This is a genomic window from Mesorhizobium sp. M0239 (assembly GCF_040321815.1).
Lineage (GTDB): Bacteria > Pseudomonadota > Alphaproteobacteria > Rhizobiales > Rhizobiaceae > Mesorhizobium.
Window position 1 is genome coordinate 57672 of sequence record NZ_JAMYSG010000025.1, and the last position, 52295, is coordinate 109966.

Sequence of the window (52295 nt, forward strand, 5' to 3'; positions counted from 1 at the left end):
GCCCCAAGCTCATCCATGTAGCGGGCGTCGAGCTCGGCCACGAAAGGATTGTCAAAGTCGCCTTCGATCTCAGGCGTCACGTGGCGGCGGATGATCGTCGTGTAGACCGCAAAGCGAGACGTCGAGAGATTGCGGAACGTCGTGTTGCGGTTGAACATTCGGCTGTTCAGCTCGGCCTGGTCCATTGTCTGGAACGGCAGGCCACTAAGCTGGATGACGCCGACAAGAAAGCCGCTCTTCGTCACAATCAGATTGTCATCGGCATGGCGAAGGTAAGGGATGTGCATCGCCGCGGGCTTTTCGCGGCGGCGCTCACGGCCAAATTTCAGGTCGGCATCGAGGCTCATGGCGAATAGCTCCTCGCCCCCCAGAAAGTAAGGTTCGCCACCGCTCCGCGTTTGGAGACGCGCCGCTCGAAAATATGAAACATGTAGGGGTCGCGCTGGCACAGGTATGCGCTGACCAGATGCACTACGCCGAACACGCCAAGGCCGAGCATGAAGCTGCTCGTGGCGATAAAACCGATCACCGCCAGGATGCCGTTCAGGGCAAAAACCTCATATCGCACCCCCCATTTCATCGGGGGGCGTGTCAGTGGCAGGCTGACCGGCTCGACATAGACTTCCTCGTCGTCCATGTCTCAGCTGCCTCCAGCGGTCGCGCGAACCGCATCCACCAGTTGGGCAGCGCCGAAGATGAGAGCGATGCCAATGATGATGGAAAAAGCCATCATCCACGCCAGCCGGCCCGTCATGGCGAGGAAGCCGAGAAAACAGACCGCGATGATGGCGAATGAGCGCGCGATGTTGCCCTGCAGAACTCCGACGAACCACTCCAGCACGTTTTCGACTGGCGCCGCCGACTGGGCATACGCAGTGGCTGGCGCGAGAGCTATTCCGACCGCCGAGGCCAAGGCCAGTTTCAGGGCAAATTTGCCCGCTTTCCTGTATTCCACCCTTGGCTCCTTTCAGTTGCCGAGATCCATGACATGACCATCCTGCCAAGCGTCCTCGCTTGCTGGCGGAGCGGCCGCGAGCGTCTCGGATTTGGTCAGGGCGGACTTCTTCACCACACCGCCGAACTTCCAGCGGTTCAGTATTTTCACGATGTATTCCGCCGTCTCCGGATTCACCGGAATGCCCTGCGCCTTGTAGACGCTGTTGGGCCCGGAGTTGTATGCCGCCAGCATCAGCAGCGGATCCCCGAATTCGTCATAGAGTGACTTCAGGTAGCGAAGGCCAGCCCGGACATTTGCCTGTATATCGCAACGGTCGCTGACCCCTAGATCGGCCGCCGTGCCCGGCATCAGCTGCATGATTCCCAGGGCTCCGGCTTTTGAGGGACCCTGACTGGCGCCGAGATCGCTTTCGGCCCATGCAATTGTCTCGGCCAGATCGGCGTCGAAGCCTTCCTCTTGCGCGATTGAACGCACAAGTCGGGAGACCTCGGTCCGATTTACGGTCTTACACTCCCCCGGCCTTTGCGCCTCGGCCGCGGCAAGAGCTTGCGCCGGCGTTGCAAAGGCGATTGCCACGCGGTCTGATGCCAGGTCCCGGCCGTGCGCTTGCAACGGCAACGTGGCGCCAAAGAGCGTGAGCAGAAGAGCGGATCGAGTGTTCATACTGTCGCCAAAATTTAACACTTTACTATGGCTACACGCAGCCCTAGTAAAGTGTCAACACGATATCGATCACAAGGACGGATTTCGATGAAACAGACGGCCCTTTGCATGGTTTTGCTGCTGCAGGGCACCGTGGCTTATGCTGCCGGCGCCGACGTCCCGAGCGCCTTCGCGCAACCCTCGGAGCATTACCTGCTCCAGTTTGCAAAGCCGGGCAAGAAGGTGTTCGTCTATGAACGCTACGATGGGAAAGGCGCGCTCTTTCAGCGCGACGCGGCCGCTCTCATCGGGCCAGTTAAAGTGCCGTCGGCGACCGAGCGCGTCGTCAACGGCGTGACGTACCGGCTGCGCGGCCTTGCCGCCTGCCCAAAACCGAAGATTGCGTACAAGACGCAGCAGTGGGACTGCACGAAAGCCGCGCAGGACTACGAAGAGGCGATCTACAACGATCGTGCATCCGTCGTGCTTTGCAAAACACTCGTGCTGCAAAGCAGGAAGGGTGAACCCGACGCTGTCTCGTGCTTCTCGCTCGTGGGTGCGGGTAACGCAAACGACCCGTACAACGTCGCCTACGACGACGACGAAATGGTTTTTTTCGACATGGCGGCGATCGGACGCAACAAGGACGGCAAGTCGCTGCGCCCGGATCTCGAGCATTCCGCCGAACTCGGTGGACAGTTCCAGGAATGAAGCGGGCGAGCCTCGCAGTGCTGGCCGCATTTCGGTTGTGTGCATCGGCACAGGCCCAGGATGCATCGGAGTCTGCCGTGCCCCTCGCGGTATCGAAATCAGCTCAACTGCTGACTGGAGATACATGGCGTGACGGAGATCACCTTTTCCGCCTCTATGGCGTGCAGTCATGTCTTCGAGGCACATCAGCCGAAGAGCCAAATGGGAACAAAATCGATTGCGGGAACACCTCGCTGGCGCATCTCGCAGCGCTGTTCGACAGCGCGGCGGTTACGTGCCAGCCAATCGGCCACGCCCTGGACAAGGCGGTTTTTGTCGTGTGCGGTGCGCAGCTCAATGGCGAAACAATTGACGTTGGCACCGCGCTCATAGCGACCGGATATGCGTTTGCCGCAACGACAGCAAAGGGCAAAGCCGTCAATGAGAACTACCTCGTCGCGGAAATCAACGCTAAGATGAAACGTGCGGGTTTGTGGGGCACGACGTTTCAGCATCCTGTGCAGATGCTGCTAAACAAGCGTTCGGAGAGACAACAATGAAGCACGACGATGATGCGCACAGATATTACTATCCCGTGGAAGGACGCACTGACGGCGCCGTCGGCGATGCTGTCGCTCTCATCGCGATCATCTTGGTGCCGGCAGGAATCTATGCGGCCTGGAATACCGTGGCCTCATGGATTTCAGCGCTCTTCTCCTAGGACTGCAGTTTCGCAAAAGAACGGAGCAACGCGCGAAAATCGTCGACATCAACCTCGCACCAGTCGTTCCCCAACAACCGCCGGAAATAAGCTGCCTTCATTTTCATCTCAACGACATCGGCCACCGGCGCAGCGGCCGCGCGCCGACGCGCGATAGCCTCCTCCGCCATGACCGAATCCAATCGCCGGCCGATCAGAGTCGCGTCCGGCCCTTCGGCCCTCAGCCATCGCTTGCCGAGACGTTCAACCATGGCGACTGCATGACGATGCGCCGCGAGCAGATTCGCGACCCCATCGGGCTCTTCCATCACTCCGTTGTTACAGACCACTTGAATGGGCATCGACCGGCTCCACGCGCATGACAATCGTAAATGATACCTGGGGAGGCGAGAAAAATAGGGATGGGTTCATCTTCTGCTTCTCGGGCTCCCGAAGCCCTGGCTTCCGCTACTTTTCGCTCATGCGGTCACACTACCTGCCACCAGACAAACGTTTCAGATTGTAGTCGAAATTGCCCTTGGCCGGCGGTTTGCGAAACATCTCCCACGCAGCAACCGTGTTCAGCGTCTCCAGCGGGTCACCCGTCATCCGATCTTCCCGTGCCGGCCAAAATCGAGTTGATAAAAACGTTGATTGAGGACGAAGGCACGATAGGATACGAAGCCTAGCGAAACGGAACGAAACTAGAGCCTATAAGTTGTTGTTTAGGAACGGAAAGTTATTTCTCCCTCCGCCGAGAGACGGGAGTGATTTCAAAGAATTATTCAAACGACTGGCGGCGGCGGGTGCGGGTCGACTGTTGGCCAAAGACGGGTTTCCTGCTGGCCCATGGACGCCCGAGCTCCTTGCAGAGGCGATTTCACTGATTGATTCCAACCGGGTTGGGGTCGATCTGCGAACGGTGCAGCTTTGGTTTCAAGAGAACGAGAAGGGAATTAGCATTGCCAACATTCGTTGGCTGGCCAGGATTTTTGGATGCGATGATCCGGTCGCAACTAGCGAATGGCAGATTGAGCTTAGTGAGGCGCAATCGCGGTTATCGGCCAAGAGACGAGAATGGAGGAGGGCCGGAAGCAGCGTTGCACAGGAGATTCCAGATACGGCACCGACTGCGCCCTTCGATGACGAGACAGACTCCCCGGTAGAGCTGACACTGGATACTGACCCCAAGGGGCCGAGCCGGCGTTTTAGTTTGGCGAGGAAATCGGAGGCGTTTTTTAGTCGCGGATCTCCCCTGAATTTACCGACGTCGGTGTTTGCGGGCGTCACCGCTCTTGGGTTTTTGTCGTATCTTACGGGGATTCACAGCGTGACGTATGACCGGGCGGATGGCGTCGTCAAGCAGGTTGGGTTTCTTTGGACGGCGAATTGGACATTCGTCTTCATGGTATTTTTGCCACTGTTTTTTGCCTTCGTGACCGAGCTGGTGACCTTTTGGAAAGACGAAGGCCGCCCAAAGCTTGTAGCGCAGGGCGACAAGATGAAAAGCGATGATGCCTGGGCTCGCACCGTACAAGCTTCTTCGTATTCATATTGGGCGGTTTTTTTGATTTGTGTGGTGTTCGCCGGTCTTTTTCAGTGGATCGGCGTGTCTTTAATCCCGTTGCTCAAAGGTGGTGGCAACTATGCGACGGATTGGGGCTCGTTAGCGATTGTGCGCCCTGAGGTTATATCGGTGCCGGAAGCAATCGTTTTCACGGGGCTCGCTTACCTGTATATGTGTCTCTGTTTTTATCTGTTCTTCGTAGGCCTCATTTTGCTTTATACGGTGATCCATGATCTTTGGAGAATTGGAGAAGCAGCGAGTAATCGGCCGGAGGTGGATTATCAACACGAGCTCCATGAAGCCAGCCTCAGGGTTATGCGTGCGATTTTTCGGTGTACTGTTTTGGGGCTTCTGATCGCCATAGTCATGAAGCTCCAGAGTGCTTACCTGACATCGCGTGGAGAGAATATTGTGTCTTGGTTGGTCGGCGATATGTCTTCCGCCTTTTATGAGCGCAATGATCTGAGCGCCAGGATCATCTACCGTAGGCCGACCCATTACAGTAGCCTTCTTATCGCTATTTCGATCTGTGTTGTATTTCTGTACGGCTCCATCCGTTTAGGTGTCGAGCGTCGGTTTTGTATGTCTTCGTGGAGGATGTCAGTGATCGTAGCGTTACTCGTGGCTAGCTATTTGCTGATCGATGCATTTTCTGGCTTTTCGATCCTTCTGGGCGTTGGAGTGCTGTTCGCAATATACGGCCTGTTTGATCCAGGGTTGGGGCGAGGGCAAGCGAGTAAGTTAGGAAACAATCAGAGTGTATCATAGTTGGCTTGATCGTTGGGATGAGCGGCGGGCGCGACGCGGTGAGGAAGGGAAGAAACCAACGGATTTCGCCCTTGACGCGGAACGCGCCTTTCCAGGTGCGAAGAAGATAAAAAGTATCGAGGAATTCTGTGCCCTTGCGGACCAGGCCGTAGCTGATCCAGCCTTTTTCGATGACCCGAATGTGAGTGATCAGGGGTTTGAAAGGCTAGATGGGTGGCTCAAATTTCCATCGGACATTTCTACTGATATCGAACAGAACAATGTCGTCTCGGCGAAAATCACAGAAAGCCGGTCGTTCGATCAGGCGTTGGTGATTTTTCACCATTGGAATGCAAGCTTCCGGAATCGTCAGATTGCCAATTTTTTCTCGCAGCGTGGCATCACGGTTGTCGAGATTGCTATGCCTTATCACTTCGAACGCAGCCGTCCCGGCTCCGTGCACGCCGACTATATGCTTAGCCCTAATCTCGGTCGAACGATCCAATCTGTAAGGCAGGCAGTGTTGGATGGGCGAAAACTCATACGTTGGTTGAAGATCGAAGGCTATCGAGAGATTTCGGTTCTCGGTATGAGCTTAGGCTCCTGGGTTGCGGGGATGGTCGCGGCGCACGACTCGGCTGTGTCAAAAGCCTCGTTGTTTCTGACGGCCGGGAGTCTAGCGGATATGGTTTGGACGGGTCGCGCGACACGATTGATACGTGATAGCCTTGTGCCTGAGATTGAGCTGACCGATCTCAGAAGGGCCTGGGGTCCACTTAACTTGGAGAATTACGCACATAGTTTGGCGCGGCCTGATCTCGATCTTCATGTCGTGTTGGCTAAGAGAGACAAAGTGGTGTTGCCAGAGCTATCGGAGAGGTTCATGCAGAGGCTGAAGGACGCCGGAGCTAGGCCAAATATTTTGAAATTAAACTGTGGTCACTATTCGCTCGCCATGCCGCCTTACATTTTATTGGCCGGTTTGAGCTTGAAACGGTTTCTGTCGCGTGCTGACAAGTCGGCCCGGCGAGCATGAGTTTGGCTTTGGCCGGTCGTCATCCATGTCAAAGTCCTGTTATCATTCCCGCCGCTAACAGCCGACGCTGACAGCAGCGGCCCGACAGCCGCGGCGGGGGGCGCTAGTCGGCCGCCGGGCCTGACCGGCAGGGCAAAGGAGCGACGCCGGCGCTGGGCGAATTATAGCCCTTTAGGAACACTCGTGGGGGGCGAGGTGTCGGCTCTGCCAGGCGGGTTCCTTTCGGAAAAGAGGAAGGTCGCCGGATCAAGTTTCAACGCCTTGGCGATCGCCGCAATCGTGTCCACGCTGATATTGCCACTCGCGCGTTCGAGTTTCATGTATGTCGCCTCCGCCACGCCGATGAGTTCGGCCATCTCATAGCGGTGCAAAATACGTCGTTGTCGCTCAAAATCGATAATATGCGCCAGCCGCTTGCGGATCGCATTGTCGTCCAACCGATGCGCCCATTCCGGAACTTTCTTACCGCCGGCGAGCAGTCCTGCAAAAGACAATTGCAAGCCGTTTGCCATGACCTGCAGCGTCGTCAATGTGACATTATTCTTCTGACGCACAGTCTGAATGTAGGTTCGATAGGCCAGTTTTTCGCCCTCGGCGGTCCGAAACAGTTCGGCCATGTGCATATGGGATAGGCCGCGTCTGGCTCTCTCCCGCTCAAGCGTCAGGGCAATGTTGGCGCGCAACGGGTTGTTCACCACGCCTCCGTCGTCTCGTTTCATAAATCGATGTAGTCGCACAAACCTGCCTTTTCGACCTGTCCTTTTTCGCGCGGATCATCCATAGTAAACTGTCAAATCTGCAGCGAGGAAAAGGCTATGACCATACTCAAATTTCTACTGGGGGGTGCCGTCGCCATCGCGGGCGCCGCAGCTCTTCCATCCCAATCAAAAGCGTCGGAATGGGGCTGTCAGGTCCTCCTATGTCTTTCCGGCGACTGGCAAGGCACCCCCTCGTGCCACCCGCCAATTTACAAGTTGATTGCGGCGATGGAAGCCCCGGGTTTCAATTGGCCGACCTGTCCGCAAGCCAACTCGAGCGCGGCGAGATTTGAGAAGTATGAGGATTGTCCGTCTGGCTGGCAAGCAGTTGGCAGCTCCGAATCCGATCGGCCGGGCTTAGGTCAAGAACGGAACATCTGCCGCCTCGCGGCTGATAGGCTCTCCTTGCCCGTCGTTTTCAAAAACAACGCCCTCGGCGGGCATCATGGAGACGGATCACGTCAGGTCCAAATCGAAATCGACGGCAAGGCGGTTGCGGCAACAATCCAGACCGCGGGGAACGATCGAGGGCATTCCATTGGTAGTGGCCCGACCTACTACACCATCCCTCGACCGATGCGCGGAAAGCCCTGGTTCATCGATTATGATGACGCGAACGGCGTGCGCCAGAAAAGCTGGTTCAATCTCAACACGCCATAAGCCAGGCCATCACGTAGGACGAGGACTATGAGGGCCACAATTCAGGGAGGTTTGTAGTGTTCAAGGCGCTTCTGCTATCCACAATGATTATGAACACAGGCGCAGTGTTGACGGCGGCTGGTCAGAGCGACAAGCCGCGATCAAGTGTGGACAATCCTATGTGGCCCGCTTCACTGAAATGGGACTGCAGGACCGCTGCCAAAATCGTGTGTGAGCGTGGTGGCAGTTGCTCGGTGGCTGAGGACCACACGGGATTTGTGCTGAACTACGGCAGCAACGAGGCTGAGTTCCCGGCCAGCAATGTCAGGATCAAACGTCACTATCAACAGACCGTGCAGGCAAGCCCTTTGCAGCAGGAAGTCAAAGTCGAACTGGCCGACAACCGCGTTCTATGGCTGACGGCCGTGGATGCCAGCCGCACGTATTCGGAAGCGTGGGTCGGCGCACTAAGCGAGCTGAAGGGTGGCGCGGTACTGATGGAATCCGAGGGAGTCTATTGCATGCCGCACAAGTGAGTGCGCCGAGAGGACAGGCGAGCAAGGCGATGTGGTCTGACCGGGGCACCGACCCCGGCGTTTAGGAAGTGTTCAAAGTCTTCCGTCCGATTTTATCGAGCGGTGAGGTGATGGTAAGTAATATCGATCTGTCGTATCGAGATGTAGAGCAGGAGTAACTGCAACGGCACTTCATCTTGCTCCTCTATGTGACTGACGAAGACTTGAGGCGCGCACCATGCGTACTTTGCATAACTGGGAAATATTAATTATAACTGGTGAAAGTCGCATAAGATATCTTATGGAACTTTGTAAATCGTTGAAATAAAACACTATTTACGCACTACAGCAACCGCGCATCCAGATCAAAGGCTTCAATCCGCTCTATCCGAATCCCAGCGGTCGCGGGATGGCGATGATTGATGATTACGTTCTGGTCTGGGCTGTCCGCAATCGAAACGATCGCAGACGGAATGAACAGTATTGCCGCTCGATTGCTCGCGAGCCACTCATCTCCGATTCTCTGCGTTTCCGCCTCCCGCCGACGCCAATCCTCGGGAAGATCCGCCAGAGTGATGGGTTCAACGGGCATCTCATCTGACACCTCATAAACCACCATCGCAAGCGCCGGCAGCAGCTCCGGGTCCTCAACATGAACGAGCTTTTCGAGAACGCAGAGCGATGGCGATGTCGCGGCGTATGTCAGAGGACGGCCCACCGTGTTCCACCGGCCGTCGAACCGGAGACCGTAGCCCCCGTCGAAGGCCTCCGCGAATTGCAGGCTCGAAAGTCGCCAAAGCCGCATCAAGCAGCAGCACCCCAGGCAATCTTGCCGAGAATGGTTTCGATTACGCGCGCGCCGGCCTCGGTCTGGGCTACAGTTAGCGGCGTCTCACGCCCCAGCTCAGCCAACTCTTTACGCAGCCAACGGTTCGCCTTGCCGGCATCACCAAACGTCTCTTCCGCAAGCGACTGGATGCGGACAAGGCGCACGGCCCGATCGGACTCGTCTATCGTCAGCGGCTGGTTCTTCTCGGCGCGGTGTCTGCGCGTGCGCTGCGGAATGACAAAACGCTCGATCTCCTGTTCACTCATGCCGGCGAGAGAAAGCCCCTTCAGCGTGGCGAGTGGAAGCCGCCGCCGCACCACGGTCGCAAGATCGGCCTGCGAGCGAACGTCCGCTCCAAGCACGGTCACGCCGCCCAGCTTGCGGGCGACTTCCTCAATCACTGCGTTGGATGTGGCCATTTTTCTTACTCCGGCAATCTGCCACAGAAGTTAGGGCATCTTGCCGGAAATGCAATAGCATGGCTTGCCGGCGCACGCCGAGATGCGGACTCCCTGCCCTTGCGTGTGGAGGCTGAGCAGCAGGGCCGGTGTTGGCTCATCTGTCGCGACGAGCAAGGCGGGTTGGGTGCGTCAAGTTCTGCAAAATGGGCGATCATGAAGCTGGTCATGCGGCTTGGCGTAGAGCGAGCTTCTTGTGCTCGCGCAGGTCGTCCATGTTGATGTATCGGTTGGCCTCCATCCAGTTTTCGTTGGTCTCGACGGCGAGCGCCCTAACGAGGCGCAGGCAGCTTTCGGCGTTTGGGAAGATGCGCACGACATAGGTGCGCCGGCGGATTTCCTCGTTGAGCCGTTCGAGCATATTGGTGGACTTTAGGTGCTTGTGATGCTGACGCGGCAGCCGGAAGAAAGTCAGCGTCTGTTCTATAGCTTCTTCCGCCCAGGTGGTCAGTCGCGGGTAGCGGGCGGACCATTTGGACAGCCATGCGGCGAGATCGGCCTTGGCCTCGGCGAGATCGCGCCGGTCGTAGAGCCAGCGCAGTTCCTGCAGGCAATCGTCGCCGTGCTTCCTGGGCAGGTGATCGAGCGCGTTCCTGAGGAAGTGGACGGAGCAGCGCTGCCATGCGGCTTCCGGGATCACCTCGCCGATCGCCGCGACCAGGCCGGCATGGTCGTCGGACACGGCCAGTTCGACGCCCTTGAGGCCGCGTCGTTTCAAGCCGACGAGGAAGTCCTTCCAGGCCGAGCGGCTCTCGCGATTGGCCATCTCCACGGCCAGGATCTGCCGGCGCCCGTCCCAGTCGATGCCGACCGCGATCAGCACCGCCTGGCTCATCACGATGCCGGCTTCGCGCACTTTCTCGTAGCGGGCATCGAGAATGAGGTAGGGGAATGGCTCCTGAAGCGGTCGTTCGGCAAACGCCTTCAGGCTCTCGTCCAAGCGCTTGTTGATGGCCGAGATCGACGAAGCCGAGAAGGCATGACCGCACAGCTCTTCCGTGATCGCCTTGACCTTCCGGGTCGACACGCCCTGCACATACATCTCCGCAAGCGTGGCCACCAAGGCCCGCTCGGAACGCTGGTAGCGCTCGAACAGCTCGGTGGAGAAACGACCGGCCCGGTCCTGCGGAACCCGCAGCTCAAGCTTGCCGACCCGGGTGACCAGGGTGCGGCCGTAGTAACCCGAGCGATACCCAAGGCGCTCGGGCGTGCGCTCGCTCTTCGAAGCACCCAGCGCCTCCTCCATCTCGGCCTCGAGAACCTCCTGCATTACTGCACGGATCACTTCGTGCAGCCCCTCCGGGTTCGAAAGCAGAATGTCTTTGACGGCAGCGCTGGTCGATTTACCTTCTGTCTTGGTCATGGTGGCGTTCCTTCGCGGGAATCGGTGACGTTGAACATCACCAGCCTGCCATGACCGCCCTCTCTCAGCGAATTTGCAGAACTCTCAGCACACTACCGCAAGGCGCGCCTACAAGCGGCGGCGGCGCAAACGCTGGTTCGATAGCGAAAATGAATGCTGCCCAGTTGGATTCGTGCTGCGCTCTTAGGCGTCTAATTCAAGTGGCTGTTGGTCCGGCTGCTCGTGCCACATCACCATGGGCGTCAACGGGCAAATTTTTGGCACCGATCCGCGCACGACTTGATAATGTCGGGACAATCCGATCATCACCAGAGCGCCCCGCCCGCCCTGCCATTGGACCAGGGCGTTCATTGCGAGCGTGGTCGACATCGAGACGAGCTTGATCGCGGGCATCGCCCGCCCCGACGCCTGAAACCGTATCGGCGAGCGAAATCGCGAAGGCTGAGAAGCTAAGCCGTAACCCGGGCGTCAGCAAGTCGTCCAAGTAGATGCAACTCAGATCCGGATTCTGTCGGGAGACCCCTGCTTCATGTGTACACCCCTGCCGAAGGCGTGGTCTGTGGGGGGACACGACCAAAAACTGTGAAGTTCTGCATCACCCCATTTCCGGTTCCCGCTACAGTGCTGCCGGGTGTCGAGGAGTCCCCCCATGGCTGGGTGCGATCGCTGTCCTTGTAGAGCCATACGTTACGGTTTCTGCGCCTTTCGATATCTTGCGTGTTGTCGGTGGCGCGCCTGTCATCCCGCCATTCAGCGAGACCGTATATGCTGCTGCCGGTGTGCAGGTGACTGAAACCTGGCCAGTGGCATCAACATTGCCGTCAAGTACCCCCTTCGACCGAAATCGTTGTTCTGTGTCGCAACGAGGCAGTTTGCAGCGACCGTCGCATTGATGGTGAGAGTCGGATCAGCGGCCACGCTGCCCGAGGCGGTACTGCAACTGCTGCTGGCACTCGCCAGGTCGAGCATGCCGCTGATAGCAAAATCCTCCGCGACCGAGCCATTGCCGTGCAGCAGGAGCAAGGGAAGCCCGCTGCCTTTCTCGACGACGCGCAGTTTCACTCCATCGATCTTGAGAGTGCGTGCCATCAAACCGGGAACCAGGGCCTTCCTGGCGCGCGCGTGATTGTATGCTGCCAGCGACAGGGCGGTAGCCCCACCAGCGTGGCGAGCTTTATTCGCTTTGATAACATGCTGAACTCCGGCGCTGGGACTGTCGTGGCACCACAGTTTCACCAGCTAAAAAGGCCCCCCTCGCGCGGACGGGCGGAAGGACACTCTTTGGTGCGAAATCTAGATTGCTCGCGGCATCCATGGAACTCCGGGGTTTGCCGTTAAAGCCTCTTGCCACAGATGGCAACTCAGTGTGATCTTGAACATTGAGAAAAGCCCCCCGCGCGGTAGCCGGTCCGTAATGAGAAGTCACGTTTGACTGCTGGACGGATGCGCCGCCGAATTTGACGGCAGCCAATGCCGAGCGCATCGCCTGTGGCATCTCCGCGTCTTCCGGCAGCCCGCATGCGAATTCGGCAGCCTCAGGCAGAAGCGCGCTTCGCTTTGCCCGCGAGGAGATCTTCAAGCTCTTGTTTGGGCACTGGCCTGGACAGCAAGAAGCCTTGTAGCTGGTCACAGCCGAGTTTGCGCAGATAGTCGCATTGGCTCTCCGTCTCCACACCTTCGGCCGTGGTGCTGAGGCCCGTTGCCCGGGCCAGGTCGATTATCGCCTGAACGATAGCCTCGTCACCATTTGAGTGGCCAAAGCCCTGCACAAAACTTCGGTCTATCTTGATCCGGTCGACTTCCAGACTCTGCAGGCGTCCAAAGGAGGAAAATCCCGTCCCGAAATCATCAAGAGCAAAGCGCACCCCGATGTCACGCAGCGCTTTGATATTCTGCTGACACTCAGTCCGGTGCTGCGATAGCGTGCTTTCGGTAACTTCCAGTTCGAGCCGTCGGGGGTCCATATGAGTCTCCAACAAGATGCTCGTCACTCTCATGGCGAAGCTCGGATTACTCAGCTGCAATGCCGACACGTTCACCGCCAATGTCTCTATTGGCCAGTGCACGGCATCCTGACACGCCCGCCGGAGAACCAGTTCGCCCAGGTGTTCAATCAGCCCCGTCTCCTCCGCCAAGGGTATGAACAAGTCGGGGGCAATCCAACCGCGCTCAACGTGCGACCAGCGGACAAGGGCTTCAACGCCCGTCATCCTGTTTGTGTCGGCGGTGTATAGCGGCTGATAATGGACCTGGATTTGACCGGGCGCTTGCAGCGCGTTGCGTAGGTCCTGTTCCAGACCCTTGCGCATCGCCAGCGTCTGGTCCATCTCGGTTCCGAAGAATGCATAACCACTCCGGCCCCTGGCTTTGGCGTGATACAGTGCAACGTCGGCTTTGCGCACCAACTCGACCCAGTCCAATCCGTCCCTTGGAGCGAACGCTCCGCCGACACTCACCCCGACAAAAACCTGAGCCCCGGCGACTTGGAAGGGCCGGCGAGCGGACTCGATCAAATGCTCGCACAGGGCCTTGACCTCATCTTCGTCTGCGACCGAACGCTGGATGATGATGAATTCATCTCCACCCAGGCGCGCGACCGTGTCGGCCTCCGTGGTTAGCCGCCTCAGTCGATCTGCGAACTCCCTAAGCAACTCGTCGCCGGCGGGATGACCAAAGGTATCATTAACCTGCTTGAAGCGGTCGAGGTCGAGGTAAAGTATCGCTAGCTGCTCGCCTGTCGATGGCAGCCGCGAAAGCGCATCAGCTAAACGCTCGTTGAATTGGCCGCGATTGGGCAGCGCCGTAAGGAGATCATTGTGGGCGAGGTGAAAGATTCGATCTTCGGATTCAATCAGCTTCAAAGTCCGCCTGCGAAAGGCCCTCAGAGCTACAATGACACCGCCCAGCATCAGCCCGAACAAGGCGAAGAGAATTGGAACCAGTTGAAAAAGGACGAGCGTCCCGGGCCGGTATGGCTGCCAGATGAAGAAGCCGACGGTCGAGCCAGATCGGTCGACAAGGGGATAAGATGCCTCTGCGGAGGCAAGCTTATCGACCCAGGAAAAGCGCGCGCCGTCGAGCAGGTAGTCCTGGCGCAGCGAGGCAAGGAGACTGCCATCGAGATATCGGACGGCAACGTGTAGAAACTCCTGACCCGGAGTTTGCCCGATATGGCCACTGTCGGAAACGACCGGCTTGATACTCACAACGGCAGGATGGCCCAAGATGACAGCCATGTCGGAAGCACCTATCGTGAGCACCTGCTCCGTAACTCCCTCGGTGTCCCCACGTCTCAGTCTTGCCCTGAGAAGAGCCACAAGAGGCGCTGTCGTGGAGTGTACGGATTGGTAGCTGGAGGACACGACAGTCGAGCCCGCCGACGAATGCGTAGACGGGCGCGTCATTCGCATCGAGAATGTAGACCTCGTCGTGGCCAAAATAAGTGTGCATCCAGCTGCCGAGATTTGTATCGAGCCATTGTTCATCGCGGCTCCGCAGCGCTTTGACCGCGTCATCCCAAACCGTGACGCTCTCCTGGTCATGTGCTACTCCGCGCTCCAGTTTGGATACCGGCTCTGCCCATCATCATGGTGACGCTGCTTGTCGCGATCATCACCACAGGCCTTTTGTTTTGGTCGGCGATCAAGACTGACAGTGTTGCCGTGTCGCGACAAAAGAGCCTGGTTGCGCTGATGATCCGATCTCATCGACCGGTGTCGGACCGGAACCTCTCGGCCGTGGGCCTTTTGCAGCAAGGATCAGCGCGCTGAAGCGCCGCGGCGCCTTTTTTGGCTGGTTATCGCCGACCGATCTACGGTGACCACGCCACCGCAGTCGATTCGTACCGTCAACCTATTGGCTTGGCGATCGATGCGAATGATGTCCCCAACAAGGAAAACTCGATCTCCGGCGCGGGTTTTGGGTGGCGGTTCAACCGCATAAGGAGCGTTATACGACGGAATACCTACTCTGGCGCGACCACTCGGGAGGATCGCAATGACCGTAGCGGTGAGCGTGACCTCGTCACCGGTCTCAAAATCCTGAAGCACGCGAACTTGGAGCATGAGTTCCTCCGGTGCTGTGACAAGTTAATGCCGACAAACTCAGTTGGTTGCGTGAAATCGTCACGACTGGCGAGCACGCCTTCTTCGTCGGCTTGCGCAGCGTGGGATCTCCTTTCCTTGAGCGATGCGAGCGGCTCCGGTTCGTCCCTCGACTGCCTGACCCACTGCTTGATGGTTCTCGATCTCCTTGTCTGGAGGACCCGCAACCTTCGTCGTCCTGAATCATTTAGGCGCCTGCATAGTGCTGCGTGGGCCCCGGTCGGGTGCGTTGTGCGATGATCATTCAAGTGAGACAACGGCACTCGACACGCGCAGATCAGTCCCGGCGTCTCCCAATTTCAATGTGGCGCGGGCGGCTACCGTCCCGAACCCTCGCTCGAGCGGGGCGGCCGCCTGCCGTGAATGGGGCGTCGGGATCTGTTCGCATAGCTGCCCACATACTCAGGCTTTATCTGAACGGCTTGACTGGGGAGGTTGAACTGCTCGACGCTCAGAGGAACAGGGCTCGGCGGCCTGACCTGCCGCTACATCTAATTCCTGTCAGCCACGCGGCGCCAACAGCATGATGGGGCAGCTGAGCGACCTTTGGAGCGGACACTTGCAATTGACAATGATGAACTTCGCCACCTCCTCCGGACCCCTGGCGTCAACCTCGCGTATGGCTCGAGACGCTGCAGAGGAGTTGGCTTTGCGCCTAGATGGAAAGTATCGCTAATGACGGTCGGCCATCAGCGGGCGTGTCACGGTGAACCGTGCCATTTCTTGGGCGAACCGATGCGGGCCAATTAAAGAACGTGGAGTAGATATTTTTTCGATGAATGAGCTTGTTCTCGGAATAGCTGTGGATCCTATTCCTCGCCCGTTTCCTCTACGGCAGGTCCACCACGGGGTTTCGATGTCTTTGGAGCCTCTTTCGGAGGATCATGTTCACGATCTCTGGACCGCTGCTCGAGACGCGGAATTACAGGAATGAGCTCTTGCTGAGGATGTACCCAGCAGACCTGGCACTGCTGCGGCCTCATCTACAAAGCGTGTCCCTCCCGCTGAGAACCCAGCTTGAGACAGCGGGGGGCAAAGATCCAGGCGGTATATTTCTTCGAGAGCGGGGTTGGGTCGGTGGTGGCCGAACTGAGTTCGGCGATCGAAGCCGAGGTGGGCATCATCGGCTTTGAAGGGATGACCGGATCGGCCCTCATCATGGGTGACGATCAGTCCATGCATGACTGCTACGTTCAAGTGGACGCCGATGCTCTGAGCATCGATGCTGGCCCGTTCGCCGCAGCGCTTGCAAAGAGCCCGACCTTGCGGCCTTTCCTCCTCCGGCACGTCCATTATTTTCACCTGCAGGCCAGCTACACCGGGCTGATCAGTGCCCGGCTGAACATCCTCGGGCGACTGGCCAGATGGCTGCTGATGTGTGCTGACCGCGTCGAACGCGAGCGTCTGGCAATAACGCATGAATCTTGTCGGTGATGCTCGGTACGAGACGTCCGGGCGTGACGATCGCGCTCCAGACGCTGGAGGGCCAGGGTTTAATCCGCTCAACGCGTGGGGAGGTCGTCATCCGCGACCGGGCCGGTCTCATCAAGATCGCGGCCGGCTCATACGGAAAGCCCGAAGCCGAGTACGCGCGCTTGATCGGGCAGCTTCACTGATACCGAGGTGGACTATCAATCTCCCGGTGAAAGGCTGCGCCACCGAGGGTCGACAGAGATTGAACGTGACGTCAGGGCTAAATCTCGCGCCACCAACATTCCCTACAGGCGCGGACCCTGCACATCTGGGTCAATTTGCTGTAGCCGGCCCGGATTGCCGCCTGTGTGGCGTTCAGGTCGATCATGAATTCGTCGACGAAGCACGCTTGCTTCGGGGGTTAACTCGTTTGCGGGCATGGATGGTCTCCTTCGTCTGAGCGGGTGCGGGAATTTGGTATGTTTCGAACATTGCTAGCGGCGGCCCGCTATGGTTGTTTTTTATTGTTACGTCTGTGGAGGAGTGCGGGTGGTGGACGACCAACCAAAGAACAGTGTTTCGATTGAGCAATTAGACGGGCAGTGGGCGGTTCAGATCGTCGAGGACGGCGTGATCACGCAGCAGCTTTTCGAGACGGAGGAATTCGCAAGGAATTTCGCAGCCGGTCAGTGGCAACGGTTAAACCCGAAGCCTGTTCCCCCATTGCGCCGGCAACGGCGGTAGACTGCTAAGCTTCAAAATTGCTCAATTCTCGGATGCTGCACTGGGGCGGAACTTTGATGCAATAGCGAAGTTCGAGAGGAGATATGTTCGCAGCAGGCACGCAGATGAACGGGATCGTAAACCACATCCTGGCCGAGGTGGCAGAGATACTTCCTTCGCTATCACCGGACGAAAAAGATTCGCTGCCGAAACTGCCAGTCGACGCACCCAACTTTTCCAACGACCTGGAACCGGTGATCCGAGCTGAGACGCCACCCCCGCAGCAGAAAGCAGAAACCGTAGACCGTCAGTGCGACGGGAAGCCGCCTCAAGGCGAAGCCTGATGTCGGACAATGGGCGGAACCGAGCTCGGGAAGGCGCGTTGCTCCCCAGCGCCACTCCACGAAAGGCCGGATCAATGGTGGACAACCTATCTCGCAGGGAAGAACAACGCGGCACGCGACGACTCATGGCGTGGGGCGTGGCGGTTATTGCCGTCATTTTTCTAGGCCTGATGGCATTCTTTGTACTCACACCTTTATCGAACGGCTCTTGGCAAACGGCACCGTTCAAGCGTGCTCCTGAGCAAAATCAGGGCGGTAATGCGCCAGCAGACACGTCACCCAGCCCAGGCGTGAAAAAAGACCCTCAGGAAAATACTGAAATGCCCGAGCAGCAGTAGTGGGGTTGTCAACAATTCCGCACCAGCTGGAAACTTTTCCGGGGCTGCCGGGCGATTTTAACAAAGAACCCGCCTGACTTGGGCGGCTTCCGGCGCATCTCCGAGCATGAATGTGCCGTGAGCATCACGTAAGGGAAGACCAGAACGGGAACGAGCCAAGAACCCGCTAGGTTTTGCGATCCAGTTGCCGAGCATCGATCGTTATGATCGAACTCGCCGCCTTGTCCTCAGCCAAACCGATGAGGCAATCGATCTCGAACATCGCCTCCATATGGCCTCGACGACTTACCGACCGGCGTAGGGTGTGGAGCGCGTCTCGCACCTCACATAGAGTGGTACGAAGGGTAAGTGGCATGGGGGAGCCCGCCTTATCGCATTCAACCACCAGCAGGTCTGTCCGGTTCCGTACAACTGAAAATAATGGCTGGCAGCCCTCAGATCATTCTCTTCAGCGCGCCGACAATATCCGCAGGGCAGAATTGTACATTTAAACGCTTTGTCTGTTCTCGTTGACTTGCCGGATTGGCAGGAGTTGAGTTCGCCATCAGCAAACGGTCCGATCGTGGCCTCCTTTATCCGAGCGACCTCGCCCTTTGCCAACGCGTATTTGAACAAGCTCGGATCGAGCGCGGCTGGGCCGCCAAGGCGGTGTGCGATACGGCGGCAGCAGCATTTATTGCGGCACTTGTAGTGAGAATGAAGCAGTGGACACGAGAGCCTACGGCAGGTCAGTCTCGTGGGCGGCACCCGGTTCGAAGGCCCCAGTACTCACTGATTGCTCGCTGCGGGGTAGTCCCCTGCAACATCGCAACTAGAAGGACGGTCGTCAGATCCTCAGTTGGCGAGCCTACCTAAGAGTCTCCGCAGGCGCTAAATTTCTCGTAAGGTTGGAACCTGTTCGTGAAATCGAAGTTTGGTTTGCAGCTTGGCTTCCGGGCCAGGTCTCAAAGCAAAGGCCCGTCGCTGTTTCAGTGTCCCTCAGCGGCGGGCCTAGTTCGTCAGCCGTTCGACTGTCTCGATGATGGCTTTCGCCAGAGCTCCGCACGCCAATTACCGGCAAGCCGCACGGGAATTTCACAGGCGCGTCGCTTAGGCATTATCGGTAGTAGTCGACACGATCAAGCAGCCAAAGCATGAGTTGAGTGACCGTGCCGACCAAAGCTGGACACGAGGGTGGGCCTAATGACCAGGTCCAATGATACTAGACAACGGCATTTCTACAATTAAGCCTGATGGCCTATGTCGGATAAGGTGTCCGCCGCCTCGCCCCAATAGGCGGCGGACTCTAATGGCGCTCCTTTAAAAATCGGGCTTCACGAAGTAGCGAATTCCAGTCGGTGCCGATAAGCTTGATCAGACCGCGCGCGTCCGGCTCTGAAATGCCGACTTCTTCAGACAAACGTCGGGCAAGCAGTTGCTGGTTGTCTTTGTCCACACGTCCATCGCCATCCTTTTTCATTGGCTCCTCCTTTGAACCAACTGCCGGACTGCGCTTTCGTTCACGGAAAACGAAAAAGCCAGCCGTCCGGCAAGTCAGCAGCCTTCGGTGGTCTTTTTCATCTGGCCAGGAGCAGCCGAGTTGGCATCGGTATCCTGTTGACCTGGCGCTGCCTGCTTGGCGCTGCCAGTTTGTTGACCCGGAGCGCAGTCCTTGGCGGATTTCGAGTTTGTTCCACTCGTGGTGGTCGAATCCGTCCGCTGATTGGTCGTAGTGCTCGGCATTGTCTTTGTTGTCGAGTTCGACGACCCGCCTGTGGTCGTGGTGGTCGATTGCGCAAAGGCGAGGCCAGTTAACAGTGCCATAATGGCTGAAGCGAAAAGAACCTGTTTCATGATCAACTCCATATCGGAACGTCCCTTCGGTACCGAACTTCGCTGCGAAATGACGGTTCCTAGAAAAATGCGCAATCGCATATCCGGAGCCCATCGCGCGCAATGGCGACGGGCTCGTAGTCATGCTTCGGTATAGTACTCGAGGTCCATTGCCTCTTCAGAGCTAACCATAAACCACCCCGGGAACTGAACTGACCCCCGAAAGTTGGACATCAACCTTCGGGGGTTTTCATGTCCAAACACAGCGAGAGTTTGAAGCGCACTGTTGTTGATCGTTATTTGAGTGGTGAAGAGAGCTATGCGAGCGCCGGGATGCGCGTAACTGGCTTACTGTGAATGCGAGCACGCTAGCTCAGCTAGGAACAGCGGATATGAAGCTTTCCCATTGAAGAAAGCACATTTGCAAGGTGGTCACTTCGCGCAACTCCACGAGAGGCCGGCGCCTACGCGATCCGCGGGCCTAATCGAGCCGGTGGCACTCTGGGTGACCGTGGTCGGCCCGACCGACGCACGGCCCGCATGGCGGTCGACTTCGTTGTCGAGTCCGATCGTCCAGCGGACGGACGATTGGGGACGACATCGGCAACACCTTCATGTCGACGATGACGTTTCCGCCTTCACCGACGAGCGCGGAACCGATCAACCGCGTTCGTCCGTGTGCGACACGCGCCGAGCGGTGCGCGCGGCCGGCCGGCGCTATTCAGATCGACTGCCGCAGGTCGATTGACGCAAGGAACGCCAAGGACCGTATCTGATTTCATGTTCCCTTCACGATTCTGGGTTTGGTCGGTCGCCGGGATTGAGCCGCGCTCTCGATGGCCAAGGTCAACCGCTTCTCGTCCTCTATGGCGCGGTCGACTGCCTCAATTTCCTCTTGGAGCGCCTTCAGCTCGGCTCCGTAGCTGGAGCCGTCGCTATCCCCAATTTGAAAGCCACTTGCCCGCATCGCGTCGCGAGTATGGTGCACATTACGGATTCCTTCGCGTCGAGCCGCGACCAGAATTTCCCTAAACTCATCAAGACGTTCAACGTGACTGCGGGTCATTGCGTTCTCCTATTTCGTCGTTAGCGTCGCCGACGGCCAGTCAAGAACGGTGGAACCTCACCGCGCAGAAGGCTTAAGTGATTTACATCAGATACCCTCGCTAAAGCATTAGTACGGAAGCTCAAATTTGAACGGCTTGCAATAACGTGTAGAGCGAGCACAGCTACATTAGGCTTCGGCCAAATCATTGCCTATCGGGGTTGTTGGTTAAGGGGGGCCAAGGATCAGGCGCTGGGGCGTTCCCGAGGTGGACTGACCACCAAGATCCACATGCTCTGTGGCACGCTCGGCCGTCCCTTGCGGTTTCTGATCACACCTGGCCAAGCCAATGACATCACCGCTGCTCCTGATCTTCTGAAGGGCCAGGAGGCCTGTGCCGTGCTGGCCGACAAGCCTGTGACAGCAACGACTTACGCCAACGCATCGCCGGCATGGAGGCCAAGGCGGTGATCCCATCCAAGCGCAACCGCAAGCCGCCCTCCCTCACGACACCGACATCTACAAGCACCGAAACCGCAATCGAACGATGCTTCAATCGCCTCAAACACTTCCGTAGATTCGCCACGCGCTACGACCGACGCACAGTTCACTTACAGGTTTCGTACACCTCGCCGCCGCAATGATCTGGCTACGCTGAATATCGATCCGGCTAGCGAAGCGCGGCGCACCCTTGCCGCAATCGGCATGTTCACAGAAATGCTTCGGATCCGCGCCCGCTCGTGAGGGGCCGGCGTCATGCCTTCCGCAAACCTCAGCGGTTCGTCGCTCAGATCGGTTTGGTCGGCGCCACCAAGGCATGGTGATCGAGGGAAGCTTGTTGGCAACCGTCGCGTTGATCTCCCGGCCGACGCGATTGCACTGCAATTGACCCTTCATATCGTGGCTGAGGATGTCCTTCCTTCGGAGTCGCCGGGCCCACCCAAGCATCATAGTAAACCTGATCGAGAATGACCGGTCGCCGATCGGGCAGGTTCTCATCGGCTGTCCGCCGGCTCGGTGACAGTAGAGCAACTGGTGATGTCGAGATTGGAATTGTGGGCCACAGGCTGGCAGATGGAACGTCCCATGGCCGGCAGGTAGATGTTGCCAAGGGTCGTCGGCCATAATCAGACAGCGCCTGGACTGGAACGCGTCGCGAAAGGCCGGCACTGTGTCGACCCCTCTGTTTCGGCGTTGAAATGGCGGCTTGGGCAACTCCTTCGCCCAGACGCCGCAGGGCAGCGTTTAGCGAGCCACGACGGCTAAAAGGCCAGCCACTCGATCGGCGGGCGCGCAATCATCAGCCAGAAGATGGCGAGCACAGCCGCAAAGGCTGGAAAGCCGAAGGCGAACCAGAGCCTGAACAACTGATTGTAGCGCTCAGGCGGGGGTTGGTTGGACGTCGCGGCGTTGATGGCGAGATCGCGCATCTTGATCTGCATCCAAACCACAGGCAGCCAGAACAGGCCGGTGGCAATGTAGAGCAGGATCGAAAGAACGATCCATCCTTCAGCAAGCGAATAGCCCGCGTACTGGGCGAGAGCGATTCCGGTCACAGGTTGCGCAACAACGGCCGTAGCCGTGAACAGAAAATCGGCGAGGACGACGATGCGGGCGACAGCCGCGATGGTCGCGGCATTTCCGGTTCGGTGTGCCAGAAGCATGAAGAAGGCGATGCCGGCGCCAGTTCCCAACAGCACAGCCGCACCGATGACATGCAGGTATTTGAGCACGAAATAGACCATCAGCGTTCCTCCAGCACCGCCAGCGCGACAAAATGCAGAACCAGGATCGGCAGGATCTTCATCAGCGGGCCGAGCGGCTCGTTCCAGAGCTCCGGCCGCAGAATGCTCCCAGCGATCGCATAGAAAAGCGACAGCGCGATTGCACCGAAGAGACCAAGCCGGCCGGTCGGGCGCCAGGCGATCAGCGCGCCGACAATCATGTCGGCCAGCGCCCCGGCGACGACGGCCGGTCCGGCCAGCGCGCCGACCGCTGTGTCGATGAGCAACTCAACACCGCTGCGCCAGCCGGTGGTGAGGGAAATGATGCCGGTCATGATCCAGAAGAAGGGTAGCACGGCGAAGATCGCCGGCTTGACGAAGTAGAGACCGGCGAACCATCGTTCCTGCACCGTGGCAGGGTTAAGGCTGAGTGCGGTTGCAAGACTTGACGGTTGAATGCCGGTCTCCGCTATCCACGGCTGGGGATCACCGACCGCGCCCCGCTCGATCTCCTTTGCGGCATTGCTGCGCATCGGCGGACGCCAGCCGAGCTGAGCCGCCGCATCCCCAACCCGGTATAGGATTGCTGCGGCCCAATTGGGCAGGATGAATTCCCGGGCGCTGTTCCATCCGAACCAGTGGCGGTAGCAGGCAACGACCTTGTTCATGGAAAGGGCTTCAGGCCCAGCCAGTTCCAGAGCGAGGCGCGATGGGCTGTCGGGCCTAAGAAAGAAGAGAACGGTGGAGATCACGTCGTCGAGCTGTACGACCTGAAGACGACCCGTGTCGGGCATCACAGGCAACAGTGGCAAAGCAGCGAGACCACGAAAAAGCGCGCTTGCGCCGAACGCCGGCCTCCCCAGCACAACCGAGGGGCGCAGGATCACCCAGTTGAGATCGCGCGCCATCAATGCCTCATCGCCAGCAAGCTTGCTGGCGGAGAAAGCGGACGGCTGCTGGCGATCGACGCCGATAGCCGAGAAGTGGATGACCTTTTTCACATTTGCCTGTTCACACGCGGCAAAGAGTGCCGAGGCGCCGCCTGTATGGACATGCTGGGTATTCTCGCGAACGCTGTCCTGCAGAACGCCGGCGCAATTCACAACGGCATCGGCACCGGCAAGATGAGGGATCCAGTCCTGCGCCCGCAGCGCATTTGCCATGTCGAGCAAGATGGGAGGAGGCCCGGTGAACGGGGCAACACTGGGGCGATGGAGCACACGAACGACGTCATGTCCCCCGGCTGCCAGCCGCGCGCAAAGCGCGGTCCCGATCAAACCCGACGCGCCGGTGACGAGAACTCTCATTTAGCGTGCCCGGCATTCGGCGACGCTCGCGGCTCGAGCGGTCTCGTCGCGGGGCCGGAAAGAACCTCACCAGCTTCATCGAAGCGGGATCCATGGCATGAGCAGTCCCACGTCCGGTCGACCGAATTCCATCCAACAACGCAGCCAAGATGGGTGCAAATCGCGGAGCGGGCGGTTACCGTACCGTCGTGCGCCTTCCTGATAGCCAGTTGCTCTCCGTCGTGCTCGATCACCCCCCCTTCTCCTGGGCGGATCTTGCTGATTTCCATAGTTCTTGAACCCAGGAGCCGTTCGGCCACCAAATGAGTAGCCGTCTTGACGTTCTCAGATATGAACGTCGGGCCGCCTGCGAGCGGCTTGATACGAGTCGCGTCGAAGATCTCCGCCGCAGGGTGGGATTTGCCGAGAAGCTGCGACGCGAGGATCTCTCCTGCAACGGCACCTTGTGTGATGCCCCATGCGTCGAAACCGGTAGCAACAAGAAGGTCTGGTTTGGAAGAACTCGCCAAGCCGACAAAGGCCATTCCGTCCATTGATCGGAAATCTTCGTTTATCCAAAGGTGCGACGGTTGGTTGATAGCGAACGTTGCCTTGAGGAAGGCCAGCATGTCGGCGACGGCGCGATCCGCACCCTCGCGGTCTCCGGTCTTGAATTCGCCGCCGGCGGCCACCAGAAAGCGCTTGCCGTCACGGTTCGTCGTGCGAAAGGAATGAGACGGCCGGCCGGCACTGATGAACATGCCGTCCACTCTTGCTTGTTCCGGCAGTGGCGCTGCCGCGACCGGATGCGCGAATGGGAAAGCCTTGGCAAAGAAGAGTCCGTCTCCGATGATGGGCATCTGCGTGGCGACGACGACCTTACCGGCGGTCACAATGCCGCCAGCCAGAGTCAACTGATAAGGCCCCTCGCCTGCAATCTCAAGAACGCGGCTATTTTCGAAAACGGAGATGGTGCTCTCGCTCACCAGACGGGCCAGCCCGCAAAGATAAAGATACGGATCGAACTGGTACTGGCCGGAAAAGCGGAGCGCCGCGGTCGCCGTAACGGGCAGCTCCGGATCGGACAGGAATTCGGCGGGCAATCCAAGCGATGCGGCGGCGTCGGCCTCACGGCGTAACGTGTCCGCCTGTTGTTCGTCTTCAGCATAGATGAAGGCAGGTTTGGCTTCCAGCTTGGCCTTATCCACCATAAGCAAGCACTGTGCAGCGATCTCTTCCTTGGCCTTTTCATTCGCGTCCGCGTAAAGTTTCGCGCCTTCGCGGCCGAAATTGCGAATGAGGGAAGCGAATTTGAGCCCATGCTGGGATGTGACCTTGGCGGTGGAGCGGCCGGTGGCCTGCTGGCCGATCTGACGTGCCTCGAGGAGCGCGACCCTCAGACCCGAGCTGCGTAGCAGATAGGCAGTGTGCAGGCCCACGATGCCCGCGCCGACGATTACGACTTCGAAGTCACGGTTGCCTTGGAAGGCACCGAAAGAAATCTCGGGCTCTCGATCGAGCCAAAACGGGATCGGCTTCATCGGCCAGTTCCTCTCTCGCGCCTTTCCAAGACTGACAGTTCGGCGTCGGCAGGCCTGCCGAATGCCTCGGCTTCGGCGGCTTCCAACTCGCTGAGCGATTTCGCGAGCACGGTACCCCACACGATGTGCACGGCGATCATCAGCAGATTCCTTTCTGCAGGATGACGCCATGCGGGAGCAAGAATTCGCGCTGCAGGAATCCAACCCAGGTAACTGGCTGTCCACACGCCGAGCCCATAGAGTATGCCGCTGCCGCGATGCCGAGGCAAAAGGGCAAAAACGGCGCCAGTGATGGCGCCGAAGCCAAAATGTGCGAACAGAGTATTTGTTCGCGCCTGCCTTTCATCGCGCCCGGAGTTCAGGCGATCGACAATTTCACGCGGCGGCAAAGGGTAGCAATTCGTCCCGTTTAGCAATCCATGGAACCGGCGCATGGCACTGGTCATCGCCATCGTTGCCGCAAGGCCGGCCAGAGCTCCCAACATGACGTGTCGCATAGCATTCTCCTGACGCGATCCTGCCCAACGAGGGTGCGGGTTGATTGTTCCTTGAGGTGTATCTCGATCGCATTGCAAGGTTGCTGCACGGTGGCCGCGGAAGTTCAAACGCTATCGAGGCGCCGGGCAGGGTCTCAAGGCTGATTGTCAAGGAAATGATCGTCAACACGTTCCCGAGCCGGACTGACAACCAAATCCACGCTCTTGTCGACGCCCAAGGCAGGCCGCTCACGGCAGGCCAGGCGAGCGACATCGCCTCCGCAGCGGGCTTGACTAAGGGTTTAGCTCAATGCTGCTCGCCGACGGGGGCTACGATGCCGAAGCATTGCTAGGGCCAATATCCCTCGCCCAACTGTAGCCCAGATAGGAACTCCATCCACGCCCAGCCAATTCGACCTTGACAATTATGTTCCGTTTTTGTTCACTGCGCACAATCTTTTGGAGCGATCTCATGGACCACATTGCGACGCTCACAGCCGCCAGGAAGCTGTTTTGCAGGCAATCGCTGACAAGTTCATTGCTCAGAAATGATTATCCTCAATTGCCATTTGCAGAACGGCTTGACTCGCTCTCCGCACCGCGCCGGGCAAGTCGCTAGATCTAGGAGACCGAAATGGCGACAATGCATCTGCACGCCGACGCCGAAGCCGAATTGCACTCGGAGGCGGAGGAGCTCATCGCTCGCTACGAAAGCCCGCTTGAGGCCGTGAAGGCGCTCATGGCCTACAACTGCGAGCTTGAGACCCAAGTCCTCGCTCTCGCCAACAGGTACCCTGGCTTCGTGGCGATCAGCTACGATCCCACGCCGCCTGTGCTGGCATGACTTAGGCGGCTCTCGATGCACGACCTTATCGCTTTCATTGGCAATAACACCGAACTGGTCATCGCCCAGCCGACAGCCTTCGCCACATTCGCCGTGCTGTTCGGAGGCGGTGGATTTGCAGTTGGGCGCTATTTCTTAGCAGAGCGCATTGCCAATCTGGAAAGCCGAATTGCCAGACGAGATGACGAAATCATTGAGTTGAGAGCTAAACAGGCATGGCCAGAGCGGGAGGCATCGATGATACCGATCATAGGCACGTCTGAGTTTCTTCCCAGCGAGCCGGTCAAGTCACGCCAGCCGGTTGGCCAGCGGAGGGAGAGCCTCCATGTCAGATAGCTTGCTGCCGCAACAGAAGGCCCGGAGAATCATCGTCGTCACAGCATTGACCGCGATGAGAGCGGCGACCTTCAGCTCGTCTTTGGGTCAGCCGAGCAGCAGACCGAGGACCGCGCCATAAGGACCGCGAGGGGTCTGGCGTAAACACGCTGGCGTCATTGCGTGGTCGCGCGATGCCAATCCTTCGCTTGGCGAATATGGGGAGCCCACAACCCTCTTTGTCGGCGGCGACGTGCCAGACCTGGAATGACCACCGTTGCCGCAAGAGTGTATACGGACCGCCGCTAGACCTTGGCCTTCTGCCTTGTTGGCGCTTTCTTTGCTCGCGTTTTCGCAACTGCCTTGCGGCCAAGACCGGAAGATTTGGCGAGCTCCGACCGTTGAGCCGCGTAGCTCGGCGCCACCATCGGATAGTCTCGTGCGAGGCCCCATTTGGCCCTGTACTCGTCGGGTGTCATTCCCAGCAAACCAAGGTGGCGCTTCATAGACTTGAACTTGCGTCCGTCCTCAAGGCTGACGATGTAATCGCGAAACACCGACTTCTTTGGATTAACTGCCGGAACAAGCGCGGGCGGCAGCGCTTCCACCGGCTGACTCAATCCCGACAAGGCAGAATTCACACTGGCGATCAACTCGGGGAGACCGGCCGCCGGGATCGCGTTCTTCTGAACATACGCCGCCACTATGTCGGCAGTGAGCTGCAATAACTGGACCTGCTGAGCTTCAGCGTCATTCTGCATGGTTCAAGGCTTTCCCATCTGATGTGCCTGTGTCTCTATTAAGGAGGTGCACAAAGTGCAACGGCCCGCGGATAATGAATGGATCTCACGCGAAGAAACTTGTAAATACCGGTCCCGACTTAAGCTGTGATAAGTGTGGCACTGCTCTGCTGGCTGATCTGTCCAAATTGCAGGGCTTCGGTGGCCGACCGGTGCAGCGCACTAGAAGGGTGGCCTGCTTGTCGGCGATATTGTCCAAATCCGGATGTCACAGTCAAACCACTCAAGTGGGTCGACATCCTCTCGGGACCAACAGGAGATCGCCATCGGTGCACGTCGTGTCGCCTTCGTCTGCATAGTGGCGTCTGAGGAGGTTCGCTCCGCAACTCCAGAGCTTCGGAGCCTCGATCGCCGGCTCCTCCCGGCCCTGAACCTTTCAGCCTGGCACACCGGGGAGGCGGAAGTGGGTTTTTCGGGAAATACTTATCGGGTCCCGCTAGACAGGAAGCCTGGCCCGAAGAACAGTGGCGCACGTCGCACGTCGCACGTCCGCACGTCGCACGGCGGTGGCCGCCGTGGCGGCGCACTCCACCGACCCCAAGGACCGGGGCTGCCGCGGCCATGGTCGAAATGCTGGTTACCATGACCGCAAACGTATCAGGCGCGAGTTGATCAAGACGCACGGGAACAGCCGCAACACGCCGAGCGCGAGGCGAAGGCACTAAGCCACAATCGGAGTTTTTATGGGCGCCTGTTTTCGAGCGGGGCTGGATTGCTCGGGCGTCGAATCAATGAGAATCGTTAAATTCGGTTCTTGCGTCAGATTGCGAGTCGCTTGGTGCTTGTTCCGCTGTCGCTAGCGGCGTGAAATCAGTGTCAGGCCGGATTCGGCGACAAAACTCGCAGACCAGTTCGATGGTGGCTTGGATGTCATCGAGACACAGCACTTCCGACGGCGTGTGCATATAGCGAAGTGGCACGGAGATGACCCCTGTCGCGACACCGCCTCGGCTTTCCTGCACGACACGAGCATCAGTGGGGCTCTTCCCACCCGTGGCCTGCTGCTGAAACGGAATCTGCCTATCTCTGGCGGCTGACGTTAAGATCCCGAGAACAACAGGATTCGTATTGGCACCTTGGGAAATGCCCGGGCCTTTGCCTAGATCGAGCCTGCCTTGCTCCTCCGGTCTGGCACGGGGATAATCCATGGCGACACCCATATCCACCGCGAGCGCTGTTTGCGGAGCGATGTTGAACGCCGCGGTCTGGGCGCCGCGCGACCCGATCTCCTCCTGCACTGTGCCGAGGACGTAGATTCCCACGTCTGGGTGGAGGCCGCCATTTTGTGCCAGGGAACGCACCACCTCGGCTCCGATCAGCAAGCCAACCTTATTATCGAAGGCTCGGCCGACAACATAGTTGCCGCGAAGGACCGCGAACGCAGACTCTATGGTTACAGGGTTGCCGACCTGAACAACCGTTTCAGCTTCCTCGCGCGAGGTCGCTCCGATGTCGATCCACAAATCCTTCAAGGAAGGTGTCTGAGTGCTATCGGACAACTGGAAGGTTTGAATCGCCTTCCGTCCGACAACTCCGAGCACGTGTTCTTTTCCATGCACCCGAACCCGCTGCCCTATCTCGGTGGCCACGTCGGTCCCGCCGATAGTGCTGAAGAATAAAAAGCCGTTCTCGTCGATATGGTGGACTATGAACCCCACCTCGTCCATGTGACCAGCGTACATAATTCGCATAGAAGCGCCGGGATTTATGACGGAAATGACATTGCCCATCACATCGGTGGTCACCTTGTCTGCGAATGGCTCGACGTATTCGCGGTACAGCTTCGCGACGGGTTGCTCGAACCCGCTAGGAGATGGAGTGGCGACGATCATCTTCAAGAAATCGAATGCCTGGTGCCGCATCGGGGGTATCCTGCAACATTTCTAATTTCTGAATTACAAGCAATGTTCCTGCCGGTCTTTAGGCTGCAACGGCGCTGTCGGGAGAGGACTTTACGCACATTCGGCCGCTACGACGCTGAAAGCTGCCACGCGCCCGGATTCAATCCGCGCATCCGCTCAAAGCGAGCTGTCCGCAGAAACCGGCCGAGCTCTCCCATGCATTTTGCTAACCAGAGTATTTGCCAGCCCTTCGCCGCAGTGGCTCTGCGGCAAGTGCCATTTACCCATTGGGCTAAGATCGCTTGCTGCGCTTCTTGGCCGCGGATTCAGCCATGGCGGGGGCTTCTTGGATATTAGCCGCACCACCCATATCGCCATTCTTGGTCCGTCCGGCGCCGGGGCCCGCGCCAAGATCTGCGCCGGTCATAGGATTGGCTGCCGGGTCCGAGAGTGTCCGCTCGGCCATTTTGACCACAACTTTCATGTCCTTGGCCCTGAGCTCGACGGTCGCAGTTCCATCTCCGCCATCAGCTGGCATGACCTCTTCGAGATCGTCGATACGGTCCCATTCTTGCCCAGAGTTCCACGGGCCGTTAGCGTCGCCCTCCCCTTGCGAGGTGTTCACATACATGCTGGCATACTTCTCGACCCCAGGGAGCTTGCCCGACGGGAAGTTGTTCTCGATGGCGTAAAGCGCTTTTTCGAACGACTTCTGGTGGGCGACTTCGCGTGTCATGAGGAAGCCGAGCGCGTCCTTGATACCTGGATCGTCGGTAATGTTGATTAGCCGCTCGTAAACAATCTTGGCGCGCGCTTCGGCCGCTATGTTCGATCGCAAATCCACGGTCGGCTCGCCGCGCGAATCCACATAGGAGGCGGTCCAAGGAACCCCGGCCGAGTCGCAAAGTGCCGGCGCGCCGCCAAACAGGATCGACTCCTTGACCGATGTTCCGCTGCTCCCGATCATCAGATAAAGATCAGCTTCTTTCATCTGGCCTTCGGCAAGTTGCGCCTTAAGACCTTTATTGAGCATGGTGATGATAGAGCCGACCACTTCGAGGTGGCTGAGCTCTTCGGTGGCGATGTCCAGCAGCATGTCTTTACGGCCAAGGTCGTCTTCGCCCAGCCCCTGAGTGAAATAGCGCATGGCTGCTGCAAGCTCGCCATCGGCGCCACCGAACTGCTCCATGATCATACACGCCAGGCGAGGGTTCGGTTCAGAGACACGTACCGTATATTGCAGTCGCTTGTTGTGCATGAACATCAATGAATCCTCCGAGATTTGTCTGCCCCAACATCCTGGTATGAGGAATGTTCCTCCTCGATTTAATTTTGGCGTTTTCGAAACGGCATCGCTCAAACGCTGCTTCGGGTGTGTCTAGCCGATCCCAACGTGGCTGGCCCGCAAAAAACTGCTGGCTCTCACTGAGCTTTGATGCCGATTCCCTGGGAACCCCCAAGATAAACAAATGTTATTTCGAACTTTTGTTTCGATCTTCTGCAAAAATAAATTCACCCAATAAGCCGGAACTTACCGATCATACGCTGGTTGCGGGTGGACTGGCCGGCATTCATCCGGGCCGCGTCGGCGATTCTCCGCTGCCCGGCTGCGGCTACTATGCGGACAATCATTTGGGAGCAGTGGCGTTCTCCGGAGATGGCGAGCATATCGCGCGAAAAACCCTCGCGGCGCGGGTCATGCATGCACTTGCCGACGGACCTGAGCAAGCTCTCGAGACTTCAATCAAGGAGCTCGAAACGATCGGTGGCGAAGCGGGCGGCATAGTGCTTACTGCCGCTGGACTATCTGGCTGGGCTCACAACAGCCGCGAGTTCGCAGTTGCGTTCATGACCAGTGACGACAAGAATGCACATGTCTTCCTGCGCAAGGAGGACAAAGAAATTGAGCACTAAGAAGAAGAGGTCCCTGTCAAAGGCGAAAACCGGAACCTTGGTAATAATCGGTGGGCATGAGGACCACGACGGCGATCGCGTCATCCTGAAGGAGGTCGCGAATCTGATCCCGGACGGGCGCCTGGTCCTTGCGACCATCGCGTCGCATGAGCCGGAAGGCTATTTGGAAAAATATCAGCGCTCCTTTGGGGAGCTCGGGATCGACGATGTTATCGAACTTTACGTCAACGACCGCGTTGAGGCAGCGCACGACGAGAAAATAAAGGCGCTGGAGAACGTGAGCGCCGTGTTTTTTTCAGGTGGCGACCAACTCCGGATTACCAGTCAGATCGGTGATACGCCCATCGATGATCGGGTGCATGAAATTTTCCAAGGCGGGGGCATTATCGCCGGCACCTCCGCAGGTGCATCCATGATGAGCGACACGATGATGGTGAAAGGGCCAAACGCGGCGTCCTTTCGCATAGGCCATATCCGAATGGCTCCCGGGTTGGGCCTCCTGCCGAACGTAATTATCGATCAGCATTTTGCAGAACGGGGCCGGATTGGCAGGCTCATTGGAGCGGTGTCGCTGAATCCACGGGTCCTTGGCATCGGCATCGACGAAGATACGGCAATCGTCGTGCAGGGCAATACATTCAAGGTCATCGGCAGCGGCGCTGTCTACCTAGTTGACGCCACGGGCGTTACTCATTCGAACATTGCTGAAGGTCAACCTGATGCTGCTCTTTCAATCTATGACCTCAAGATTCACGTGCTGAGTTCGGGCGATGCGTTCGACCTCAAGACACGCCGTCCAAGGGAGAGCCCGGAACAGCGGGACGAAAACCGCTGAAGTCCGACGCCGAGCTCCTTACCATTCGCCTGATGAGCTTCTCCCAAGAGGGAGTCCGACGCTGATCGAGGCGCTTCGCGAGCGTTGCTGAACGCCACTCCACAATTCGAGCCAGCAACGCGCAACGCGGGAACATTGTGCTTGGCCGTCATCGAGGCTCCACCACCTACCCGCCAGCCCAGAGGAGTACTCCCGAGCCGTTTGCCGTTCGAACCGAAGTAGCGGCCGCGGCGACACTGGCTGTGAACGGGAAACGGCTGTTGCGGCATTAACAGAGGTCATCGTCATGTGCCCGGATATTCCAGGTGCAGGTGCTTCTGCCGCAACTAATAGGTTCATTGCGCGGATGGTTTCGCCTCCAGGGCGGCCGAACAGCGTCAAGGCTGTCATCCTCCGCACCGGCGGCGGCTATTAACCCGCAGCGGCATAGTCACCCCCCGACCCACCACCAGCGTGTCCGCCGGCGAACCATGGGCGGGATATCTCGCGGGAGACCAGAATACCACATCCGAACGCGTTCACCATAACCATGCCCCTGTGAGGGTGATATGCCGCAACAAGAACTCTTCCGGTTCGGGACCTCTTGAAGTCGTCAAGAACCTCGGCAGCAAAGCCGCCTCTTTTGGGCCGGCGCTTCAAATGCGATCAAGTGGGTGGTTGCCAACTGCTCCTCGCGCGCTACCTGCTTCGCCCAAGCCGAGCGCGAAGGGTGGGAGCGTGCCTTCGGCGAACAAACAAATCCCTTGCATCGCGACGGAGTGAAGGTTGATCGCTCAATTCACCACATCGGGCGACGGACTTGCCTACGATATCTGCATCGTCGGAGGTGGCACTGTCGGCTTGGCCATTGCCGCGGCTCTCGAAAATGCAAAGCTACGCGTCTGCGTTCTTGAAGCGGGCGGCAAATGGCAGACCAAGAGGTCTCAGGAGCTCTACCACGCCATTGTCGCAGATCCCCTCGTTCACGCGTCGCTCCAGAATTTCCGGATACGAGCGTTGGGAGGATCGAGCCGAGCATGGGGTGGCCGTTGCGTGCCGTTCGATAGCATCGACTTCCAGAAGCGCGAATGGGAGTGCAATTCGGGCTGGCCGATCACCTATGAAACACTGCTGCCCTACTACCGTCGTGCGCACGAGGTGATCGAGGCTGGGTCCTACGACTACGATCCAACAAGCGCGTTGCCTGGTTCTCCCGTTGAACTCGTAGAGGGCGTCGACGACGATTTGTTCAGGACCCGCCTGGAGCGGTTTAGTCCACCTACCAACGTGTGGAAACGGTTTTCCGGGTTGCTGCGGTCTTCGCGCCATATCCACATCTGGTTAAACGCTGCGGCGACGGGAATTCGCCTGGCGCCAAATGGGCGTTGTGTTCACCACATCGACAGTGTTGACCTGAAGGGCACAAAGCGTGAGGTCACGGCTTGCCATTACATAGTAGCCGCAGGCGGCTTTGAGACCACCCGACTGCTACTTGCCTCGAATGATGTGATGCCGGCTGGTATCGGCAACGCCCGGGATCAGCTTGGTCGTTTCTATATGGCCCATCTGGGAGGCACAGTCGGAGCACTAAAGTTGCCGAACGCCCAGCAGGCAGTTGCTTTTGGCTACGAGCGGGACGCGGCCGGCATCTACTGCCGAAGGCGGCTAGCGCTCACGGAGCAAGCGCAGCGGGAGCATAGCTTGCTCAACCAGATCTTCCGCACCCATCTGCCAAATCCAGCCGATCCCAGCCACAACGACCCGATCCTCTCGGCGATGTATCTCGTCAAAAAGACATTTCTCCCCAAACACCTCAGAGGTCGGCAGCAACATTCAGTGACACTGAACCAAAAGCTCGCGCACGTTCAGAACGTCGTATCGTCGCCATTGCGTCTCGGGCGCTTCGGTGTGGGCTGGATGGCGAAAAGAACTTTCGCACGGCGAAAGCTGCCCTCCATCGTGGGCGAGCCGTGCGCCAATGTGGTCAATCTTGAGTTTCATTCGGAACAGGAGCCGAACCCCGCAAGCAGGCTGACCTTGGTGACCGAACGCGACCGATTGGGTATGCCGAAGCTGCGCGTCGATTGGAAAATCACGAACAACGGTCTCCAGAGCATCGCTCGCGCTTATCGGCTGCTCGGTTGGAAGTTGGAGAAGCTCGGAGCTACCATTTCAGGATTTGAACCTGACCATGTGATGGAAATGGCAAGCAAATCAGGCGCCATGGATGGTCATCATCTCGGTACCACGCGGATGTCTGCGACCCCGGCGGACGGGGTTGTTGACGCTGAATGCCGAGTTCATGGACTGATGAACCTGCACATCGCAGGTGGCTCGGTTCTGGCCACCTCCAGCCAGGCGAATCCCACCTTGACGATCTTGGCCCTTGGGCTCCGTCTCGCCGACAGGCTCCGCCAGTGATGATCACACCGGCAGCTGCTGAGTGACTGTCGCCAAATGCGCGCCTGAAAGTCGGTACCGGGCGGGATCTGAGTCAAGCGGGTCCGGGGCCGAGAACCCTTTGTCCGACCTGGCTCGCCAGTTCTATGCAATCAGGTCACATTCGGGAGGCGGCTTTCCCGTGTCGGGGGCCCGTGAGCACTTATCGCGGCGGGGTCTCTTAGTTCCATGCGAATGTGGGCAGGCTCGCAAGCGGATCCAAGTGCAGTCGGCCCTTGTAGAGGGGGAGAGGAGATATCTCAGCTGGAGGACGCCCGCATTCTCGATATCTCGCGCAGTAGATGCTTTCGGAATTTTAGAAAATGACCGAGCCAACCCCAGCCTCGACTTACCCCTGCAAGGTGGGTTCTCGGCCGGACGCCGTTCGAAGGCAACTATTTGCCGGACCGTGCGGCCGTGATCGTTGCTGACAGATGACTGTTCGGCCATGCTCAGCAAGCACCCAGGCGGCGTCTCGGCAATCAAGGCCTCGCCACCATCAATGCGCCGAAGCAAGATGTCCATCTTTGCCCATGGCAATTGCAAATGTGCCGTTCACGTCATTTCCGATCGCCGCAGTTCTTTAAAATCGCGGATCGCCATCGACACGAACGCCGAACAGCACCGAGCCGGCGGCCTTTTCTGCCGCGTCTTCCACTCGATCAGAAAACCGGCGATTCCTACCGCCTGGTGTTGACAGCGACTGTTCAAACAAGACGAGTTCCCGACCAGTGACCCGCCAGTTGTCCGGGTGTGCTGGAGTGGTCGCTTGGCCTTTCCACAGCCCTTCGCGCAAGCCGGTGGCCGTCAGCGTGCAGCCGGCGAGAGCGCATCGCGGGGGTTTCCGCCTGTTGGTGGGCGAGACATACAGGTGACCTTGTCGATCATTCCGAGCACCGTTTGGGGGGCACTGTGGTGAGCCATGTGCCCGGCATTCGGGACTATTTCAATCAGTGATCCTGAGATCTCGGCATGCAAGCGTTCCGCGTTGCGCCGAGCGTCGAACAACCTGTCCCGTGCTCCAGCGACAATACCGGTCGGCACGCCGATGTCTCGATAGCTGGGTTTCGTCAACAGCGCCGCGCCGAGCATCAGGGCTGTCTCCACGCAGACGGAGCGCAACTGAGATGGGCGGGTGGCAACCTCCCTTGTGCTCACCGAAAAAGCATCGGAGACCGGCCCGGGCCGGAATATTGTTCGCATGGCCGATGGCCAGCCGAATCTTACTCCGAGCGGCAGCAAGGTGTGACAGAATGCCGTGCCGATCAGCGGTATGGCCGGTAGCGCTGCGAGAGCGAGATCCAGCCTCGGTGGCGGATAGTAATAACCCGAGACGAGGACCAGGCCGGCCACCGAGGGAGCATGCCTGCGGGCCATCTCCAGCGCGATCCAAGCGCCCCAGGAATGTCCGAGCACGAGGTATCTGTGAATGCCGAGGCTGGCGGCGGCCTCATGGAAGAGATCGGCTTGCTCGCGCGCCGACCAGCGCTTTCCAGCCGGTCGCGAGCTGCCGCCGAAGCCGGGTCGGTCGAAAGCGAGGACCCGGTGCTTGGCACTCGCCAGGTCGAGCGTGCCGCTGATCGCAAAATCCTCCGCCACCGAGCCATTGCCATGCAACAGGAGCAAGGGAAGCCCGCTGCCTTTCTCGATGACGCGCAGTTCCACCCCATCGATCCTAACAGTGCGTCCAAAAAATCCGGGAACCCGAGCCGTCCTGGCGCGCGCGTGATTGTATGCCGCCAGCGACAGGCCGGTAGCCGCAAATAGCGTGGCGAGCTTTATTAGGTTTGATAACATGCTCAGCTCCGGCGCTGGGACGACATGGTGGCACCACGGTTCGGTTGTGCGGCGCCGACTGCATCGACCAGATTAACAGCGCCGCTGCCGATCACCCTCAACGTCTCGCCCTTCACCACGATGGCCGTATCCTCATAAAGGCCGATGCACAGAAAGCATGGGGTCCGACGACCCGGCTGTTTTGCCTCGGCAGTAGGCCTCGTCAACTCTCGCCGTGCTGGTGATCAGCTTCCGATAGCGGAGGTTCTCCCTTCGAGGTTCACGGCGAGCGCGTTGCGCGGCATTCAACTCAGCGCCGATCCGGCCGTCTGTCGCGCTCGGCAGCCGGATTCATCTGATTTTCGGCAGCCGGTCCCATTGATGGAAAGGAGGCGGAGAGGTCAATTCCCATTCCAATGTGGTGGCCCCTGGCCCCCACGGGTTCGTGCCGGCGGCCCTTCGCCGGTGGAAAGCCTCCACGATGCCGGCGATAAAAATCGAGACACTCGCGGCCGACAAATACGATCCAAAGGAGGAGACCATGTTCCAACCGGCAAAAGCGTCGGGATAGTCGATATAGCGACGCGGCATGCCAGCCATCCCGAGAAAGTGGTGGGGGAAGAAGACGAGGTTCACACCGACGAAGGTCGTCCAGAAATGGATTCCAGCCAGGAGCGGGTTGTACAGATATCCCGTCATCTTCGGAAACCAGTAATACCAGCCCGCGAAGATGCCGAAGATGGCCCCCAGCGAAAGAATGTAGTGGAAGTGTGCGACGACATAGTAGGTGTCGTGCAATTGACGGTCGAGGCTGGCATTTGCAAGTTGAACGCCGGTCACCCCGCCGACAGTGAACAGGAATATGAAGCCGAGCGCCCACAGCATCGGGGTGCGCAGGCTGACCGAACCACCCCACATGGTTGCAATCCAGGAGAACACTTTTATCCCGGTCGGCACCGCGATTACCATCGTGGCGAATGTGAAGTAGCGCTGCGTGTCCAGCCCTATTCCGCTGGTGTACATATGGTGTGCCCAAACAACGAAACCGATCGCCCCGATCGCAACGATCGCGTAGACCATCCCCAGATAGCCGAAGATCGGCTTTCGCGAGAATGTCGAGATCACCTGGCTGACGATGCCGAAGGCCGGCAAGATCATGATGTAGACTTCCGGATGGCCGAAAAACCAGAAGAGATGCTGGTACAGGATAGGATCGCCGCCGCCGTCCGGCGCGAAGAATGTGGTGCCGAAGTTCCGATCCGTCAGGAGCATGGTGATGGCGCCGGCCAGGACAGGCAGGGCCAGCAGCAAAAGGAAGCCGGTGATCAGGATCGACCACACGAAAAGGGGCATTTTATGCAACGTCATCCCTGGCGCGCGCATATTGAAGATCGTGGTGATGAAATTGATGGCGCCTAGTATAGAAGAGGCTCCCGCGATGTGCAGAGAAAGAATGACCAGATCGACGGCAGGACCGGGATGGCCGGAGGTCGACAGGGGCGGGTAGAGGAACCAGCCGGTCCCGGGACCGTAGCCGCCGGGGACGCTGGGCATGAAGATTGATAACAAAAGCAGCATCAATGCCGGCGGCAGCAGCCAGAACGAGATGTTGTTCATGCGTGGGAAGGCCATGTCCGGGGCGCCGATCATGATCGGAACCATCCAGTTCGCGAACCCACCGATTAGTGCGGGCATGACGGTGAAGAAGATCATGATCAGCGCGTGCGCCGTGGTGAACACGTTATAAAGTTGCTTGCCGGCATCTATGGCCGCGTCGCCCTGGTAGCCGTAGATCATCGATGCCAACCCGGGGAAAATCTGGATTCCGGGTTGCTGCAGCTCCATTCGCATGCCCACCGATAAGAGCATGCCAATGACCCCCGCTATAAAGGCGAAGATCAGGTAGAGCGTGCCGATATCCTTGTGGTTAGTCGAAAAAAGCCAGCGGGTGGTGCCACTCGGCTTGTGGTCGTCGCGGCTGCTCGGAGCCGCCGCCGAATATTCACTCATGAGCGTTCTCCGCCTCAGCCATCCCTCAACAGGGCATCCGAACCGTGATGTCAGTTGATTGTTCCCTCCCCAGAACGCCCGACGCGAGGGAACATACGGCAGAAGCCGAGGTTCGGGTCGGGCGCGGCGTGACCCTGCGCGGTTGAAGGATCAACGTCCATGCTGGCAATCATTGCTGCGACATTGGTTCTGACGACAGTGGTCGGCGGGCTGATTACCGCCTTCTGGATCGGCGGTCTTCGTCTCCACGACCCGACGTCGGACAGGGCAATGCACCTGGAGCTGCTAATCAGACTTGGCTCTCCTGTTTGGACGGAGTCGTCCTGATATGGACACCATCACCGCGAAACTCGACCCGAGAACGCGAGTCGGCTGGCTGCTGCTCGGCTTCGCGCTGGGCGGCTTCTTCGATGGCATCGTCCTGCATCAGATTCTGCAATGGCATCATCTTCTCTCGGGTCTCACCGACCCTGCGGGTGACGACCTGCGCTTTCAGATCATGGCCGACGGCCTCTTCCACCTGTTCATGTACGTGTTGGCCGTTGCCGGCACGGTGCTGCTGGTGGCGGCGAGGGCATCAGGCGGGCGGGCCGGAACGACGACCGAGATTCTTCAGCTCGCCTTCACCGGGTTCGGCGTCTGGCATCTGGTGGACGCCATTGTGTTCCATTGGCTGCTCGGCCTGCATCGGATCAAGATGAACAGCGACATGCCGCTCGCCTGGGACATTGCGTGGCTGGTCATCTTCGGAATCGTGCCGCTGCTGTTGGTGCTGGTGCTGCCTAACCGCGGTGGACCGGCACGCGGTGCCTCGGCGGCTCTGACCAGCATCGTCCTGCTTGCAGGACTGGCTGCGGGCGTCGGCCCACTCTTCAACGGTGCCGCCACTTCCGTCATCGTCTTTCGAGCTGGGATGGAACCCGCCGCAATGATGCGGGCGATTCAAGCCGCCGACGCCGACCTCAGGTGGGCTGACATCAGCGGCACCATCTGGGCGGTCGATAGGGTCTCGTGGCGCGGGTTGATGATCCTGCACGCGCGCGGCGCCCTGGTCGTCAGCACAATGCCTATCATTGCCGGATGCCTCGCCTGGACCGATGCCGCCCGGAGGGACAACAGCCCCAACGCGCGAAAAGACATTGCTGCCGCGCTTTGAGTTCGGAATCGGACAGGGGGCATGAAGCTCGCCATCGAGAGCAGCCAGCCGGAGCACCGCGGATCCTTGTCTTGCGCGAACGCTTTTCCGGTCTGGAGGGTGGGCAAGTCCCACTTTTGGCTTGTTTGATTCAAGCTCTGGATGCAACGATTTGTGCGACTGACGCCCAATGGACCAAGATGTCCGCATTGCCTGGGCAAGGCAATGGAACAAGGTCGAAGCGGCGGTGATAACCGCCGCTTTATCGAGGCCGTGCTGTGGATCGTGCGCACGGCAAGCCCATGGCGTGACCTTCCAGCCTTTTTTCGGAGTTGGAACACCGCCTTCAAGAGATGCCGCGATTGGGCCAAAGCCGATGCTTCCGTTGGTGTCGCAGGGTAGCCCGAACTCGATTTACGCGGGTGGTTCCCAGCTTTTATCCGGTGCCGGCCAGATGGATCCGGATGGTACCAGCGAAGTTGCGTCCCTATATGACAAGTGAACACAGGCTCCTCGAAACCGGAGCTGTTGGGCCCCTCCCCTTCCAGAGCCAGATTGTCATGACGTCACCTGCGACCGCTGAACAACCCAAAGCGATTCAGATTGGGCTTCCCGCCCTCAGCAACAGCTATGCGCAACTGCCGGAGCGCTTCTTCGCGCAGACAGATCCGAAGCCGGTGTCCGAACCCCGACTGATTCGGTTTAACAGGCCCCTTGCCAAGGAACTCGGGCTCGATGCCGACCAGCTTACCAGCCCGGACGGAGTGGAAATGCTCGCCGGCAACAGATTTCCGGCAGGCTTGCAAGCCATAGCCCTGGCCTATGCAGGTCACCAGTTCGGAAACTTCGTGCCTCAGCTCGGCGACGGGCGCGCTCTGCTGCTTGGCGAAGTGGTGGACGTCAACGGCATTCGCCGTGACATCCAGCTGAAGGGATCGGGACTGACGCGGTTCTCGCGCAACGGCGACGGCCGCGCAGCCCTCGGCCCCGTCCTGCGCGAGTACGTCGTCAGCGAAGCAATGGCCGCGCTGGGCATTCCGACGACGCGAGGCCTGGCGGCTGTGCTCACCGGGGACCCGGTCTATCGCGAGGTCCGGCTGCCCGGCGCAGTCCTTACAAGAGTGGCGACCAGCCATATCCGGATAGGCACCTTCCAATATTTCGCTGCGCGCCGCGACACCGCGGGGCTCAAGATCCTCGCCGACTATGCCATTCAGCGCCACTTCCCACTGCTGGCGCGGCAAGCGCGGCCTTACCGTGCTTTGCTGGAGGCCGTTGTCGCTGCACAGGCCGATCTGGTGGCGCGCTGGATGCTGGTCGGCTTCATCCATGGCGTCATGAACACCGACAACATGGCGATCTCGGGCGAAACGATCGACTATGGCCCGTGCGCCTTCATGGACGCCTATGACCCGAGCGCGGTGTTTAGTTCGATCGACCGCGTCGGCCGCTATGCCTATGCCAACCAGCCTCATGTCGCGACATGGAACCTTGCACGGTTTGCCGAGACGCTGCTGCCGCTCATGAGCACGGACGAGAATGAAGCCGTCTCTGAAGCTGAAGAGGTGCTTGTGTCTTTCCAGTCCTCCTATGAGACTGTGTTGCAGCGCGGCTTCCGCAGAAAACTCGGATTGCGGACCGAGGCGGAAGGCGACTTGCAACTCGCTGCCGATTTTCTGGATGTGCTGGCTGTCGGCGAAGCGGACTTCACGCTCGGCTTCCGGCGTCTGGGCGATGACCTCGACGCTGCGGACGGCCAAGGCACGGCGCGGCAGTTGTTTCAGGATCCAGGCGCATTCGATGTCTGGTCGGCGCGGTGGCGCGAGCGCATCGCAAGCGAAGCAGCCGACACGGCCACGCGCCGGGCCGGCATGCATGCCGCCAATCCCAAATTCATCCCTCGCAACCATCGCATCGAGGCGATGATCAAGGCGGCGCTGGGTGGCGACTTCGAACCTTTCGAGGAGATTCTCAGGGTCATCAGCCGGCCCTTCGACGAGCAGCCGGGGATGGAGCGCTACGCGGACCCGCCCCGACCGGATGAGCGGGTTCTGCAGACCTTCTGCGGGACATGAGAGATCGTTGCGCGAGGAAGCAGGATCTGACCAGGCATGCGACCGCCTCTAAATCTCGCTGCGAGCACGATGTTCCTTCGGCCGGCGCACTGCTCGGGCCGAGGTGCAAACATACACCGGGTGTATTCCTAACTGCGTTTCAGTTCGTGCGGAACCGATATCGCCCTCAGCAGCCGTACTCGGAGGCGAAATTCGGGCGGACCGGGCAGTTGACTTCATGCTCTGCGCAATGAGAGGCACGAACGGCGCTCCGAGGCAAATCTGGCCGTCGTCGGAGATCTCGCCTCGTTCCGCCTTTCGGGCGCGCTATTCCTCAAAGCCGGCTAGTTTCTGCCAGTCGAAAACAACGCCCACGCCGGGCTCGTCGGGTGCTATCGCAGCACCATTCTGAAGCCTAAGCGGCTGAGTGGTATAATGGTCTATATCGAAGCTGTGCGCCTCCACCCAGCCGCCATTTGTCTGGCCTGCGACGAGGCTGACATGAAGTTCCTGCATTCCATGGCTGCACACGGGAATGCCGGCGTTGCGTGAAAGCGCTGCCACGCGCAGCCAGCCCGTGACCCCGCCGCAGTTGGACGCGTCGGGTTGGATGTAGGCGAGCTTGGACCAGGCGAAGGCATGCTCGAACTCCTCGATGACATGCAGGTTTTCTCCCATTGCCAGCGGCATGCCCGTTGCCTTGGCAATGCTGGCGTAGCCTTCATAGTCGTCGGGTATGATGGGCTCCTCGAACCACAGCAGATCGTACGGCGCAAATGCTGTGGCCGCTTCGATCGCCCGCGGGACGTTCAGCGCGTAGTTGGCGTCAACCATAAAGGTAGCGTCGGGCCCGATGCGCCCGCGGACTGCCTTCACCCGGGCCACATCCACCGCAAGATCGTCCTTGCCGACTTTGATCTTAACCGCCGTGAAGCCGGCCTTCAAATAGGAATCGGTGCTGGCCAGGAGCTGATCAAGGGTAAAATTCAGGTCGATGCCGCCGCGATAGGCCTTGGCGGTCTTCCCTGTGGCGCCAGCCATCTGCCACAGCGGCAGGCCACTGCGCCGGCCCTTGAGATCCCATAGCGCGATGTCGATTGCCGATATCGCGAAGGATGCGATACCGCCTCGCCCGACATAGTGGATGTGCCAGAGCATGCCGTCGTAGAGCGTCTCGATCCCGGTCGCGTCGCGTCCCCGGACGAAAGGCGCGAGGTCGTGCTCGATCATTGCCTTGATGGCATGGCCGCCCTTGCCGCCGGTGTAAGTGTAGCCGGTGCCCTCGCTGCCATCGGCAAGCCTAAGCGTGACAGTCACCAACTCGAAATGCGTGTGCGCGCCGTGCTTGGCATCGGTCATCACCTCACGCAGCGGGACCCGGAACAGCCGGGTCTCGACATCCCTGATTTCGGTGCGGCTCATGCGGCATCTCGTCCAGATTTTTTCATCGGACCATAATTGCACCAACTTCCCTGGCTCGCAACGGTCTGCCTGGAATTTCGGTGCCATTGGGAACTTTTGGTCCTACGATGGTCTCGGCACGCTTGTACTTTGGTCCGAATTGCTTTCTAATATGATCGCTGATTGGGAGGAAGAAGGCTTGCTGCATACGGGAGAGCCTGAGATGCCCGCAGTGATCGTTGCCGCCCGCGCGGCCGACGCGATGGTGGCTGGGATCGAGGCCGACATCACATCCGGAAGGCTTGGCGATGGCAGCTACCTGCCGGCCGAGCGCGAATTGATGATCGAGTATGGCGTGGGCCGGGGCGTTGTGCGTGAGGCGATTGCACGTCTGGCCAGCCGCGGTCTGGTGGAAGCGCGTCCACGCTTCCGGCCAGTTGCACGCAGGCCCGGCCTGGATGCTGCGCTCGGCGCCCTCAATGGCATTGTCGGCCATCTGCTGAGCGACCAAGCAGGCGTGAAGAACCTTTACGACATGCGCGTCTTCCTCGAGGCCTCCTTGGCGCGTAATGCGGCCATGCATGCCCGCAAGGAAGACATCGCAGCGCTCAGGGCCGCACTGGCGATGAACGAGGCGGCTATTCCGGACTCGCAGAAATTCTACGCAACCGACGTGGCTTTCCACGCAGCGCTTTATGATATCGCCCGGAACCCGGTGCTACCTGTGGTGCACAAGGCATTCACCGCTTGGCTGTCGCCGCAGTGGATGCGCATGCCCCGATCGCCCGAGCGCAACCGCGTGAATTTCCTAAGCCATCGGGAAATCTGCACGGCCATCATCGAGCGAGATCCCGACGGCGCCGAGCGGGCGCTCCTCAATCACCTTTCGGCGGCCTGGGAGTATGTGCGCGGTACTTTCGAAAGCCGTGAGGCGCCTGAGGCATGACGCAGTCCTACGACCATATCGTAGTGGGCGGCGGCGCAGCCGGATGCGTTGCGGCGGCAAGGCTGGTGAAAGCAGGAAGGCGAACCCTGCTAATGGAGGCCGGCCATTCCCATCATCACCCTCTGCTCGACATGCCGCCCGGCATCTTCAAGATGATCAACGGCTCGAAATTCATGCGCTATCACCGCACCGAGCCGCAAGCCCACCTCGACGGCCGCATTCACGAAATCTCGCAAGGCAACGTGTTGGGTGGCGGCACCTCGGTCAACGCCCAGGTCTATATGCGGGGCCGCTCGGCCGATTACGACGAGTGGGACGACATGATGCGCGGCAACAATGCCGGGGTACGCTGGAACTGGCAGGCAGTGCTGCCGCACTTCACCGGCATGGAGGGAAACAATCGACTCGCCGGCGAACTGCATGGCAGCGAAGGTCCGCTGCTGGTCTCGGATCCCGGCCACATCGACGATGTTTCGCGTTGGTTCGTCCAGGCGGTCCAAGGGCTGGGACTGCCGTACAACCATGATTTTAACGGGCCGTCGCAGCGCGGCGTCGGCTTTTACCAGTTCATGAACCGGCGCGGAAAGCGCAGCAGCGCCGCCTACGCTTTCATCGAGCCGCTGACGAATGACCCGAAGCTGACGGTGAAGCTCAATTGCACTGTCAGCCGGCTGCTGATCGAGAACGGGCGGGTCACCGGCGTCGTCTACTCCGACGCATCGGGCGCCGAGCATATCGCCTATGCGGATGCCGACGTCATTGTCTCGTCGGGTGCCCTCATCTCGCCGAAACTGCTCATGCTGTCCGGCATCGGCCCGGCCGACGCGCTCGCCAGGTATGGCATTGCCTGCGTCGCCGACCTTCCCGGGGTCGGCGAGAATCTGATCGACCATCCGGAGGTCCCGATCATTGCCACGGCGAACGGCCCTTACGGCTATTTCAGGCAAGGCCAAGGCTGGCGGATGATAAGGAATGGCCTGCATTTCAAACTCTTCGGCACCGGCACGATCCTCTCGGCAGGGGTCGAGGCCGGCGCCTTCGTCAACCCAGCTGATCCCGACGGCGAACCGACGATCCAGGCCTTCTGCGTTCCGCACGTCTATCTGGATCGCGATATTCTGACGTTGGTCGAGAACACCTATGGGCTTACCGTCACGACGGTGGTTGTGAAGCCGAAGTCGCGCGGTTTCGTGAGGCTGCGTTCGGCGAATCCGAAGGACATGCCGGTCGTTTCGCCCAATCTGCTTAAGCATCCAGACGACATGCGGGAGATGATCTCCGGCCAGCGTTATTTCCTGCAGGCATTCCAGACCAGGCCGCTCGCCGATCGGGTAAAGGCCATTGCCGTGCCAAGTCGGGATGATCTCAGCGACGAGGCGCTAGCAAGACATTGCAAGCGCTTCGTCAAGACCAATTACCATCCGGCCGGCACTTGCCGGATGGGCTCCGACAGCGACCGGATGGCGGTGCTGGACGCCGCGATGCGCGTGCGCGGAGTGGACAATCTGCGGGTTGCCGACATGTCGGCCTGCCCGAACATCAATGCCGGCAACACGGCTGCGCCGGCGATGATGCTGGGCGACCGCTGCGCCGATTTCATCCTGGAGGCGGCATAGAGCCTGATCCAGTTTGCCAATGTGGCATGCAGAGGCCGTCAGGGCCGAAATCGTGAGGAAGTCCACAGTCGCAGAAAGCGACAATCAAGGAGGAAAGAGCATGATCATTACCCGTCGAAAATTACTGGTTGGCTCGGCCGCCGGCGCGGTCGCGCTGACGCTCGGCTCACGCGCCTTCGCGGCGCTGCCGCCGCTCGCCAAGAAGGACAAGTACAAGGTCGGTTTCGCCCAGACGGAAAGCAACAATCCGTGGCGCCTTGCCGAGACCAAGAGCATGCAGGGCGAGGCCGCCAAGCTCGGCCATCAGTTGGTCTACACGGATGCGGCCGGTTCGTCGGCCAAGCAGGCCTCCGACGTGAACTCGATGATCGCGCAGGGCGTCGACGCCATCTTCCTGCCCCCACGTGAGGACAAGCCCCTGGTGCCGGTCATCCTGGCGGCGCGCGATGCCGGCATACCAGTGTTCCTGGTCGACCGCGACGTCGACCACACGATGGCCAAGCCGGGCGAGGATTACGTCTGCTTCATCGGTTCGGATTTCATCGAGGAGGCGACCCGTATCGGCGAGTGGCTGGTCAAGAATGCCAACGGCAAGTCGAAGATCATCGAATTGGAGGGCACGACCGGCGCCTCGGCGGCCACAGACCGCAAGAAAGGCTTCAACGATTTCATCGCCAAGCATTCGGAGTTCACCATCCTGGCGTCCCAGTCCGGCGACTTCGCTCGCGACAAGGGCCGGCAGGTCGCAGAGACGCTGCTTCAGGCGCATCCTGACGCGGACATCATCTACGCGCATAATGACGAGATGGCGCTGGGTGCAATTGCCGCCTTGGAAGCCGCCGGCAAGACCCCGGGCAAGGATGTGCTGATCTTGTCCATCGACGGCGAGAAGGAAGGCGTTCAGGCGATCATCGACGGCAAGATCGGGGCGATCTGCGCCTGCAGCCCGCTGTTCGGGCCGAAGGCATTCGCCACGATGGCCGACTATGCGGCCGGCAAGAAGATCCCGCCGTTCATAAAGAACGAGGATGCCTTCTTCGACGCCACGAACGCGAAGAAAGACTTCGATATTGCGTTCTGATATCCACTCTGTTTCCAGCTGCCCTGCCCGCTTCGGCGGGTAGGGTTTCGGAGTTTGCCGATGACCGCCCAACCGGACCAAGCCGCGCTGCTCCTGGACATGCATGACATCCAGAAGCGTTTTGGGGGCATCCCTGCCTTGGTCGGTGCCTCGCTCCAGGTTCTTGCGGGTGAGGTCCACGCACTCATCGGCCAGAACGGTGCGGGCAAATCGACGCTTATCAAGGTGCTCACCGGCTACTACCGCCGCGATGGGGGCCAGATGCTGTTCGAGGAGAAGCCGTTCGAGGTCGGGTCTCCGCATCAGGCGCAGGTCAGCGGCATCAGCACCATCTACCAGGAAATCAATCTCGTGCCGCTCCGCTCTGTGACCGAGAACATCTGCCTCGGACACGAGAAGCGCCGCCGAGGCCTGCTCGACTGGAGCGCGATGCATGCTGAAGCCGAACGGCTGCTCAGCCGATTCTCGATCAGCATTGATGTGCGCCGCCCGCTCGGCGATTTCAACACCGCCACGCAGCAGATGGTAGCAATCGCCCGCGCCATCGGCTTTTCCGCCCGCCTCGTGATCATGGATGAGCCGACCTCCTCGCTCGACGAACGTGAAGTCTCGGTTCTATTCAGCGTCATCCGGCAGCTCAAGGCCGAGGGCGTCTCCGTTCTATTCGTCAGCCACAAGCTCGACGAGCTCTACGAGGTCTGCGACCGGGTCACGATCATGCGCGACGGCCGCACAGTGCGCAACGCCGCTATGAGCGACATCGGCAAGCTGGAACTGGTCTCGGCCATGCTCGGCCGCGATGTCGCAGCGAATGATGGGCATGCGACCGCATTCGGCGAGCGCGATCGCTCCGGGATTGGCGAGGTGCTGTTTAACGCGCAAGGGCTGTCCGCCGGCCAGTCGGTCCGCGATGTGAGCTTCGACGTGCGCCGCGGCGAGATCGCCGGCTTCGCCGGCCTGCTCGGCGCCGGCCGCACCGAAACAGCCCGGCTTGTATTCGGCGCCGACCGGCTGAAGGCCGGCGAGATGACGATGGAAGGCGCATCCTACCATCCCGCGCGAGCCGCCGACGCAATCGCCGCCGGAATGGGCTTCTGCACAGAGGACCGCAAAGCCGAGGGCATCGTGCCGGAGATGACGGTCGCCGAAAACATAACGCTGGCACTGCTGCCAAAGATCAGCCGCAGCGGCATCCTGAACGAGGCCCGGCAACGGGAGATCGTCGAGCGCTTCATTCGCGAACTCGGCATCAAATGCTCTGGCCCCAACCAGAAGGTCCGGGAACTCTCCGGCGGCAACCAGCAAAAGGTGCTGCTTGCCCGATGGCTGGCGATGAACCCGAAGCTGCTTATCCTCGACGAGCCGACACGCGGCATCGATGTCGGGGCAAAGGGCGAGATCCAGCGCCTTGTCCGCAAGCTTGCCGATGGCGGGCTCGGCGTGCTGATGATCTCCTCGGAACTCGAGGAAGTGATGGAAGGGGCCGACCGCATATTCGTTCTGCGCGAGGGAGTGAGCGTCGCCGAACTGGAAGGTCAGGCAGCCAACGAGGAGGAGTTGCTCGCGGCGATGGCGCATGGCGGTTCGGTGGAGGAGGCGGCGTGAGCGATCTGGCCAGACCATCCCATGACGCCGGAACCCTCGGCTTCAATCTGTTCGGCTTCCTGGCGCGCTACGGCACGGTGATCGCGCTGGTGCTGCTGATTGCCTTCAATCTTGCTTATACGCGCAATTTTGCGACGCTGCAGACCCTCAACGTCAACCTGACCCAGGTCTGCACGATCGTGATCGTCGCGGTCGGGATGACGCTGGTGATCGCCACGGGCGGCATCGACCTGTCGGTTGGGTCACTGATGGCGATCTCCGGCGCGCTGGCACCGATGATCTTCATGGGCACGATCTTCCCCGTCGGCAACATCTATTTGGCGGTGACCCTCGCGATGATCACGTCGATCCTCGTTGCCGGCCTGTTCGGACTGTTCAATGGCTGGCTGGTCTCCCGCTTCCGCATCCAGCCGATTGTCGCAACGCTCGTGCTGTTCATCGCCGGGCGCGGGATCGCGCAGGTCATGACCAACGGCAATCTGCAGACCTTCCGCGTGCCTCAATTCCAATGGATCGGGCTTGCCCGCCCCCTCGGCATCCCGGCGCAGGTGATCATTATGGCCGTGCTGGTCGCGGCGGCGGCTTGGGCTCTTCACCGCACGGTGTTCGGGCGAAGCATCCTGGCGGTCGGCGGCAATGAAAAGGCCTCCGAACTCGCCGGCATTGCAGTATCGAAGATCAAGCTCGCGGTTTACGCGATCAGCGGCCTATGCGCGGGGCTGGCCGGCCTCGTTGTCATCGCGATCAACTCCTCCAGTGACGCAAATCTTGTCGGGCTGGGGATGGAACTCGACGCCATCGCCGCCGTTGCGGTGGGAGGCACGCTGCTCAGCGGCGGCAAGGCGACGATCATTGGTACCCTGCTCGGCGCCCTGACCATCCAGTTGGTGCGCTACACCCTGCTCGCCAACGGCGTGCCCGACGCCGCTGCGCTCGTGGTCAAGGCCGGCATGATCGCATTCGCCGTTTGGCTGCAGCAGCAACACAAGGTGTAATCCATGAACAGCGCCCGACTGGTCCGCATCATCGGCACCTACGGTGTCGTTGTCGCGCTTGCAGCCTTGGTCCTGTTTGGATTTCTGCGCTACGACCGGTTCCTGGGCTTCTTCAACGTGATGAGTGTTCTGCGCTATAACTCAATGTTCGCGCTCGTGGCTCTTGGCATGTGCTTCGTCATTATGACGGGCGGCATCGACCTGTCGGTCGGCTCCGTCGCCGCCTTGGGCAGCGTCGCTTCCGCCCTGGCGAGCCCGCACGGCATCGCGGCCGGCCTTGCTGCGGGCGTGGGCGCCGGCCTGGCGGCCGGACTGATCAACGCGCTCCTCGTTACGCGCGGAAACCTGATGCCCTTCATCGCCACGCTTGCAACCATGCTTGCCGCAAGCGGTTCGGCGCTCCTTCTTGCCGGCAACCAGACGGTTTCGGTGTCCTACGATTCAGGTTTCACCGCCATCGGCCAAGGCAATTTCTGGGTCTTCCCGATTCCTGCGGTCATCGCCCTGGTTACTTATGTGATCGGATCGGTCGTCCTGAACTACACCAGCACGGGACGGACTGTGCTGGCCATCGGTGGCGGCGAGGATGCGTCGCGTCTGATGGGACTGCGCACAGACCGCGTCAAATTTCTCGTCTATGTCGCAAGCGGGTGCCTGGCCGGGCTCGCCGGCGTCGTTCTCGCTTCGCAGTTCGGCGCTGGCCAGCCAATCGAGGGCGTCGGCTGGGAGCTGTTTGCTATCGCTGCCGTGGTCGTGGGCGGGACGCTGCTTACCGGCGGCTCGGGCTCGGTATTGACTACGCTGGCCGGGGTGCTGCTCCTCGGCATCCTTTTCAACATCCTGAACTTTGAAAACGGGATGGGTTGGATTTCCCTCTCGGCCTACTGGCAGTCAGTGATCCGAGGGCTGTTTTTGCTCGTCGTCGTTCTTCTCCAGGCACGGCTGACGACAAGGCGCGAAACCGCCTAAGTACCCTGGTTGACCCGCCCAGGCCCGATGAGCCGTCCTGCAGACCCCCCGTTGCACCTGGCTCCGGCACCTTTTGGAGCCGGATCCGACAGCTGACTGTAGTGCAGTCACATGGCCGTCCCGGAGACGGTCATTTCCCGGCGACTGCCACGAACACGGACTGCCACTGCCTTTCCATTCGAAACAGGATGGGCTTGCTCTGCCGGCGAGACTTCGCCCGCTCCTCGGACGATGTCCGAAGGCTGAAGCGCTTCGCCATTTGCTGTCCGCAAGCAGCCCCGGCGGCTGAACGCCGGGACAAGCTGCGTGGCACGTTCGACAATTGCCGAATCCGGTTCGCGCTGAAAAAGTCTTCCTTCTCGCGTCAGCCTCAACGGAAAGCCAAGCCGATCCACCGGTGCGCCGTTCGCACGTTTCGAACATAGCGTTCAAGGAGTTCTTAAAATGATCTCCCGCCCTTTCTCCACCCAGTTCACATGCATGTAGGGGTGGGAGTTTCCGCACGAGGTCGGTCCGTTCTCAAGGCCTGTTGCCTGATTTAGAAGCGCCGTCGAGATTGTCGCACGGGCCGCGGCATTCTCTCACCGGACATGGCGGCCGCGCGTCTGCGGAAGATTGGCTCGGGGTCTGAAAGCTTAACTGTTCAAGCAACAGCTTTGGCTACAACCCGACGCTCATCGACATACCGGCATCGACAAACAACAGCGCTATTTTCTAGCGATGGATCTGGCAAAGCCTCAAGCCACGGAGCCGTCCAGCCGACTTTTCCCTCGCGCCTGCTGCGCCCGTACTTTTTGTCATCCAGAGAGGAACAACGGTAGCTCGGCCGCGTTCGGCGGCCAGTCGAGTGCATCGACGGAGACCAACATGCAAACGAACAGGAGTACCTGACATGCCAAGCAGAAACGGGTCCCCGTATCCGAGGCGAAGCGACTTCGCCAATGATGAACCCATTCGGCCGGAGGATGCCGCCGTATTGGACAGCCCCGCGGCTCATGAGGACAGGCATGGGGCGGACCCCGGTTTTGTGGGAGCCGACGATGTCGACCGGTCGATCGACGCGATGCCCCGCAGCGAAATTACCGGTCGTCATGATGAAGGGGCAGGCGCCAATGAGACTATCGACGGCTTAAGCGAAACCGAGGAGCTGACCCGCAGCTACGCCGAGGACATACCGGCCGGTGACAATGAGGAGGACGAGGAAAACATCCCTGTTTTCGAAAGAGGACGAAGCAGCACCGAACTGTGAGCGGCGCGACCTCTTTGTGGCTCTAATCGCTGAGCCATCTTTTCTGGCTATGAGCGGGACGCGGCCGGAATATCCCGCCGACGGCGGCTCGCGCTCCGGCAAGCGATACTGCAGCAAAAGTTCAGATGCAGATCGCGCTTTATTCGCCGTTGCGTCTGGGGTGTGTCTTTCCTGCAGTCCTCAGGCAGAGCCGCGTTCGGGCAGCTCGGTCTCTTTCGCGACCTCTTTTCCTGGGTTTCGGCGGGAGCGTTTCGCTTCATCAGAATTATTCTCGTCGTCTGTCCGCTCGAGTTCCTGATCGATTGTCTCGCGCGGCCCCTCTACCGGATCCTGTTGCGGAGATGTGTTCGGGCCGGCTTCGATCCTGTCTTCGCCGGGAACGGCGCGGTCGGGGGACTTTGACATTTTCCAGATTCCCTTTCGTCTGTCATCTGGCTAGGGTTTTTTGCGGCGAATTGACTTTCGGGCGCCTACCTGCCGAACCGAATCGTCGACGCTTTGTTCCGGAAGGACCCGCAGGTCGTTTTGGCCTGCTGGAACATTCGCGACGATGGAAATCGGCCGAAGACCTACGCAGATCGGCGCTCTTATCCCCCACCTCACCCTCGGAACTTGGCCAGCAGTGCCGACCCACATTGAAAACCGCTATACATCAGGATGTTTTCCTTTTTGAAGCGCCCCAATTGGGTTATTGCGTGTTCTAGAGCGTTTCATATTTTGACGGAAGCGTAGCCTGCGTTTTCGAAGTAGTTCTTGCATTCGGCTGCCTCGATGGTTTCGACGA

General features: G+C 59.4%; 54 protein-coding genes and 4 pseudogenes (1 of these 58 only partly in view). 29 read left to right on the top strand and 29 right to left on the bottom strand.

Annotated features, from left to right (window positions below):
• The 4 genes in view from NKI99_RS24355 to NKI99_RS24370 are tightly spaced (at most 12 nt apart) and all read right to left on the bottom strand, a layout consistent with a single transcriptional unit that may run on beyond the window.
• Positions 1 to 347: the beginning of a VirB4 family type IV secretion/conjugal transfer ATPase gene (locus NKI99_RS24355; RefSeq protein ID WP_352442695.1), read on the bottom strand. It extends 2056 nt beyond the left edge of the window; the window shows 347 of its 2403 coding nt (coding positions 1–347); the start codon lies at positions 345 to 347; the stop codon falls past the left edge of the window.
• Positions 344 to 637 (bottom strand): VirB3 family type IV secretion system protein, encoded by a 294-nt coding sequence (locus tag NKI99_RS24360; protein ID WP_023720449.1) that lies wholly within the window; start codon positions 635 to 637, stop codon positions 344 to 346. Before NKI99_RS24360 ends, NKI99_RS24355 begins: the two co-directional genes overlap by 4 nt.
• A gap of 3 nt (positions 638 to 640) precedes the next feature.
• On the bottom strand, positions 641 to 955 hold the full coding sequence (locus tag NKI99_RS24365) for a TrbC/VirB2 family type IV secretion system protein (RefSeq protein ID WP_023720448.1): 315 nt from the start codon (positions 953 to 955) through the stop codon (positions 641 to 643).
• A 12-nt stretch (positions 956 to 967) separates the two neighbouring features.
• A complete protein-coding gene (locus NKI99_RS24370) occupies positions 968 to 1621 on the bottom strand; it encodes a lytic transglycosylase domain-containing protein (protein ID WP_352442696.1) in 654 nt (217 codons plus the stop codon).
• A gap of 87 nt (positions 1622 to 1708) precedes the next feature.
• On the opposite strand from NKI99_RS24370, the gene NKI99_RS24375 reads away from it, so the two are divergent.
• From NKI99_RS24375 to NKI99_RS24385, 3 genes are read left to right on the top strand one after another with little or no spacing between them, the layout of a single operon-like run.
• Positions 1709 to 2311: a hypothetical protein gene (locus tag NKI99_RS24375; protein ID WP_352442697.1), complete on the top strand. Its 603-nt coding sequence runs from the start codon at positions 1709 to 1711 to the stop codon at positions 2309 to 2311.
• Positions 2308 to 2850: a thermonuclease family protein gene (locus tag NKI99_RS24380; protein WP_352442698.1), complete on the top strand. Its 543-nt coding sequence runs from the start codon at positions 2308 to 2310 to the stop codon at positions 2848 to 2850. Before NKI99_RS24375 ends, NKI99_RS24380 begins: the two co-directional genes overlap by 4 nt.
• Entirely contained in the window at positions 2847 to 3011 is a 165-nt protein-coding gene (locus tag NKI99_RS24385) for a hypothetical protein (protein ID WP_352442699.1), read from the top strand. The genes NKI99_RS24380 and NKI99_RS24385 overlap by 4 nt, the downstream gene beginning before the upstream one ends.
• On the opposite strand, the gene NKI99_RS24390 is transcribed toward NKI99_RS24385, so the two are convergent.
• Positions 3008 to 3352, bottom strand: coding sequence for a hypothetical protein (locus NKI99_RS24390; RefSeq protein WP_352612328.1), 345 nt, complete (start codon positions 3350 to 3352; stop codon positions 3008 to 3010). The two genes, NKI99_RS24385 and NKI99_RS24390, sit on opposite strands and share 4 nt — an antisense overlap.
• A 359-nt stretch (positions 3353 to 3711) precedes the next feature.
• Between NKI99_RS24390 and NKI99_RS24395 the strand changes: the two genes are divergently transcribed.
• Complete coding sequence (locus tag NKI99_RS24395; RefSeq protein WP_352612330.1) at positions 3712 to 5325, top strand: RcgA family putative transporter; 1614 nt, start codon at positions 3712 to 3714, stop codon at positions 5323 to 5325.
• On the top strand, positions 5315 to 6340 hold the full coding sequence (locus NKI99_RS24400) for an RcgR family putative quorum lactone hydrolase (RefSeq protein ID WP_352442701.1): 1026 nt from the start codon (positions 5315 to 5317) through the stop codon (positions 6338 to 6340). The genes NKI99_RS24395 and NKI99_RS24400 overlap by 11 nt, the downstream gene beginning before the upstream one ends.
• 161 nt (positions 6341 to 6501) lie before the next feature.
• On the opposite strand, the gene NKI99_RS24405 is transcribed toward NKI99_RS24400, so the two are convergent.
• Positions 6502 to 7035 carry a helix-turn-helix domain-containing protein gene (locus tag NKI99_RS24405; protein WP_352442702.1) on the bottom strand — a complete coding sequence of 178 codons (534 nt, stop codon included), beginning with the start codon at positions 7033 to 7035 and terminating at the stop codon, positions 6502 to 6504.
• Positions 7036 to 7155: 120 nt separating this feature from the next.
• Here NKI99_RS24405 and NKI99_RS24410 point away from each other — a divergent pair, with 120 nt between their 5' ends.
• Both NKI99_RS24410 and NKI99_RS24415 read left to right on the top strand, forming a co-directional pair.
• Positions 7156 to 7758, top strand: a complete 603-nt coding sequence (locus NKI99_RS24410) for a hypothetical protein (protein ID WP_352612332.1) — start codon at positions 7156 to 7158, stop codon at positions 7756 to 7758.
• A gap of 56 nt (positions 7759 to 7814) precedes the next feature.
• Positions 7815 to 8273 (top strand): hypothetical protein, encoded by a 459-nt coding sequence (locus NKI99_RS24415; RefSeq protein ID WP_352442704.1) that lies wholly within the window; start codon positions 7815 to 7817, stop codon positions 8271 to 8273.
• A 322-nt stretch (positions 8274 to 8595) separates the two neighbouring features.
• Here the strand turns inward: NKI99_RS24415 and NKI99_RS24420 are convergent, their stop codons facing one another.
• The 7 genes and pseudogenes from NKI99_RS24420 to NKI99_RS24455 all read right to left on the bottom strand — a co-directional run.
• Positions 8596 to 9057 (bottom strand): RES family NAD+ phosphorylase, encoded by a 462-nt coding sequence (locus NKI99_RS24420; protein ID WP_128304915.1) that lies wholly within the window; start codon positions 9055 to 9057, stop codon positions 8596 to 8598.
• Positions 9057 to 9500: an Xre family toxin-antitoxin system antitoxin gene (locus NKI99_RS24425; protein ID WP_127296804.1), complete on the bottom strand. Its 444-nt coding sequence runs from the start codon at positions 9498 to 9500 to the stop codon at positions 9057 to 9059. Before NKI99_RS24425 ends, NKI99_RS24420 begins: the two co-directional genes overlap by 1 nt.
• A gap of 205 nt (positions 9501 to 9705) precedes the next feature.
• The gene (locus NKI99_RS24430; RefSeq protein ID WP_352612334.1) at positions 9706 to 10902 is read right to left on the bottom strand and encodes an IS256 family transposase; all 1197 of its coding nucleotides are present in this window, start codon (positions 10900 to 10902) and stop codon (positions 9706 to 9708) included.
• Positions 10903 to 11085: 183 nt separating this feature from the next.
• A complete protein-coding gene (locus NKI99_RS24435) occupies positions 11086 to 11295 on the bottom strand; it encodes a hypothetical protein (RefSeq protein WP_245486263.1) in 210 nt (69 codons plus the stop codon).
• 134 nt (positions 11296 to 11429) lie between these two features.
• Positions 11430 to 11850 (bottom strand): annotated as a pseudogene (locus tag NKI99_RS33915) (Csu type fimbrial protein); the annotation flags it as partial.
• 587 nt (positions 11851 to 12437) lie between these two features.
• On the bottom strand, positions 12438 to 14138 hold the full coding sequence (locus NKI99_RS24450; protein ID WP_352612336.1) for a putative bifunctional diguanylate cyclase/phosphodiesterase: 1701 nt from the start codon (positions 14136 to 14138) through the stop codon (positions 12438 to 12440).
• Positions 14139 to 14343: 205 nt separating this feature from the next.
• Positions 14344 to 14463, bottom strand: a pseudogene (locus tag NKI99_RS24455) (CHASE4 domain-containing protein); the annotation flags it as partial.
• A gap of 26 nt (positions 14464 to 14489) precedes the next feature.
• On the opposite strand from NKI99_RS24455, the gene NKI99_RS24460 reads away from it, so the two are divergent.
• Positions 14490 to 14672: a hypothetical protein gene (locus tag NKI99_RS24460; RefSeq protein ID WP_352612338.1), complete on the top strand. Its 183-nt coding sequence runs from the start codon at positions 14490 to 14492 to the stop codon at positions 14670 to 14672.
• Here the strand turns inward: NKI99_RS24460 and NKI99_RS24465 are convergent.
• A complete protein-coding gene (locus NKI99_RS24465; protein WP_352442707.1) occupies positions 14661 to 14966 on the bottom strand; it encodes a hypothetical protein in 306 nt (101 codons plus the stop codon). The two genes, NKI99_RS24460 and NKI99_RS24465, sit on opposite strands and share 12 nt — an antisense overlap.
• A 1116-nt stretch (positions 14967 to 16082) precedes the next feature.
• On the opposite strand from NKI99_RS24465, the gene NKI99_RS24470 reads away from it, so the two are divergent.
• Together NKI99_RS24470 and NKI99_RS24475 are read left to right on the top strand one after the other, a co-directional pair.
• The gene (locus NKI99_RS24470; protein WP_352442708.1) at positions 16083 to 16439 is read left to right on the top strand and encodes a cyclic nucleotide-binding domain-containing protein; all 357 of its coding nucleotides are present in this window, start codon (positions 16083 to 16085) and stop codon (positions 16437 to 16439) included.
• 23 nt (positions 16440 to 16462) lie between these two features.
• The gene (locus NKI99_RS24475; RefSeq protein ID WP_352442709.1) at positions 16463 to 16621 is read left to right on the top strand and encodes a hypothetical protein; all 159 of its coding nucleotides are present in this window, start codon (positions 16463 to 16465) and stop codon (positions 16619 to 16621) included.
• Positions 16622 to 16698: 77 nt separating this feature from the next.
• Here NKI99_RS24475 and NKI99_RS24480 read toward each other — a convergent pair.
• Positions 16699 to 16824 (bottom strand): annotated as a pseudogene (locus NKI99_RS24480) (terminase small subunit); the annotation flags it as partial.
• A 146-nt stretch (positions 16825 to 16970) separates the two neighbouring features.
• On the opposite strand from NKI99_RS24480, the gene NKI99_RS24485 reads away from it, so the two are divergent.
• From NKI99_RS24485 to NKI99_RS24495, 3 genes are all read left to right on the top strand, one after another.
• A complete protein-coding gene (locus NKI99_RS24485; RefSeq protein WP_127296812.1) occupies positions 16971 to 17162 on the top strand; it encodes a hypothetical protein in 192 nt (63 codons plus the stop codon).
• A gap of 83 nt (positions 17163 to 17245) precedes the next feature.
• Positions 17246 to 17485: a hypothetical protein gene (locus NKI99_RS24490; RefSeq protein WP_352442711.1), complete on the top strand. Its 240-nt coding sequence runs from the start codon at positions 17246 to 17248 to the stop codon at positions 17483 to 17485.
• A gap of 74 nt (positions 17486 to 17559) precedes the next feature.
• Positions 17560 to 17823, top strand: a complete 264-nt coding sequence (locus NKI99_RS24495; RefSeq protein WP_127296814.1) for a hypothetical protein — start codon at positions 17560 to 17562, stop codon at positions 17821 to 17823.
• Positions 17824 to 19108: 1285 nt separating this feature from the next.
• Here the strand turns inward: NKI99_RS24495 and NKI99_RS24500 are convergent.
• The 3 genes from NKI99_RS24500 to NKI99_RS24510 all read right to left on the bottom strand — a co-directional run bounded on the left by NKI99_RS24500 (position 19109) and on the right by NKI99_RS24510 (position 20701).
• Entirely contained in the window at positions 19109 to 19282 is a 174-nt protein-coding gene (locus tag NKI99_RS24500; RefSeq protein WP_127258409.1) for a hypothetical protein, read from the bottom strand.
• A gap of 74 nt (positions 19283 to 19356) precedes the next feature.
• A complete protein-coding gene (locus tag NKI99_RS24505; protein ID WP_128304883.1) occupies positions 19357 to 19656 on the bottom strand; it encodes a hypothetical protein in 300 nt (99 codons plus the stop codon).
• A gap of 757 nt (positions 19657 to 20413) precedes the next feature.
• Entirely contained in the window at positions 20414 to 20701 is a 288-nt protein-coding gene (locus NKI99_RS24510) for a hypothetical protein (protein ID WP_127296815.1), read from the bottom strand.
• A gap of 231 nt (positions 20702 to 20932) precedes the next feature.
• On the opposite strand from NKI99_RS24510, the gene NKI99_RS24515 reads away from it, so the two are divergent.
• Positions 20933 to 21151, top strand: a complete 219-nt coding sequence (locus NKI99_RS24515; RefSeq protein WP_352442718.1) for a transposase — start codon at positions 20933 to 20935, stop codon at positions 21149 to 21151.
• Between the two features lie 791 nt (positions 21152 to 21942).
• On the opposite strand, the gene NKI99_RS24520 is transcribed toward NKI99_RS24515, so the two are convergent.
• Genes NKI99_RS24520 through NKI99_RS24535 form a run of 4 tightly spaced genes read right to left on the bottom strand, consistent with a single transcriptional unit; the run spans position 21943 to position 25728 of the window.
• Positions 21943 to 22425: a DUF2269 family protein gene (locus NKI99_RS24520; RefSeq protein ID WP_127296816.1), complete on the bottom strand. Its 483-nt coding sequence runs from the start codon at positions 22423 to 22425 to the stop codon at positions 21943 to 21945.
• Entirely contained in the window at positions 22425 to 23711 is a 1287-nt protein-coding gene (locus NKI99_RS24525; RefSeq protein ID WP_128304881.1) for an SDR family oxidoreductase, read from the bottom strand. Before NKI99_RS24525 ends, NKI99_RS24520 begins: the two co-directional genes overlap by 1 nt.
• The gene (locus NKI99_RS24530; RefSeq protein ID WP_352442712.1) at positions 23708 to 25231 is read right to left on the bottom strand and encodes an FAD-dependent oxidoreductase; all 1524 of its coding nucleotides are present in this window, start codon (positions 25229 to 25231) and stop codon (positions 23708 to 23710) included. The genes NKI99_RS24525 and NKI99_RS24530 overlap by 4 nt, the downstream gene beginning before the upstream one ends.
• Entirely contained in the window at positions 25228 to 25728 is a 501-nt protein-coding gene (locus NKI99_RS24535; protein WP_352442713.1) for a hypothetical protein, read from the bottom strand. Before NKI99_RS24535 ends, NKI99_RS24530 begins: the two co-directional genes overlap by 4 nt.
• Positions 25729 to 26341: 613 nt before the next feature.
• Here NKI99_RS24535 and NKI99_RS24540 point away from each other — a divergent pair.
• Both NKI99_RS24540 and NKI99_RS24545 read left to right on the top strand, forming a co-directional pair.
• Positions 26342 to 26551 carry a hypothetical protein gene (locus NKI99_RS24540; protein ID WP_128304879.1) on the top strand — a complete coding sequence of 70 codons (210 nt, stop codon included), beginning with the start codon at positions 26342 to 26344 and terminating at the stop codon, positions 26549 to 26551.
• A gap of 15 nt (positions 26552 to 26566) precedes the next feature.
• Positions 26567 to 26887 carry a hypothetical protein gene (locus tag NKI99_RS24545; RefSeq protein ID WP_128304878.1) on the top strand — a complete coding sequence of 107 codons (321 nt, stop codon included), beginning with the start codon at positions 26567 to 26569 and terminating at the stop codon, positions 26885 to 26887.
• Positions 26888 to 27171: 284 nt separating this feature from the next.
• Here the strand turns inward: NKI99_RS24545 and NKI99_RS24550 are convergent, their stop codons facing one another.
• The 3 genes from NKI99_RS24550 to NKI99_RS24560 all read right to left on the bottom strand — a co-directional run bounded on the left by NKI99_RS24550 (position 27172) and on the right by NKI99_RS24560 (position 30771).
• Positions 27172 to 27627 (bottom strand): Ros/MucR family transcriptional regulator, encoded by a 456-nt coding sequence (locus tag NKI99_RS24550; RefSeq protein ID WP_352612341.1) that lies wholly within the window; start codon positions 27625 to 27627, stop codon positions 27172 to 27174.
• A 767-nt stretch (positions 27628 to 28394) separates the two neighbouring features.
• Positions 28395 to 29528 (bottom strand): M20/M25/M40 family metallo-hydrolase, encoded by a 1134-nt coding sequence (locus tag NKI99_RS24555; RefSeq protein ID WP_352443060.1) that lies wholly within the window; start codon positions 29526 to 29528, stop codon positions 28395 to 28397.
• A gap of 271 nt (positions 29529 to 29799) precedes the next feature.
• Positions 29800 to 30771 carry a manganese catalase family protein gene (locus NKI99_RS24560; RefSeq protein ID WP_127296825.1) on the bottom strand — a complete coding sequence of 324 codons (972 nt, stop codon included), beginning with the start codon at positions 30769 to 30771 and terminating at the stop codon, positions 29800 to 29802.
• 47 nt (positions 30772 to 30818) lie between these two features.
• Between NKI99_RS24560 and NKI99_RS24565 the strand changes: the two genes are divergently transcribed.
• From NKI99_RS24565 to NKI99_RS24575, 3 genes are all read left to right on the top strand, one after another.
• A complete protein-coding gene (locus NKI99_RS24565; protein ID WP_352612342.1) occupies positions 30819 to 31421 on the top strand; it encodes an isoaspartyl peptidase/L-asparaginase in 603 nt (200 codons plus the stop codon).
• The gene (locus NKI99_RS24570; RefSeq protein ID WP_352443063.1) at positions 31411 to 32256 is read left to right on the top strand and encodes a cyanophycinase; all 846 of its coding nucleotides are present in this window, start codon (positions 31411 to 31413) and stop codon (positions 32254 to 32256) included. The genes NKI99_RS24565 and NKI99_RS24570 overlap by 11 nt, the downstream gene beginning before the upstream one ends.
• Positions 32257 to 33021: 765 nt before the next feature.
• Positions 33022 to 34656 carry an FAD-dependent oxidoreductase gene (locus NKI99_RS24575; protein WP_352612344.1) on the top strand — a complete coding sequence of 545 codons (1635 nt, stop codon included), beginning with the start codon at positions 33022 to 33024 and terminating at the stop codon, positions 34654 to 34656.
• An 825-nt stretch (positions 34657 to 35481) separates the two neighbouring features.
• Here the strand turns inward: NKI99_RS24575 and NKI99_RS24580 are convergent.
• Positions 35482 to 36339 carry an alpha/beta fold hydrolase gene (locus tag NKI99_RS24580; protein ID WP_352443066.1) on the bottom strand — a complete coding sequence of 286 codons (858 nt, stop codon included), beginning with the start codon at positions 36337 to 36339 and terminating at the stop codon, positions 35482 to 35484.
• Positions 36340 to 36801: 462 nt separating this feature from the next.
• Positions 36802 to 38460, bottom strand: a complete 1659-nt coding sequence (ctaD, locus tag NKI99_RS24585; RefSeq protein ID WP_352443067.1) for a cytochrome c oxidase subunit I — start codon at positions 38458 to 38460, stop codon at positions 36802 to 36804.
• A gap of 328 nt (positions 38461 to 38788) precedes the next feature.
• Here ctaD and NKI99_RS24590 point away from each other — a divergent pair, with 328 nt between their 5' ends.
• The 3 genes and pseudogenes from NKI99_RS24590 to NKI99_RS24600 all read left to right on the top strand — a co-directional run bounded on the left by NKI99_RS24590 (position 38789) and on the right by NKI99_RS24600 (position 41670).
• Complete coding sequence (locus tag NKI99_RS24590; protein ID WP_352443068.1) at positions 38789 to 39616, top strand: DUF2243 domain-containing protein; 828 nt, start codon at positions 38789 to 38791, stop codon at positions 39614 to 39616.
• Positions 39617 to 39795: 179 nt separating this feature from the next.
• Positions 39796 to 39970 (top strand): annotated as a pseudogene (locus NKI99_RS24595) (transposase); the annotation flags it as partial.
• A 185-nt stretch (positions 39971 to 40155) separates the two neighbouring features.
• A complete protein-coding gene (locus NKI99_RS24600) occupies positions 40156 to 41670 on the top strand; it encodes a protein adenylyltransferase SelO (protein WP_502905138.1) in 1515 nt (504 codons plus the stop codon).
• 306 nt (positions 41671 to 41976) lie between these two features.
• Here NKI99_RS24600 and NKI99_RS24605 read toward each other — a convergent pair whose 3' ends face one another.
• Complete coding sequence (locus NKI99_RS24605; RefSeq protein WP_352612347.1) at positions 41977 to 43071, bottom strand: mandelate racemase/muconate lactonizing enzyme family protein; 1095 nt, start codon at positions 43069 to 43071, stop codon at positions 41977 to 41979.
• On the opposite strand from NKI99_RS24605, the gene NKI99_RS24610 reads away from it, so the two are divergent.
• The 7 genes from NKI99_RS24610 to NKI99_RS24640 all read left to right on the top strand — a co-directional run bounded on the left by NKI99_RS24610 (position 43070) and on the right by NKI99_RS24640 (position 51511).
• Entirely contained in the window at positions 43070 to 43996 is a 927-nt protein-coding gene (locus NKI99_RS24610) for an FCD domain-containing protein (protein ID WP_352612349.1), read from the top strand. The two genes, NKI99_RS24605 and NKI99_RS24610, sit on opposite strands and share 2 nt — an antisense overlap.
• Positions 43993 to 45612 carry a GMC family oxidoreductase gene (locus NKI99_RS24615; protein WP_352443070.1) on the top strand — a complete coding sequence of 540 codons (1620 nt, stop codon included), beginning with the start codon at positions 43993 to 43995 and terminating at the stop codon, positions 45610 to 45612. The genes NKI99_RS24610 and NKI99_RS24615 overlap by 4 nt, the downstream gene beginning before the upstream one ends.
• Before the next feature lie 100 nt (positions 45613 to 45712).
• Positions 45713 to 46693, top strand: a complete 981-nt coding sequence (locus NKI99_RS24620) for an ABC transporter substrate-binding protein (RefSeq protein ID WP_352443071.1) — start codon at positions 45713 to 45715, stop codon at positions 46691 to 46693.
• A gap of 60 nt (positions 46694 to 46753) precedes the next feature.
• Complete coding sequence (locus NKI99_RS24625) at positions 46754 to 48298, top strand: sugar ABC transporter ATP-binding protein (RefSeq protein WP_352443072.1); 1545 nt, start codon at positions 46754 to 46756, stop codon at positions 48296 to 48298.
• The gene (locus NKI99_RS24630; protein ID WP_502905137.1) at positions 48295 to 49293 is read left to right on the top strand and encodes an ABC transporter permease; all 999 of its coding nucleotides are present in this window, start codon (positions 48295 to 48297) and stop codon (positions 49291 to 49293) included. The genes NKI99_RS24625 and NKI99_RS24630 overlap by 4 nt, the downstream gene beginning before the upstream one ends.
• A 3-nt stretch (positions 49294 to 49296) precedes the next feature.
• Positions 49297 to 50262 (top strand): ABC transporter permease, encoded by a 966-nt coding sequence (locus NKI99_RS24635; protein ID WP_127297628.1) that lies wholly within the window; start codon positions 49297 to 49299, stop codon positions 50260 to 50262.
• A gap of 892 nt (positions 50263 to 51154) precedes the next feature.
• A complete protein-coding gene (locus NKI99_RS24640) occupies positions 51155 to 51511 on the top strand; it encodes a hypothetical protein (protein ID WP_352612352.1) in 357 nt (118 codons plus the stop codon).
• Between the two features lie 180 nt (positions 51512 to 51691).
• Here the strand turns inward: NKI99_RS24640 and NKI99_RS24645 are convergent, their stop codons facing one another.
• The gene (locus tag NKI99_RS24645) at positions 51692 to 51916 is read right to left on the bottom strand and encodes a hypothetical protein (protein WP_352443073.1); all 225 of its coding nucleotides are present in this window, start codon (positions 51914 to 51916) and stop codon (positions 51692 to 51694) included.
• Positions 51917 to 52295: the final 379 nt, after the last annotated feature.

Excerpts from the sequence above, each read along its gene's own strand:
- NKI99_RS24360 (WP_023720449.1), bottom strand. The coding sequence starts at position 637 with ATGGACGACGAGGAAGTCTATGTCGAGCCGGTCAGCCTGCCACTGACA.
- NKI99_RS24370 (WP_352442696.1), bottom strand. The coding sequence starts at position 1,621 with ATGAACACTCGATCCGCTCTTCTGCTCACGCTCTTTGGCGCCACGTTG.
- NKI99_RS24375 (WP_352442697.1), top strand. The coding sequence starts at position 1,709 with ATGAAACAGACGGCCCTTTGCATGGTTTTGCTGCTGCAGGGCACCGTG.
- NKI99_RS24380 (WP_352442698.1), top strand. The coding sequence starts at position 2,308 with ATGAAGCGGGCGAGCCTCGCAGTGCTGGCCGCATTTCGGTTGTGTGCA.
- NKI99_RS24385 (WP_352442699.1), top strand. The coding sequence starts at position 2,847 with ATGAAGCACGACGATGATGCGCACAGATATTACTATCCCGTGGAAGGA.
- NKI99_RS24390 (WP_352612328.1), bottom strand. The coding sequence starts at position 3,352 with ATGCCCATTCAAGTGGTCTGTAACAACGGAGTGATGGAAGAGCCCGAT.
- NKI99_RS24410 (WP_352612332.1), top strand. The coding sequence starts at position 7,156 with ATGACCATACTCAAATTTCTACTGGGGGGTGCCGTCGCCATCGCGGGC.
- NKI99_RS24420 (WP_128304915.1), bottom strand. The coding sequence starts at position 9,057 with ATGCGGCTTTGGCGACTTTCGAGCCTGCAATTCGCGGAGGCCTTCGAC.
- NKI99_RS24425 (WP_127296804.1), bottom strand. The coding sequence starts at position 9,500 with ATGGCCACATCCAACGCAGTGATTGAGGAAGTCGCCCGCAAGCTGGGC.
- NKI99_RS24430 (WP_352612334.1), bottom strand. The coding sequence starts at position 10,902 with ATGACCAAGACAGAAGGTAAATCGACCAGCGCTGCCGTCAAAGACATT.
- NKI99_RS24435 (WP_245486263.1), bottom strand. The coding sequence starts at position 11,295 with ATGCCCGCGATCAAGCTCGTCTCGATGTCGACCACGCTCGCAATGAAC.
- NKI99_RS24450 (WP_352612336.1), bottom strand. The coding sequence starts at position 14,138 with ATGGCTGTCATCTTGGGCCATCCTGCCGTTGTGAGTATCAAGCCGGTC.
- NKI99_RS24460 (WP_352612338.1), top strand. The coding sequence starts at position 14,490 with ATGGTGACGCTGCTTGTCGCGATCATCACCACAGGCCTTTTGTTTTGG.
- NKI99_RS24465 (WP_352442707.1), bottom strand. The coding sequence starts at position 14,966 with ATGCTCCAAGTTCGCGTGCTTCAGGATTTTGAGACCGGTGACGAGGTC.
- NKI99_RS24490 (WP_352442711.1), top strand. The coding sequence starts at position 17,246 with ATGTTCGCAGCAGGCACGCAGATGAACGGGATCGTAAACCACATCCTG.
- NKI99_RS24495 (WP_127296814.1), top strand. The coding sequence starts at position 17,560 with ATGGTGGACAACCTATCTCGCAGGGAAGAACAACGCGGCACGCGACGA.
- NKI99_RS24500 (WP_127258409.1), bottom strand. The coding sequence starts at position 19,282 with ATGAAAAAGGATGGCGATGGACGTGTGGACAAAGACAACCAGCAACTG.
- NKI99_RS24505 (WP_128304883.1), bottom strand. The coding sequence starts at position 19,656 with ATGAAACAGGTTCTTTTCGCTTCAGCCATTATGGCACTGTTAACTGGC.
- NKI99_RS24510 (WP_127296815.1), bottom strand. The coding sequence starts at position 20,701 with ATGACCCGCAGTCACGTTGAACGTCTTGATGAGTTTAGGGAAATTCTG.
- NKI99_RS24520 (WP_127296816.1), bottom strand. The coding sequence starts at position 22,425 with ATGGTCTATTTCGTGCTCAAATACCTGCATGTCATCGGTGCGGCTGTG.
- NKI99_RS24525 (WP_128304881.1), bottom strand. The coding sequence starts at position 23,711 with ATGAGAGTTCTCGTCACCGGCGCGTCGGGTTTGATCGGGACCGCGCTT.
- NKI99_RS24530 (WP_352442712.1), bottom strand. The coding sequence starts at position 25,231 with ATGAAGCCGATCCCGTTTTGGCTCGATCGAGAGCCCGAGATTTCTTTC.
- NKI99_RS24535 (WP_352442713.1), bottom strand. The coding sequence starts at position 25,728 with ATGCGACACGTCATGTTGGGAGCTCTGGCCGGCCTTGCGGCAACGATG.
- NKI99_RS24540 (WP_128304879.1), top strand. The coding sequence starts at position 26,342 with ATGGCGACAATGCATCTGCACGCCGACGCCGAAGCCGAATTGCACTCG.
- NKI99_RS24545 (WP_128304878.1), top strand. The coding sequence starts at position 26,567 with ATGCACGACCTTATCGCTTTCATTGGCAATAACACCGAACTGGTCATC.
- NKI99_RS24550 (WP_352612341.1), bottom strand. The coding sequence starts at position 27,627 with ATGCAGAATGACGCTGAAGCTCAGCAGGTCCAGTTATTGCAGCTCACT.
- NKI99_RS24555 (WP_352443060.1), bottom strand. The coding sequence starts at position 29,528 with ATGCGGCACCAGGCATTCGATTTCTTGAAGATGATCGTCGCCACTCCA.
- NKI99_RS24560 (WP_127296825.1), bottom strand. The coding sequence starts at position 30,771 with ATGTTCATGCACAACAAGCGACTGCAATATACGGTACGTGTCTCTGAA.
- NKI99_RS24565 (WP_352612342.1), top strand. The coding sequence starts at position 30,819 with ATGTTCCTCCTCGATTTAATTTTGGCGTTTTCGAAACGGCATCGCTCA.
- ctaD (WP_352443067.1), bottom strand. The coding sequence starts at position 38,460 with ATGAGTGAATATTCGGCGGCGGCTCCGAGCAGCCGCGACGACCACAAG.
- NKI99_RS24590 (WP_352443068.1), top strand. The coding sequence starts at position 38,789 with ATGGACACCATCACCGCGAAACTCGACCCGAGAACGCGAGTCGGCTGG.
- NKI99_RS24600 (WP_502905138.1), top strand. The coding sequence starts at position 40,156 with ATGACGTCACCTGCGACCGCTGAACAACCCAAAGCGATTCAGATTGGG.
- NKI99_RS24610 (WP_352612349.1), top strand. The coding sequence starts at position 43,070 with ATGCGGCATCTCGTCCAGATTTTTTCATCGGACCATAATTGCACCAAC.
- NKI99_RS24605 (WP_352612347.1), bottom strand. The coding sequence starts at position 43,071 with ATGAGCCGCACCGAAATCAGGGATGTCGAGACCCGGCTGTTCCGGGTC.
- NKI99_RS24615 (WP_352443070.1), top strand. The coding sequence starts at position 43,993 with ATGACGCAGTCCTACGACCATATCGTAGTGGGCGGCGGCGCAGCCGGA.
- NKI99_RS24620 (WP_352443071.1), top strand. The coding sequence starts at position 45,713 with ATGATCATTACCCGTCGAAAATTACTGGTTGGCTCGGCCGCCGGCGCG.
- NKI99_RS24625 (WP_352443072.1), top strand. The coding sequence starts at position 46,754 with ATGACCGCCCAACCGGACCAAGCCGCGCTGCTCCTGGACATGCATGAC.
- NKI99_RS24635 (WP_127297628.1), top strand. The coding sequence starts at position 49,297 with ATGAACAGCGCCCGACTGGTCCGCATCATCGGCACCTACGGTGTCGTT.
- NKI99_RS24640 (WP_352612352.1), top strand. The coding sequence starts at position 51,155 with ATGCCAAGCAGAAACGGGTCCCCGTATCCGAGGCGAAGCGACTTCGCC.
- NKI99_RS24645 (WP_352443073.1), bottom strand. The coding sequence starts at position 51,916 with ATGTCAAAGTCCCCCGACCGCGCCGTTCCCGGCGAAGACAGGATCGAA.